Annotated in this window: 53 protein-coding genes and 1 tRNA gene; 9 read left to right on the top strand and 45 right to left on the bottom strand. The window is 51.0% G+C overall.

Annotation, left to right across the window (positions count from 1 at the left end; all coding sequences use genetic code 11):
* Positions 1-233: 233 nt before the first annotated feature.
* A complete protein-coding gene (locus IDM48_RS11690; RefSeq protein WP_190617381.1) occupies positions 234-1,892 on the bottom strand; it encodes a GH25 family lysozyme in 1,659 nt (552 codons plus the stop codon).
* 328 nt (positions 1,893-2,220) lie between these two features.
* Here IDM48_RS11690 and IDM48_RS10725 point away from each other — a divergent pair, with 328 nt between their 5' ends.
* From IDM48_RS10725 to IDM48_RS10735, 3 genes are all read left to right on the top strand, one after another.
* On the top strand, positions 2,221-4,758 hold the full coding sequence (locus IDM48_RS10725) for an S-layer homology domain-containing protein (RefSeq protein WP_151145644.1): 2,538 nt from the start codon (positions 2,221-2,223) through the stop codon (positions 4,756-4,758).
* A gap of 150 nt (positions 4,759-4,908) precedes the next feature.
* Positions 4,909-6,372: a TIGR01777 family oxidoreductase gene (locus IDM48_RS10730; RefSeq protein ID WP_190617383.1), complete on the top strand. Its 1,464-nt coding sequence runs from the start codon at positions 4,909-4,911 to the stop codon at positions 6,370-6,372.
* An 18-nt stretch (positions 6,373-6,390) separates the two neighbouring features.
* Positions 6,391-6,924: a PLD nuclease N-terminal domain-containing protein gene (locus tag IDM48_RS10735; protein ID WP_068171972.1), complete on the top strand. Its 534-nt coding sequence runs from the start codon at positions 6,391-6,393 to the stop codon at positions 6,922-6,924.
* 167 nt (positions 6,925-7,091) lie between these two features.
* Here the strand turns inward: IDM48_RS10735 and IDM48_RS10740 are convergent, their stop codons facing one another.
* Positions 7,092-9,497: an MDR family MFS transporter gene (locus IDM48_RS10740; protein ID WP_190617385.1), complete on the bottom strand. Its 2,406-nt coding sequence runs from the start codon at positions 9,495-9,497 to the stop codon at positions 7,092-7,094.
* A 335-nt stretch (positions 9,498-9,832) separates the two neighbouring features.
* Between IDM48_RS10740 and IDM48_RS10745 the strand changes: the two genes are divergently transcribed.
* Positions 9,833-10,345 carry a ferritin gene (locus tag IDM48_RS10745; protein ID WP_190617387.1) on the top strand — a complete coding sequence of 171 codons (513 nt, stop codon included), beginning with the start codon at positions 9,833-9,835 and terminating at the stop codon, positions 10,343-10,345.
* 199 nt (positions 10,346-10,544) lie between these two features.
* Positions 10,545-11,108: a hypothetical protein gene (locus IDM48_RS10750; RefSeq protein WP_190618791.1), complete on the top strand. Its 564-nt coding sequence runs from the start codon at positions 10,545-10,547 to the stop codon at positions 11,106-11,108.
* Positions 11,109-11,703: 595 nt separating this feature from the next.
* On the opposite strand, the gene IDM48_RS10755 is transcribed toward IDM48_RS10750, so the two are convergent.
* The 12 genes from IDM48_RS10755 to IDM48_RS10810 all read right to left on the bottom strand — a co-directional run bounded on the left by IDM48_RS10755 (position 11,704) and on the right by IDM48_RS10810 (position 22,720).
* Complete coding sequence (locus tag IDM48_RS10755; RefSeq protein ID WP_190617389.1) at positions 11,704-12,225, bottom strand: hypothetical protein; 522 nt, start codon at positions 12,223-12,225, stop codon at positions 11,704-11,706.
* A 404-nt stretch (positions 12,226-12,629) separates the two neighbouring features.
* Complete coding sequence (locus tag IDM48_RS10760) at positions 12,630-13,109, bottom strand: hypothetical protein (RefSeq protein ID WP_202939881.1); 480 nt, start codon at positions 13,107-13,109, stop codon at positions 12,630-12,632.
* A gap of 114 nt (positions 13,110-13,223) precedes the next feature.
* Positions 13,224-13,700 carry a hypothetical protein gene (locus IDM48_RS10765; RefSeq protein WP_151148109.1) on the bottom strand — a complete coding sequence of 159 codons (477 nt, stop codon included), beginning with the start codon at positions 13,698-13,700 and terminating at the stop codon, positions 13,224-13,226.
* Between the two features lie 97 nt (positions 13,701-13,797).
* Positions 13,798-16,062, bottom strand: coding sequence for an alpha/beta hydrolase (locus IDM48_RS10770; RefSeq protein WP_190617392.1), 2,265 nt, complete (start codon positions 16,060-16,062; stop codon positions 13,798-13,800).
* A gap of 85 nt (positions 16,063-16,147) precedes the next feature.
* Positions 16,148-16,462 (bottom strand): hypothetical protein, encoded by a 315-nt coding sequence (locus IDM48_RS10775; protein WP_190617394.1) that lies wholly within the window; start codon positions 16,460-16,462, stop codon positions 16,148-16,150.
* Positions 16,463-16,554: 92 nt separating this feature from the next.
* Positions 16,555-17,235, bottom strand: a complete 681-nt coding sequence (locus IDM48_RS10780; protein WP_190617396.1) for a hypothetical protein — start codon at positions 17,233-17,235, stop codon at positions 16,555-16,557.
* A gap of 5 nt (positions 17,236-17,240) precedes the next feature.
* Positions 17,241-17,738: a hypothetical protein gene (locus IDM48_RS10785; RefSeq protein WP_190617397.1), complete on the bottom strand. Its 498-nt coding sequence runs from the start codon at positions 17,736-17,738 to the stop codon at positions 17,241-17,243.
* Positions 17,739-17,783: 45 nt separating this feature from the next.
* The gene (locus IDM48_RS10790; protein WP_190617399.1) at positions 17,784-18,881 is read right to left on the bottom strand and encodes a hypothetical protein; all 1,098 of its coding nucleotides are present in this window, start codon (positions 18,879-18,881) and stop codon (positions 17,784-17,786) included.
* On the bottom strand, positions 18,882-20,417 hold the full coding sequence (locus tag IDM48_RS10795) for a hypothetical protein (protein ID WP_190617401.1): 1,536 nt from the start codon (positions 20,415-20,417) through the stop codon (positions 18,882-18,884). It lies immediately after the preceding gene.
* A complete protein-coding gene (locus IDM48_RS10800) occupies positions 20,418-20,672 on the bottom strand; it encodes a hypothetical protein (RefSeq protein ID WP_190617403.1) in 255 nt (84 codons plus the stop codon). It lies immediately after the preceding gene.
* A gap of 81 nt (positions 20,673-20,753) precedes the next feature.
* Positions 20,754-21,572, bottom strand: a complete 819-nt coding sequence (locus tag IDM48_RS10805) for a hypothetical protein (RefSeq protein ID WP_190617404.1) — start codon at positions 21,570-21,572, stop codon at positions 20,754-20,756.
* A complete protein-coding gene (locus IDM48_RS10810) occupies positions 21,572-22,720 on the bottom strand; it encodes a hypothetical protein (protein ID WP_190617406.1) in 1,149 nt (382 codons plus the stop codon). Before IDM48_RS10810 ends, IDM48_RS10805 begins: the two co-directional genes overlap by 1 nt.
* 658 nt (positions 22,721-23,378) lie before the next feature.
* Here IDM48_RS10810 and IDM48_RS10815 point away from each other — a divergent pair.
* A complete protein-coding gene (locus IDM48_RS10815; protein ID WP_190617410.1) occupies positions 23,379-24,404 on the top strand; it encodes a DUF3800 domain-containing protein in 1,026 nt (341 codons plus the stop codon).
* A gap of 78 nt (positions 24,405-24,482) precedes the next feature.
* Here IDM48_RS10815 and IDM48_RS10820 read toward each other — a convergent pair whose 3' ends face one another.
* From IDM48_RS10820 to IDM48_RS11770, 28 genes are all read right to left on the bottom strand, one after another.
* Positions 24,483-24,830 carry a hypothetical protein gene (locus IDM48_RS10820; RefSeq protein ID WP_190617411.1) on the bottom strand — a complete coding sequence of 116 codons (348 nt, stop codon included), beginning with the start codon at positions 24,828-24,830 and terminating at the stop codon, positions 24,483-24,485.
* Positions 24,831-24,832: 2 nt separating this feature from the next.
* Positions 24,833-25,402 carry a hypothetical protein gene (locus IDM48_RS10825; protein ID WP_202939882.1) on the bottom strand — a complete coding sequence of 190 codons (570 nt, stop codon included), beginning with the start codon at positions 25,400-25,402 and terminating at the stop codon, positions 24,833-24,835.
* A 36-nt stretch (positions 25,403-25,438) separates the two neighbouring features.
* The gene (locus IDM48_RS10830) at positions 25,439-26,023 is read right to left on the bottom strand and encodes a hypothetical protein (protein WP_190617415.1); all 585 of its coding nucleotides are present in this window, start codon (positions 26,021-26,023) and stop codon (positions 25,439-25,441) included.
* An 11-nt stretch (positions 26,024-26,034) separates the two neighbouring features.
* Positions 26,035-26,610: a hypothetical protein gene (locus IDM48_RS10835; protein WP_190617417.1), complete on the bottom strand. Its 576-nt coding sequence runs from the start codon at positions 26,608-26,610 to the stop codon at positions 26,035-26,037.
* Complete coding sequence (locus IDM48_RS10840; RefSeq protein WP_238398085.1) at positions 26,603-27,646, bottom strand: alpha/beta hydrolase; 1,044 nt, start codon at positions 27,644-27,646, stop codon at positions 26,603-26,605. Before IDM48_RS10840 ends, IDM48_RS10835 begins: the two co-directional genes overlap by 8 nt.
* A gap of 37 nt (positions 27,647-27,683) precedes the next feature.
* Positions 27,684-28,514 carry a transposase family protein gene (locus IDM48_RS10845; protein ID WP_190617420.1) on the bottom strand — a complete coding sequence of 277 codons (831 nt, stop codon included), beginning with the start codon at positions 28,512-28,514 and terminating at the stop codon, positions 27,684-27,686.
* 192 nt (positions 28,515-28,706) lie between these two features.
* Entirely contained in the window at positions 28,707-29,303 is a 597-nt protein-coding gene (locus IDM48_RS10850; protein WP_190617422.1) for a hypothetical protein, read from the bottom strand.
* 2 nt (positions 29,304-29,305) lie between these two features.
* Positions 29,306-31,489, bottom strand: a complete 2,184-nt coding sequence (locus IDM48_RS10855; RefSeq protein WP_190617423.1) for an alpha/beta hydrolase — start codon at positions 31,487-31,489, stop codon at positions 29,306-29,308.
* Positions 31,490-31,494: 5 nt separating this feature from the next.
* Positions 31,495-31,812, bottom strand: coding sequence for a hypothetical protein (locus IDM48_RS10860; protein ID WP_190617425.1), 318 nt, complete (start codon positions 31,810-31,812; stop codon positions 31,495-31,497).
* A gap of 134 nt (positions 31,813-31,946) precedes the next feature.
* Positions 31,947-32,453 carry a hypothetical protein gene (locus IDM48_RS10865; RefSeq protein ID WP_190617427.1) on the bottom strand — a complete coding sequence of 169 codons (507 nt, stop codon included), beginning with the start codon at positions 32,451-32,453 and terminating at the stop codon, positions 31,947-31,949.
* 14 nt (positions 32,454-32,467) lie between these two features.
* Positions 32,468-33,820: an alpha/beta hydrolase gene (locus IDM48_RS10870; RefSeq protein ID WP_190617429.1), complete on the bottom strand. Its 1,353-nt coding sequence runs from the start codon at positions 33,818-33,820 to the stop codon at positions 32,468-32,470.
* 61 nt (positions 33,821-33,881) lie between these two features.
* Entirely contained in the window at positions 33,882-34,655 is a 774-nt protein-coding gene (locus IDM48_RS10875) for a hypothetical protein (protein WP_190617431.1), read from the bottom strand.
* 5 nt (positions 34,656-34,660) lie between these two features.
* Positions 34,661-34,930 (bottom strand): hypothetical protein, encoded by a 270-nt coding sequence (locus IDM48_RS10880; RefSeq protein WP_190617433.1) that lies wholly within the window; start codon positions 34,928-34,930, stop codon positions 34,661-34,663.
* Between the two features lie 77 nt (positions 34,931-35,007).
* Positions 35,008-35,688, bottom strand: coding sequence for a hypothetical protein (locus IDM48_RS10885; protein WP_190617396.1), 681 nt, complete (start codon positions 35,686-35,688; stop codon positions 35,008-35,010).
* Between the two features lie 5 nt (positions 35,689-35,693).
* Entirely contained in the window at positions 35,694-36,191 is a 498-nt protein-coding gene (locus IDM48_RS10890) for a hypothetical protein (RefSeq protein WP_190617397.1), read from the bottom strand.
* A gap of 45 nt (positions 36,192-36,236) precedes the next feature.
* Complete coding sequence (locus IDM48_RS10895) at positions 36,237-37,337, bottom strand: hypothetical protein (RefSeq protein WP_190617435.1); 1,101 nt, start codon at positions 37,335-37,337, stop codon at positions 36,237-36,239.
* A gap of 7 nt (positions 37,338-37,344) precedes the next feature.
* The gene (locus IDM48_RS10900; protein ID WP_190617436.1) at positions 37,345-38,880 is read right to left on the bottom strand and encodes a hypothetical protein; all 1,536 of its coding nucleotides are present in this window, start codon (positions 38,878-38,880) and stop codon (positions 37,345-37,347) included.
* Positions 38,881-39,135, bottom strand: a complete 255-nt coding sequence (locus tag IDM48_RS10905; protein WP_190617438.1) for a hypothetical protein — start codon at positions 39,133-39,135, stop codon at positions 38,881-38,883. It abuts the gene before it with no gap.
* Between the two features lie 85 nt (positions 39,136-39,220).
* Positions 39,221-39,481 carry a hypothetical protein gene (locus IDM48_RS10910; protein WP_190617440.1) on the bottom strand — a complete coding sequence of 87 codons (261 nt, stop codon included), beginning with the start codon at positions 39,479-39,481 and terminating at the stop codon, positions 39,221-39,223.
* 3 nt (positions 39,482-39,484) lie between these two features.
* Positions 39,485-40,129 (bottom strand): hypothetical protein, encoded by a 645-nt coding sequence (locus IDM48_RS10915; RefSeq protein ID WP_202939883.1) that lies wholly within the window; start codon positions 40,127-40,129, stop codon positions 39,485-39,487.
* A 5-nt stretch (positions 40,130-40,134) separates the two neighbouring features.
* Positions 40,135-41,823 (bottom strand): alpha/beta hydrolase, encoded by a 1,689-nt coding sequence (locus IDM48_RS10920; protein WP_190617442.1) that lies wholly within the window; start codon positions 41,821-41,823, stop codon positions 40,135-40,137.
* A 108-nt stretch (positions 41,824-41,931) separates the two neighbouring features.
* Positions 41,932-42,237 (bottom strand): hypothetical protein, encoded by a 306-nt coding sequence (locus tag IDM48_RS10925; protein WP_190617443.1) that lies wholly within the window; start codon positions 42,235-42,237, stop codon positions 41,932-41,934.
* A gap of 11 nt (positions 42,238-42,248) precedes the next feature.
* Entirely contained in the window at positions 42,249-43,082 is an 834-nt protein-coding gene (locus IDM48_RS10930) for a hypothetical protein (protein WP_190617445.1), read from the bottom strand.
* Entirely contained in the window at positions 43,082-47,425 is a 4,344-nt protein-coding gene (locus IDM48_RS10935) for an FtsK/SpoIIIE domain-containing protein (protein WP_190617446.1), read from the bottom strand. Before IDM48_RS10935 ends, IDM48_RS10930 begins: the two co-directional genes overlap by 1 nt.
* 3 nt (positions 47,426-47,428) lie before the next feature.
* The gene (locus IDM48_RS10940; protein ID WP_190617448.1) at positions 47,429-49,570 is read right to left on the bottom strand and encodes a hypothetical protein; all 2,142 of its coding nucleotides are present in this window, start codon (positions 49,568-49,570) and stop codon (positions 47,429-47,431) included.
* Between the two features lie 34 nt (positions 49,571-49,604).
* The gene (locus IDM48_RS10945; protein ID WP_190617450.1) at positions 49,605-51,422 is read right to left on the bottom strand and encodes an RDD family protein; all 1,818 of its coding nucleotides are present in this window, start codon (positions 51,420-51,422) and stop codon (positions 49,605-49,607) included.
* A 147-nt stretch (positions 51,423-51,569) separates the two neighbouring features.
* Positions 51,570-51,848 carry a WXG100 family type VII secretion target gene (locus tag IDM48_RS10950; RefSeq protein ID WP_143592410.1) on the bottom strand — a complete coding sequence of 93 codons (279 nt, stop codon included), beginning with the start codon at positions 51,846-51,848 and terminating at the stop codon, positions 51,570-51,572.
* 496 nt (positions 51,849-52,344) lie between these two features.
* On the bottom strand, positions 52,345-52,656 hold the full coding sequence (locus tag IDM48_RS11770) for a helix-turn-helix domain-containing protein (protein ID WP_190617452.1): 312 nt from the start codon (positions 52,654-52,656) through the stop codon (positions 52,345-52,347).
* Between the two features lie 122 nt (positions 52,657-52,778).
* Here IDM48_RS11770 and IDM48_RS10960 point away from each other — a divergent pair, with 122 nt between their 5' ends.
* Positions 52,779-53,288 (top strand): hypothetical protein, encoded by a 510-nt coding sequence (locus IDM48_RS10960; RefSeq protein ID WP_202939884.1) that lies wholly within the window; start codon positions 52,779-52,781, stop codon positions 53,286-53,288.
* Between the two features lie 54 nt (positions 53,289-53,342).
* Here IDM48_RS10960 and IDM48_RS10965 read toward each other — a convergent pair whose 3' ends face one another.
* Positions 53,343-53,681 carry a hypothetical protein gene (locus IDM48_RS10965; protein ID WP_202939885.1) on the bottom strand — a complete coding sequence of 113 codons (339 nt, stop codon included), beginning with the start codon at positions 53,679-53,681 and terminating at the stop codon, positions 53,343-53,345.
* 208 nt (positions 53,682-53,889) lie between these two features.
* Positions 53,890-54,117, bottom strand: a complete 228-nt coding sequence (locus IDM48_RS10970; protein WP_202939886.1) for a helix-turn-helix domain-containing protein — start codon at positions 54,115-54,117, stop codon at positions 53,890-53,892.
* Positions 54,118-54,351: 234 nt separating this feature from the next.
* Here IDM48_RS10970 and IDM48_RS10975 point away from each other — a divergent pair, with 234 nt between their 5' ends.
* Together IDM48_RS10975 and IDM48_RS10980 are read left to right on the top strand one after the other, a co-directional pair.
* On the top strand, positions 54,352-55,227 hold the full coding sequence (locus tag IDM48_RS10975) for a hypothetical protein (protein WP_190617458.1): 876 nt from the start codon (positions 54,352-54,354) through the stop codon (positions 55,225-55,227).
* Positions 55,228-55,320: 93 nt separating this feature from the next.
* The gene (locus IDM48_RS10980; protein WP_190617460.1) at positions 55,321-57,237 is read left to right on the top strand and encodes a hypothetical protein; all 1,917 of its coding nucleotides are present in this window, start codon (positions 55,321-55,323) and stop codon (positions 57,235-57,237) included.
* Between the two features lie 223 nt (positions 57,238-57,460).
* On the opposite strand, the gene IDM48_RS10985 is transcribed toward IDM48_RS10980, so the two are convergent.
* Positions 57,461-57,544 (bottom strand) — tRNA-Leu (locus IDM48_RS10985).
* Positions 57,545-57,671 lie beyond the last annotated feature (127 nt).

Below are 57,671 nucleotides of genomic sequence, written 5' to 3' on the forward strand. Positions count from 1 at the left end.
TTACATGATACTTACTCTAGTATTTGTGATATAGAGAACACTCTTTCTACCCACCGTTTTTAGAGAAATTTAGGAATCCCTTATGAAAATCACACCCGCCCCCGCTTTCTCGCCGTGCCCGCTTAGGATATAGCTTTCTTAATTGCTCAAAAAAATACACAGTTCCGGTAAAAATACATGCTAAAGAATGTATTTTTACCGGAACTGTGTATTTTTTAGTTCTCGTTTAGCCTTTATGCAATACGCGAGTAACGGTAAATAAATGCCGCCATTGCTGCTCGACTAATCGCGTCTTCTGCTCGGAAAGTGCCGTCGGACCAACCAGTAGTAATCTGACTTGATGCCAACCAGCTAATTTCCTTATAGAACGGGTGAGAGGTCGGGACATCCTTAAAGGCAGAGCTTGCCGTTGGAGCGTAAGAAGGTGAACCTGCTAAGCGATAGAGGAAAGCGCCCATAGCGGCACGGCTGATGTTCTCATCGGGACGGAAAGTACCATCAGCCCAGCCGGTGGTGATACCGGTTGCCGCTAGCCAGCTAATTTCCTTATAGAACGGGTGCGAGGTGGGAACGTCCTTGAATCGAGACTTTGCCGGAGGAGTATATGCAGGTGAACCCGACAGACGGTAGAGGAAGGCAGCCATTGCCGCACGGCTATTGCTCTCGTCAGGTCGGTAAGTGCGATCAGCCCAGCCAGTAGAGATGCCGGCATTAGCTAACCACGTGATTTCCTTATAGAACGGGTGAGAGGTAGGGACGTCGCGGAAAGTCATGGTGGCGGTAGCAGGCGCGCCCTTGGGTTTATAGGTGGGCACTGTGACAAAGTTCCGAAGGTCGCTCAAAGTTCCGTTGAAAACATTGGAGTCGCCACTAAAGGGGCCGTCATCTGTGTATTGCCAGATGTCATAGTTAGTCCAGCCGCTGGGCATCGCACCGGGGGTAGAACTGTAGCTTGCTAGGTGTAGGGGTAGGTAGTTGAAGAGGGTGGAATTGCCCGTGCAGGTATTCCACCAGTTCGCGGTGGAGTACACAGCTGGGTAACGCCCCGTAATACGGCGGTATTCATCAACGAAAGATTGAATCCATGCACGCATTTGAGCTGGCGAGAGGTCGTAGCACATATCGCCCAGCTGAGAATAAGGGTTGTACTCAATATCGAGCAGCCCGGGCAAGGTACGCCCGTCAGCACTCCAACCGCCGCCGTTAGCGATAAAGTAGCGCGCCTGCTCTGCGCCGGTGGATTCGAGAGTAGGAATAGCAAAGTGGTAGCCACCGCGCATCATTCCGGCTTCTGTGGAACCTACATACTGGTTAGAGAAGGACGGCGAGGCATAGCTATCACCTTCGGTCGCTTTAATATAGGCGAATCGTGCACCTTTAGAGTACTCGCCATCCCAGTCGACGATAGGTTGCCAGCCGGAGACGTCCATACCCAACACGCCAGAGCCGGTGGGGCTGATGGCTACTGCGGCGGCGCCGGAGGTCACTTTTTCCTTTGAGTGCTCGGTGGCGTCGGACAGTGCAGAGTCAAACTCATGAGCGCTCACTGCAACATCCTTTCCGTCCTGGGCAGCTTTAACCTCTTGCTGCGCCTCTTTGAGAGAAGCCTCAGAAAGATTAGCAGTTTGAGACATTTTTTTGAGACCTTGACCCATCGTAGCGCCCGGGTTGCCATCGCCGGTGACGGGCGGAGCCGCCTCGAGCTGGGCAGGTTTCAGGACGTCGGATTCAGGGAGTGCTTCTTGCACCTGGCTAGTTTCTGAACCATTAGTCAGTGTGGATAAGTCTTGGGTTGTCGCTGGAGCAGCCTGCGCGGGAATGTTGGTAGCAAGCAGGGCGAACGCTACAGAGAGAGCTGTTGAACGGATAGCTATGCGGGGGATATTGAACATAAATCTTTTCACAGTATGGGGAAGGGGAATGGGGAGTTTTGAGGAAGAAACCATGGGGTTAATCGCGCAAATTACTTGCCGACGAAATGATTGTCGGTTCTTCCGCCTACAAATATAACCATGTTTGAGGGCAAAAATTAAGAGGTTTTTCGGTTTTAAAGCGAGAAAGAATAATGACTTTTCACTCATTTACTCATATCAAAAGGTCTTTCCTTTTTGGGTTCCGCGGATTCTCAGGAATTTTTGTGAGCCGTTCATTTCAGATTCACTCTCACCGGCTACTCTGTGAAGTGGAATAAAACACACATTTCATCCTAAGGATTCAACCGTGACTTCTCGCTTGAACCGCGCCGGTGCTGCTGGCGCACTTTCCCTGGCCCTCGTCGTCATCCCCCTCACCTGCTTGCCCGCACAGGCAGCAGACGGAACGCGTGAGCTACAACTGCTGAATATCAATGACTTTCACGGTCGCATCAGCATGGATATTGGGCTCGGGTTAGCTAACACCGTTCAGCAGCAGCGCGCCGAAAACTCCAATTCAGTGTTGCTTTCGGCAGGCGACAACGTCTCCGCTTCGCTCTACGTCTCTAGCGTGCAGGACGACGAACCCACCATCTCCTACCTCAACGCTCTGGGCTTGAAGGCGAGCGCCGCGGGAAACCATGAGTTTGACAGAGGTCTGGCTGATTTGCAGAACCGTATTTCTCAGTCTGCAGATTTTCCCATTTTGGGCGCTAACGTTACCGATAAAGCAACCGGCAAACCAGCTCTAGAACCTTTTACGATTGTGACCAGCCCTGACGGCACAAAAATCGGCGTCATTGGAACCGTAACCACCGAAACTCCGCAACTCACCGACCCTTCAGCGCTTGCCAGCGTGAACTTCGGGGACACCGTAGCAGCAACTAACAAGTATGCAGACCAGCTCTCTGATGGTAACGAGGCTAACGGCGAAGCGGACGTCATTGTGGCGGAATACCACCAGGGTGTAGATGTTTCCAATCTGAATGATCCGATTGTTGCCAACACTTCGCCGAAGGTAGATGCGATCTTCACCGGTCACACTCACCAGGAATACGTGATGGACGCGCCGGTTCCCGGTAAGGCAGGTAAAACTCGTCCCGTTATTCAGACCGGCAATTATGGCGATAACCTGGGTGATGTCACCCTCTCCCTTGATTCTCAGAACAACGTTGTGGGTTATACCAGTACTCTACATAAGCGCGCGGTATCCCCTACTCCGGAGGAAATTGCTGCCGATCCGGTACTGACCCAGACGAACAAAATCCTTACCGATGCTAACGCTTACGCTGCTGAGAAGGGCAACGAAAAGGTTGCCACTCTAAAAGATAAAATCACTACCGGTTGGGATCCCGCTAAAGCCGCTAACCGCGGTGGTTTTGACCAGCGCGACCGCGAATCTACGATGGGTCACTTGGTAGCGGATATGTACCTGGCGGCGGCGAATTCGACCGGCCGCACCCCCGCCGATATCGGCATTGTGAACCCCGGCGGTTTGCGCGATGAATTCCCCAACGGCCTGCGTACTTCACTCTCTACTGCTGTAGGAGATTTGAAGGTTGCCGACGCCGTCGCGGTGACTCCCTTTGCCAATAACTTGTGGACGACCGAGCTCACCGGCGCTCAGCTCAAGCAGGTTCTCGAGGAACAGTGGCAGCAGGATGCCGCCGGCAACATGGCGGCGCGCCCCTACTTGCAGCTTGGTTTGTCTAAGAACGTTACATACACCTATTCAGGTACTGCAGATGCTGCTGGCTACGCTCAGCGTGGCAATCATATTCAGCAGATTTTTGTGGATGGTAAGGAAGTTCAGGATTCTGATACTTTCACCGTTGCCGTTCCTTCTTTCTTGCTTGGTGGTGGCGATAATTTCACCACACTGTCCAAGGGCATCAATGCTAAAGACACCGCGCTGGTTGATTCCGACGCTTTTGTGAATTACTTGCGCGAGCAGGGCACTGTTTCGGCTCGTTATGAGAAGCAGGGCGTACGCGTGGAGAACGTTGCGAAATCCTACGACCTGGCAGGAAAACTTACTTTCGACGTCTCTAATCTTGCGACTCAGAGCTACGGTGTGCCTGCGCTTTCCTCGCTTGATGTAGCTGTGGACGGCGTAAAAATCGGCACTGTACCGGTACAGGACGGCGCCGCTAAGATAGATCTCTCGTTAGCTGGACACAAATTTTCTGCAGGTCAGCACGAAGTTACCCTCACCGACCCCACCGGCGTAGTGGGTACCCAGGTGCGTACTACCGTTGAGCTGGCAGGTACTTCTGCTTCTGAATTTAGCGACGTCACCCCCGATTACCAGTTCTATAATGAGATCACGTGGCTAGCTAACACGGGGATTACTACCGGCTGGGAAGATGGTACGTTCCGCCCCCACGAACAAACCGAGCGTGCCGCTATGGCAGCGTTCTTCTACCGCGCAGCGGGTTCACCGGAATATACTGCTCCGGCAACCTCTAAGTTCACCGATGTAAAACCGGGCGATCCTTTCTATAAAGAGATTTCCTGGCTCGCCGATCAGGGCATCACCACCGGTTGGGACGACGGCACGTTCCGCCCGCACGAGAAGATTCAGCGTGGAGCTATGGCAGCGTTCTTCTACCGTTTTGCAGGCAAGCCCTACTATGTTGCTCCCAGCCATTCGCAGTTCAGCGACCTCACCCCGCAGAGCCCTTTCTATAAGGAGATTAGCTGGATGTACACACGAGGCATTGCAACCGGTTGGGACGACGGCACGTTCCGCCCGGCAGATCCCATTAACCGCGACGCTACCGCTGCATTCTTCTACCGCTATTCCCAGCATGTAGGTACCAACTTTGGCGCAAAAGTAAAGTAAGTAGCCTAAAACTCGCTGGTTGCGCCGTCCGTGAGCCGCCGGATTCGCCCTTATGTAGGGGGAGAGTCCGGCGGTTTATTTTATGTTTTGCTTACTCGTAAGGGTACTGAGTGATACTGTGAAGTAAAATATCCCGATAGGAAAGACCTCATGACCCAGTATTCTCACTTATCAACCGTCAATTTTCCGTTAGAGACAGTGCTTCAGTGGCATCGCCGCCCCGGCGCCCTCACCCGCTTGACGCCTCACTGGGCAGGGTCTGTAGAAAAAGAAGCACAGTCACTAGAACCAGGAAACACCTCGGTGGTGCAAGCAGCAGTACCAGGTACCCGTGGACTTCTCACTCAAAAATGGGTGAGCGAACAGACCGCTCTTTCAGAAGATTCCTTTGCCGATCGCATGGTTTCCGGGCCGTTGAAATCATGGGAACACACCCACGATTTTCTCACCACCTCGAACCAAACCATTATTCGGGACACCGTAGATTTTGAAGCACTCCCCCATGCGCAGAACACCCCGGTCTCTCCCGCGCTCAAGACTCTGCCCCGATCGGTAGCTCACCGTGCGACGTCGTTGCTCGGCACCGCGCTCAAGAAGACTGAGCCTTTGGCGCAACGGCGAATCACAAACTTTGTGGAAGCTATGTTCAACGAGCGCAATCGCAGGCTTGAAGCCGATCTTCTCTTCCACGACCGCTATGACTCTGAACCGCAAACCGTGGTGATTTCCGGTGCATCTGGCATGGTGGGCACGCAGGTACGCGCACTTCTCACCGGCGGCGGACACACTGTGCGGACGCTTGTGCGCCAGGAACCTTCTTCGCCCAACGAGTTTGCTTGGGATCCAGACCAGGGCACCATCGATCTCGCGGCGTTCGACGGCGCAGACGCCGTCATTCACCTCGGCGGAGCATCCATTAACACGCGCTTCACCGAAAAGAACAAAAAGAAAATTCTCGAATCCCGTCAAAAATCCACCACTTTACTAGCGGAAACATTGGCAAAGCTGGCTCCGACCGGTGGACCGCGTGCCTTTATCTGTGCTTCAGCTATTGGCTACTACGGCTCATCGCGTGCAGGAGAATTGCTGCGTGAAGAGTCTGCGGCTGGCGACGATTTCCTTGCCGAAGTATGTCAGGTATGGGAAGCCGCCTGCGAGCCAGCGCGTGCCTCCGGAATCCGCGTGGTGAACGTGCGCACCGGCGTCGTCCAAAGTGCCCTGGGTGGAGCCCTGCGGCTACAGCTCCCCCTCTTCCTCACCGGGACAGGCGGTGCCGTAGGTAAGGGCGAAAATATGCAAAGCTGGGTGTCGCTCGATGACATTGCGGGCATCTATGTACACGCCGTGCTCACGGACAGTCTCGAAGGTCCGGTCAACGCCGTCGCCCCCACCCCCGTTACCGCTAAAAAGTTGGCAAAGACCGTGGGGCAAGCGGTACATCGCCCGGTTGTTCTGCCCATTCCTCGCCTGGGGCCTCAACTTCTGCTCAAAAAACAGGGTGCCGACGAACTAGCTCTCGCAGACCAAAACGTGAGCTGTTCCAAGCTCGAACAAAGCGGTTACACGTTCTTCGAAACAGACTTGCTCACCGCTTTACGGCACGAGTTGGGCTAAACCGCTAGGGTAGATGGCATGACTCATGTTGCCGCTACCAACCTGCCGCCGGAGATGCTGAGCTGGGCTATCCTTATCGCCGTTTTTGCATCTTTGGCACTGGCACTTTTCTGCGTTTTTACGATTCACCGCAATCCTTACTTCAATGAGCTGCAGAAAATTGGGTGGCTACTGCTGGCGCTCGGACTACCTATTTTTGGCCCCATAGCGTGGTTTTCGCGAGCGCACCATGAGAAAAAGGTGCGTTCCAATCCGGAGAAGTACGGAGTGCAGGAGAGTCCTTCGGTATCTGATTATGCGGCTAAGCTCGTGCCCGTTCACGGCGATAAATCCTCGGACTCTTTTAGCACATACACCGCTAGTTCGGGTGCCTCCCAGAGTGGTTCTGTATCTGCCGGGGTTGCATCTCTTACAGGGTCGCAGACGCGCGGAAAGACCACCCGTTTTGCCCCCAGTAGCGACTTCGCGCAGCAGACAGAGACGGCGGATTCGGCATCCAACCCTCACCTTTCTGAGGGCGAGGACGGCGGACCGCGCGTCCTGCGGTTTTAGTTGCTCAAACCGTTTGTACCAGCTAACTCACCACGTACCAGCTAAATGACCAGTACGGTGCTATCTAACTGGTACAAACCCGCCGCTCCCCCGCCTCTACACACAAAAAGAAGCAGCCACCGGACACTCTCATGAGTCCGGTGGCTGCTTCAGTCAGTGATTACCGCTTAGCGGTTGCGACGACGTCGCAGCACCGAGAACAGCACCCCACCACTTGCAAGAGCGGCAGCTGAAATGCCTGCTGCGGGCAACCATTTCTTAAGAGGTGACTGGTCTACCGGCAGATCGCGACGGCGGTTGGTTGAATCTGCAAGCAGGGCTTCAGCGGTGGGCTGGGTAGTCCGGGTGAATCCTGCAGGAGTTTCGGTTTCTTCAATAGCGGCGGTGTGGCGCGGCTGAGCGTGCTTCACGGGCTCTCCTGATTCATTGGCTTCTGTTGCGCGAATTTCGCCGTGTTTTCCCACGCGCTGGTTCGCTGTGTCTACAGTAGCTTCATCAGTGGAGAGTGCACCAGAGTGAGCCTCTGATTCGTTGTTTGTTACGGAATCTTTGGCTTTATCTGCGTCGGTTGCTGCTGCAATCACCTGCACGGGAAGGGCCCCGGTGGAGGCGTCTTTTACCTGGCTATGGAGAACTGCGCCTTCGCGGTCTAGGTCGCGCTGTTTATCAGCGTTCTCGGCTGCGGCTTCATCTGCGGCGTCGGCGCTTTCTTGAAGACCGGAGACGTTACGCAGCGGCGGAACCTTGAAGAACAGGGTTAGAACGAATGCCGCAAGGATTACACCCAAGCCCACGCGGTAGACAGCGAGAGTTGACTCGTTGAAGCCTTCCATGAAGGGGCGAGTCAGGCGAGCATCTGCACCGTTGAGGTAGGAAGTGTCTGAGGTTGAAGCTGAGGCATCAGAATTGGTGTCTTCTGAGTCAACTTTGTTAGCGACTTCTTCTGCCATCTTGGGTGCGAGTTGGTCTACCCAGTAGCCGCGCTCGGCGTCGTCAGACCAGTCCACTGCGAGCTTGCCGTCGATTACGCTGGCGTGCGCCTGTTCTGCCGCAGAGTTCAAAGCCTGGGCGCGAACCTCAGCAGGGGTGCCTGCCGGAATCTTCGAGTTGATCTGTTCGGTAGCGCCGTCGAGCTGCGTCTGAATATTGGATTTCACGGGGTTCACGATGTTGTTCCACATCTGATCCATGACGCCCTGGTTTGCAGGTGCGGTTGCCACGGTGGGGTTGAGTGCGGCGTCGAGACCGTTACGCAGGTCCCCTTCATTGCTCATGGCGTGGGTGATGTTGGTGGGCATGACCGAGAACAGAATGGAGAGCAGAATCGCGGTACCCATGGTGCCGCCAATCTGGCGGAAGAAGGTAGCGGCCGAGGTTGCTACGCCCATGTAGGACGGCGCGACGGCGTTCTGTGCTGCCAGGGTAAGGGACTGCATGAGCTGACCGAGGCCCAGTCCGATGATGAACATGCCGATCATCAAGAACCAGAGGGGGCGGTCAATGGTCATGAAGGTCAGGTAGAAGTAGCCACATGCCACCAGGAAAGTACCGGTAATCGGGAAGATGCGGTAGGAGCCGGTCTTTGAAACCAAGATACCGGAGACGATCGAGGAGAGCATGATGCCCGCCATCATGGGCAGAGTTGCAAAGCCTGATTCGGTGGGAGTCAGGCCAAGAACAATCTGCAAGAACAGCGGAATGGTCATCATGGCACCGAACATGCCAAAACCTACGAGGGTGCCCAAAATGGTTGCCATCGAGAACGGCTTGGAGCGGAAGAGACGCAGCGGAATAATCGCGTCGTTGCCCATGCGGGATTCAGTGAGGATGAAGGCAAGCAAGCCCACAGCAGAGACGACGTAGCAGGTAATCGAGGTTGCCGAAGCCCAGCCCCATTCGCGGCCCTGTTCAGCTACGAGGAGCAAGGGTACCAGTGCCACAACGACGAAGGTCGCACCCCACCAGTCTACGCGAGGCTTTGCTTTTGCTTCGCCAAAGGAGGGTAGGCGGAGGAATTTCCACACCATAGCGAGGGCTACGAGGCCAATGGGAACATTCACGAGGAATACCCAGCGCCAGCCAGTGATCCAGAAGATGCTGTCTGCGCCTGCAAAGAGTCCGCCAACCAGTGGGCCAATGACCGATGAGATACCGAAGATAGCTAAGAAGTAGCCCTGATATTTAGCGCGTTCGCGAGGTGCGAGCATGTCACCCATGATTGCCATGGGCAAGGACATCAGCGCGCCTGCACCGATTCCCTGGAAAGCACGGAATGCTGCGAGCATTGCCATAGAAGTAGAGAAAGTGGAGAGCAAAGAACCCAGGATGAATACGATGATGCCGAAGATGTAGAGCGGGCGTCGTCCGTACATGTCGGAGAGCTTGCCGTAGATGGGGGTGGTGATGGTGGAGGTGATCATGTAGGCGGTGGTAACCCATGCCTGCTGTTCAAGTCCGTGGAGGTCGTCGCCAATAGTTCGGATTGCGGTGGAGACGATTGTTTGATCAAGCGATGATAGGAACATGCCGGCCATAAGGCCGATGATGACGAGCATGATCTGACGGTGCGTCATGACCGGACTCTTAGACGCTTCCGCAGAACGAACTTCTGTTGTTGCTGTTGACAAGTAAAAACCTTCTGGTGAATGGATCCTTGTTGGATTCGAACCGATGAGAGTAAGGCGGTTGCTTAGATTTTCTCGGTAGCTATCAGATGCGATAGCACGTGGGAATAGGTAAGCGAACGAAACTATATTACTTACAGTTCTGCAAAAATTGCACTTCTGCAAACTTATTTTTGCTAAATGTGATGAACGAGCTATGACAAGCCCCTTCACCGACTCCCGCCCGGCGTCATGGTCCGTAAATAATGGTGACAACGCCTGCCCCGGGAGGTAAATTTTTAAATATGCAGATGAATAAAGAACTAGAGAAAAAATTCCAAGATCAAATCACCCTCGAATTCGCCGCGTCCATGGTTTACCGCCAGCTCGCTATCGAAGCTGACGAGCAGGATCTACCGGGCATGAGCGAATGGTTGCGCCGTCAGGCTGATGAGGAAATTGTTCACGCGAACAAGTTCATTCAGCACCTTTCCGACCGCGGTAACCACTCCAATATTGGCGCTATCCCCGCCCACACTATTAAGCAGGGCCTTTCCGCCGCCGAGATTTTTGAGGCAGCGCTGGCGCACGAGCAGAAAGTTTCGGCGTCCATTCGCGATCTTTACCGCGAGGCAGACCAGGCTAGCGACTTCGACTCCCGCCCTCTTTTGAACTGGTTTATTAATGAACAGATTGAAGAGGAAGCTACTGTTTCGGAGATTCTTGCGCAGATTAAGATGGTGGGCGACGACGGCTCGGGGCTGTTGCGCCTGGACGATTCGCTGGGCAAGCGCCCCAATGAAGGTACCGAGGCATAAAAGCTTGCGCGGACGAGATATGCCCCGGAGCTCAAATTTTCTTGAGAGCTTCGGGGCTTTCTTCCATTGAATGAGTAAGTTATCGAGCGGAACCGCTCACAATACCCTATGCAGGTTTTCTTTTATTTAGTACGCTCTGTTCAGTATTTCCCCCGAGGCTACTCTCAAACAGGAGCTTTAGTTTTCCCTAGGATTTTTTGTGAATATTTCTCGACGTCAAACTCTTACTGGCGCAGCGTGGTCTGTTCCCGTTGTTATCGCCTCTGCCGCTGTTCCCGCTTATGCAGCTTCCGGTATTTTCGCCGTCAACTTTGATGGAGGCGGGGGAGCTAATGGATGGCAGAACTCGGTTTACCTGAACTTTGGAACGAGCAACGGCTCCACTCAGACCCTCACCAAGCCAGTGACTCTCACCATCAACGTCATAGGCCTCAATACCAATACGACGACCCAGCGTAGCTTCATCATTGGTAGCTCAAACGGAACCCTCGGTACCAGGACTTACACCGCAGCTACCCGCACCACTACTTTTACATGGACGATTCCTGCAGGCACGTCCATTCCGCCCCTCGCAACCGGCGGTAACGCATTGCCTGATATTTTGTTCAGTTTTGGAGACGGTCTAGCTGGCGTTAACCGTATTACCAACAAAATTGTGGTAACTGCTGTGAATGGCGCGTCCCTTTCTCAGACTTTGCCAGTAGATTCCAGCGTCCTTAAGGACAAGAACAAAGGGGCAATTTCACCCGACGGTATCTACTAAACGAATCCACCGCCCTGTACACCTCGGTACGAAGTCCTAGCTTAGCTGCTACCACCGGTTACTTCACGGCAAAAATTACTCCTGACGTTGTAGAGAAATAACGCTTTCTCCAGTTCATAAAGATAAAGGTGGGAGAGGAGCTACGGCTCAACTCTCCCACCTTTGTTGCAGGGGAAATGCAATGATCGCTTCTGTTTCACGCCGCGTGCACCGGGGGAATAGGGGGTACTTTCAAAAGCGCGGGTTTTCAACTGTCAAAAAGAAGCTTCTTGTTAATAGTAAAGAGCGCCCTGTCTCTCTTATGGCGCAGCCCTAGGGGGTATTCGCCATAAAACGCTGCCCCGCTCACAACACCCCATGTCAAGTACTAGAAAGGTGAGCGAGATACCGTTTTAAAACGGTATCTCGCTCACCCATCTGGTACCTCGACCCCCAAATTTTTGAAACAAAAAAGCCCCGATCCTTTCGAATCGGGGCTTTACGCGGTGGGTCGTTTGCATGGTTAAAACTAGCCCGGTATAGCAAGGATCCTGCCTCCCTATTTGAGGGATTCGGTAAAGCTTTCCCGAAGCAAAAAGCAGATTTTCCCGAACCCCTAACCAGCTGAACCCGGCGAGACTTCTCCCGTCGAAGTATCAACACTGACAACCAACCGATCCCGCACCATAGCGCCTTCTGCCTTAAAAGCATCCTCCAACATCTGCGCCGTCAAATTCTCCCCCGAGACTCCTTTATGAAAGCTGAACTCAATCAACTTCCCATCAGGCATCTCAAGGTCATAATAATAAGATGCTGGCACATCAGAACGTAAAGAATTAATTGCGCTAACCAGCTGAGCAGGATCATTTACCGTCTCCTGAGTCAAAATTAACTCAAGACTAATTGAGTCTTCATAACCATTTGACCAGTACTGCATCTTAGAGAAAAATGACTCATCCAAGTGAGAACTAACCTGACTATTGAGTTCACTCTCACGCTCTGCCCGCATAATTCTATTCTCAGCTTCAGAATTGGAGTACCCACCCCAGGCAACAAAAGAGAAGACAGGGATAATGCTGATCACCACAAGAATACCGAGGATGACAGCAATCACAGTTTTAATGGTTTTACTCATCACGAACTACACTCTGCCTCTTAATAAAAAATGGATAGAGATTCTGAGGGGACAAAAACCATACTCATGTGTTGATGAGTAATTCCCCGAAGTTCGTTCTCGCGCTTTTCTAACCGATTCGCTTCAAAGAGTACGTACACTACCGCAAGAGCTTCCAACACGAGAATGACTGAAAAAATAAGGATAAGGATATTAAGAATCCGATGACCAAGGGTCTTTGATTCTCGCCTAGGGGAAATTTTCATAGAATTTATCTTCTTGCTACGCACTGGGGGATCTAGCTTTATGACGGCCTAAAAATGGGGCGTGTGATTCTCTACTGAAGGTGTTCAGTCATTGACAACACCCGTTGCTATACAAAGCCCCCGCAGAGACCGCATACACAAATCAACCTAACTCATTATCTTCTATGCTTTCTCCCCCGGGAAAACCTGAGCCGAAGACTCATCACCCTTAAAACCAGAAAAACATTCAGTATCAGCTTCTACCGACTCACCACCGACACCAGCGGTATAAACCACCACAGTGCCGTGCTCTAAATCGGTGGCAATCTGAAACATACCCTTACTCTCACCTACGTTGCGCACCTTCAAACCACGAGATTCCCAAGCCTGTCGAACTTTATTAATTTGATGTTGATAGTTCTCAGTGCCAAGATTCTGATCATAGGCTGTAGCTTTCAGCTCAAGATTTCCCTTTCCTTCCCCGCAGGGAAAAACAGTCACATCCGCCCACGATGCTTCTCGATAGGGAAAAGGCTTCGTATTATTCATCCATAGAAACTTCGCCTCATTCCCATTAGCACTAGCAGCAACAGCTACCGCAGAGTACATCTCCTTGAAAATCTCGTTAACATCAGGCTCAACAGCCCCATTCTTCTGAGTCACAGAACCGCATCCTGTCACCACAAGCACCGCAATGACGACAGCCACGCAAACAATCAGAAAACGGTGGAACCCCGAAGAGAAAGCCTTTCCCCGAAGCCCCAGGAAAACGAATGACTATGAAGCTGATGCAGACGACGGGGCAGGAATCTCAGCAGAACACGGCGAAGAAATATCAATATAATCCACTCCGCCCTCACTCACCGAATACAAAACCGTCACCCCTGCAGGAGTCGAAGCGCCAATCGTAATCCCCGGAGCATCCTTGGTCCCCGGAGCAACGTTCTTCACTTCCCACCCTAAAGACTCCCATCTTGCGCGAATCTTCTCAGACTGAGGCTCCCACTCATCAGCAGAGTACTTCTTATTTCCTTCTACCGGGGCAGAATACTTATATTCAAAACCATCTTTAGCATTGCCACCACAAACCGCGGAAAATATATCTATATTATTATCAAGTTCGGAAGCCTCATAAGGCCGTCCACCTTGATACTTGAAATAGTGTGGACCCACTCCCGTAGCTTTGACTGTCTCTTGAACCGCAGTGCGAAAATCATCCTGCACAGCTTCAACCTTTACACCCGAATCCGACATAGAACTCCCCTTATCCTCACTACTATCCATAGAACAACCAGAAACACCCAACAACGCTAAAACACAAACAAAACTTGCCACCAGCTGACGCATCAAACTACCTACTCTCAAAATTCTCAGGCCTACTACCCACAACACTATCCTCAGCCAACCCCTGCTCAGCCATCATCTCCCGCACCTTCGACTCAGAAAGATCACCAGATACAGAGTCCTCACCCGCAAACGGCCCCCACGACCACTGGTCAACTGGCTCCACAAAACGCTGAGCATTCTCGCCCCTGCCCATAGAAGCTTGAGAAATCATTTCCAAACTCGTCGTACCAGGAGTGTAATACCCCTGCTGAGGACCAGGTATTCTCGGAAAATCAGATAAACCATCCACCTTATCCATAAACCCAGAACCGTTACTTTCAGTCAGCCCATGATGATCCACATCCTCCCAATACTTACCATCAAGGCTGTAACCACCATGAGTTTGCAAGGCCGTAGCATCGGTAATTTTATCCGGAGTATCACGCTTCAAGTCATAATTAATACTTCCCGTCCCTTTAAAACCAAGGGGAGCAGTCCAATCTTTACCTGTCGCTGCATAGTAAATATTTTGTTTACCATCACTACCGCGTTCAACCGCCAGCCCCGTGGAATTCGCCTGGTCGATATTGGACTGTTTCACACCAGCAGAACCAACCGCCACATAATCATCGACCTTACTCTGCATCCGGGTCAGAGAATCAGTCGCTGTCGTCGTCCCGTAAGAGTGAGCAATGATGGAATAGTACGCATCGTTTAGATGCTGCGCATCCGGCGCTTTCGTCGCCAAGAAGCCGTCACTAAACCCAGCCAAGGACACCCCTCCGCGTTCGGCTAGATCAGGGCGGCGCACCGAAGAGGAATAAGGAGCATTCAGGTCTCCTCCGTTATAGGGCTTATATTCCGGCTCGGACAGAAGATTCTTAGCTTGCTCTCCCACCGTCGGAGGAGCATCATAGCCAGCACGAACAATCACAGCTTGGGGAGTGCCACCGAGGTAAGTTTTACGTCGATTGTATATATTTTGCCCCTGTCCCATTTGCGCTGGCATAGAACCATAAGCGCTATTATCCATGCCATGAATTACCGAGGTAGTATTCTGCGACGCATCTAAATCTCCGATTGAGATGGAAGCCATCACATTATTATCAGCATTGCTGTCCCGGTATTTCGGAAGAGTTCGAACCAGATCAAGCTGTATCAGCTGACGAACATCTGTAATACCGACATCATTATTAAGCGAAGACTTTACATTCTCTAGAGCAGTTCTTGTATCCGCATCCATGCTCTCTCCAGCAACAACCCATTTATTACCCGAGAGCAAATCATCCAACAAACCCCGCAACGCCTGATCACGCTCACCATACGAAACACCATCAAGGTTTCCCACAAAACCAGGAGCAGCAGCTATCAAAGCCTTCTTCTGCTCATCGCTGAGCTTTTCACCAGCAAACCCGCTCTTACCATCACCAGATGGGTTACCCCACCAGTCCTTCACCATAAAAGTATTCTCAACACTCGTGCCCTCAGGGAATAAGGGAACCAGTGCCAAATCCGGACGAGAAGCAAAAAAGACACTCAACTGCTCCGGAGAAAGATCAGAAAGCTCAGATAATAGCTCAGGAAGTTTCTCCGGATCGCTCAGCACCTTTTCATAAGCGGCACTCACCTTCTTCCCCTTATCGCCTAAGCCTCCCAACTCATCACTCACAGCGCTGACAGAAGGAGCAAAACTACCCCCAGCCCCGAACAGCGTATTCACCGACCAAGTACCAGCCCGCTGAAGACTATATGCCTCGACCGCTGCCGAGGACTCCCGTGCATACTCCTCACGAATACCATCCACCGTCCGCTGAGCCGCGTCAATCACTAGTTGAGCAGCAGCCATCTCTTCTACCAAGTGCCGCTTTTTCGCATCAGCAGAAGCATCTTTCTTCTTCGCAGCAGAGGCAACTGCTCCTAAAGTACTGATCTGTGCAGAACTATCGGCGCGGCTGGCATGAGCATCCTGAGCTGAACGTAACGCAGCATCAGCACGCTCTTGCATATCAGCTAGCTTGCCTTTCCACGAGTTCAATGTCTCTCTGGCAGCGGTGAAAGCATCAGAAAAATGAGATAGAGCTGTTTGCCCTTCGGAAGCCACTTTTTCCATCCGCTGAACACGGTGAGAAACTCCATTAGTAGCTGTAATTTTAGACAGTTGGTTCGCTAAGTTTTGAACATCTTGTGCTCGGCTCTCCCAGTGAGAGATAACAGGAGTCCACGCATCCGGGGCCCCAGGGCAGGGGTCGCCGCCAGTTAAAGGTGTCCAGTCAGAAGGGCGATTACTCATGATGTATCACTTTCAAATCTTGTCAATACTATGGGGGGAAGAGAGGTAATGCTGACGTTATAGCTAGTAGATAACGGATGGAGGATTAAGATTTTTGAGCTTGGGCCGCGACAGCGCCTAGTGTTCCTACTGGGCCTGGGTTGCTGGTGCCGTCTGCTTCTTTAAAAGTGTCATAGGTAATTTGTGCGCCTTCTTGCGCGTTGGAAAGTGAGGTTGAAGCATCCACTAGAAGTTTTTCTTCCTCAGCCTTCACGGTCTCCGCGTGATGTGCTGCTACCGGGTCCTCGCTAGCGCTTGAGGGAGCTAATGATCCAGCAAGCTGTTCCATGCTACGGTGACTTGTTTTGAAGGTATCTATCAGTTGTTGTAGTAAGTCGTAACTGAAATCTAGGTCTGGCATTTCAATCGTTTCCTCTCATGCCTTACATATTCTGTGCACTATCGTTACCAACAAATTGCTCTAATGCCACATCTGTCTAACCGGACACCCCGCTACCCTTGGTCCAACTCACCCACACACCGACCCCACACATAATGCAACAACAGATTCAAGGACAAACTATCCTCAGCCTCTACTTCCCACACCGAGCCCGAACCACTCCCCTCAGAAGAACCTTTCAACCTCCACAACCAACCCTCACGGAAAAAAATATGAACCCCACCCGGCAAAGCACTACAATTCACCCGCCACCCACGAGCAGACTCATCAAAAACCCCCGCACTCAAAACCTCAGCTGAAAAACTCGCATCCCTCACCTCAGGCACGCCCACCGCTGGAAGAGACACCCACGACAAGACATGTTGCAACGCATTCTCATGCGTCGTCCGCGAAAAAATAAACTCACCCGTAGCACACCCAGCATCATCAATGACCGCCGCGCGCACAATACTCTCTTCTTCACCCAGGGAAACTCGCAGTACATTCTCCTGCTCAGCATGCAACTGGCACACCGACAACTCACTCGCAGGGCTCCTCACCAGACCTAAGATACGTGTGCCTCCACTAGTGAGTTTCCCGCGCTCATCAAGAATCCCTACCTGCTGTAAATCTGCTCTGACAGACTCAGGCAACGACACCCACGCCTCACCAGCGGCCCCTGCCTGCCCCAACAACTCCCACACCAAATCCGGCAACAGAAGAGTTTGTTCAAAATCATTGTTCGCTAAAATCATCAGAATCAATCCTCATAGAAAGGGAAGTGGTACAGCCTAGTAGCAGGAGAAAACGTTTGAATAATATGAGTACTCAACGAAAACCCGGTATCCGCTAAAGCCAAAGGAACCGTTACCGTCACCGCAGTAGCAACCTCACCCACCAGGGTAAAAAGCTGAAAACACGCCAACACAGCCTTGTTCTGCACCCTCGAATGCACCACCAAGGAAACTTCTTCGGTTTCCGTGAAATACTCACGCTCACCTAAGAGCACGAAGTTTTGCTTTGCGAACCTCTGCCGCAGGGACTCCACTTGGGTGGCAGTATAAGCCTGTAAATCCTGCAGCTCTTCCGGCGGAGCCTCCACCGTGACCACCACGTTTACTCCCGCCAGATACTCCTCTGTTGCCTGAGCAACCACAGCAACAGACTCATTAGCCCCTACATCCACTACCCAGTGCTCAGGAACTGTAAGTTTTACCCCGCTCGTGGGTTCCACATACGTCCTCATCTGCATAACCATCCCTTTCTCCACATCACTACAGAACTCTCGCCACGTCACCGAGGGTTACTGGCCAGAAAAATACTCCCCCTGGCCATGCTCAGGCACCACAGAACCCTCCACCGGCCCCTGTTCCCCGGCGAAATTCTTCCGCACCAAAGACCCAGCCGTCACCGGCAACCACCGCTTCGATTCCAAAGCCTTCACTAACCTGGCAGGCTTAGCCTTCAGGCGCGTCCACCAACCCTGATCCGAGACAAACACAAACGACTGACCCGAAACAGAATCAGGCTCACCCACAGTAATCTGCAACTGCCCCGAATCCAGGCGCTGCAGTTTCACATCAGCAGAAGAAACATTGGCAAAAGAAACCACCCAACTATGCCGACGCACATAATCCTCACCCGCAACCTGCACAAAACTGAGCCGATGCAAATCCACAAACAACTCCACCGTGCGCGTACGAGTCTGCTCCAGATTCGGCTCGGCCGGGAAATACATAGACTTCCGGTAAGAGAGGTCTTCGGCACAGAGGTATTTTTCAGGGATCTCCCCGGTGAACGTAAAAGGCCCAGTAATCGTTCCGCGCAGAGTGTACCGGTGGGTGTGATTGGAGGGGATCTGATCCTGATACATCTGGAAACTGGTCTGCGTGTTGGTGAAGGCGGTGAGTTCGGTGACGAAGGGCTGGTTGGTTTTTCGGATGTTGGTGATGGGCTCTATTGGTGGGGCTGAGCGGGTGTGGAGTCTGTAGAGTCGGGCGGCGTGAATGTGGTGGTGTTTTTTGTGGCGGGTCCAGGCGTAGAGGGTGTGGTGGGTTTCGCGCCACCAACGTGGGCGCGGACCGATGAAAGGAGCAGGCGAGAAGAAAGTACCGGTCCACGTGAGTAAAAACCAGCATCCCGCGCCAAATCCTAGAAGAGCAACAACCCATGAATATGGTTGGAGATAAGCATTTTGGTTCATCATCCAAGAAAAAATAATACAGAGAAATAAAAGACCCATCCCGCCGAGGGCAAATAAATAAAGATCCATCCAAAAAGGGTCTTTGGTAAGGGCGTAAGTGCGGTTCTTTCCTCCCCCAAGTATTGCCCACCCACCAAGTCCGATAATCGTCATGAGCAATAACCATAAGATTCCTGAAGGTAGTTCGAAAGACACCATTTAATTGAATACTCCTTTTACGGTATTAAAAATTCCACCTGCTGCATCAGCCAATATGTCATCTGCTCCGAGAGCTTTGGCTCCTTCTTCACCAGCCCAGCCACCAACAATGCCACCAGCAATACCACCGACCACACCGCCAACAGCCGTACCCAAACCAGGAACCACTGAACCCAACACAGCCCCCGTAGCAGCACCAGCAGCAGCACCACCAACTATCCCAGAACCCGTAGTAGCAAAACTAGCTCCGGCAGCGCGTGCCCGCTTTTCCCCCTCTGACGAGGAGGCATGCTTATCCTCATCGTAATATTCGGAATAGTTTGATACACCACTAATGACATTTCCGACATACGGAACCTTCTTCGCCACTTTTCCAACCATCGGCAAATGCTTCGCAAAAGCCCCCACCGCACCATCGGCACTCTCCGAGAGAACCTTGGCATTAGAGGCAATCACATTCTTCGACTCACCCAACCGGTCAAAACTCTTACTCACCGCATCAATAGGCAAAGAATACTTGGGGAACATCCCCCGAACAGAAGACGCCATCCCCGCAGCCAACTCATCAGTATTACCTACTAGCGACTTCGTCCAATCATCCAAGTGCTCAACATTGCCATCCAGAACGTTCTTAAAGACACCTTCAAGATCCATCTTTTGAAGCTTGGACCCAATAAATCCAGAGGTCAGCTTCAGCTTCTCCTTCAAAGGGTTCGGGAAATACACATCTCCCTCAAAACCCGTCAACTTCGCAAACATCTTCGAGGAACCCGCACCAGAACCAGGCCCCAGCCCCAGCCGGAAGGACGAAAGAGCTTTCTCCACCCCACCAATATGAGCAAACAATAAATCGTTATAGAAGAAAGAAGACTTGATACTCCCATCATCTTCAAAAGGAAGCATCGAACGCGTAAACTCCAGAACCGACCCCAACTCAGGGTGAGCCTGTTCAACCTGCCCAATACAAGCAGCGAACCTCCTACCCAAGGAACTATGAGAAGTCGTCTGCGCGGTGACCGAAGAAAACTCAGGCGCCACATACGAGCCTTGGAAAGATTTCTCCAACTGATCATGACTGACCTTGAGCTGCTCAAAATCAAACCGAGCTGCCTTCAGATCAGATTCGGCATCAGCAATATCTTCCCGTAGTGACTTCTCTTTCCCACCGCCCTTTTTATCGTCCTTACTCAGACCCTCAAGTGTCCTACGGTGAGAATCAATACTTTGCTGAGCATCTCCTGCTTTTCGCGCAAGCTTCGCCGCTGAATCCTGAAGCTGTTGAAGCTGATCAGCCCACCCCTTACACAGCTGCTCTAAAGATCCAGCAGTTTCTTTTGCCTTGCCAAAAGCCGACTCCATCTCCCCCAGGGCAGAATCAAAATTTCTAGCAGCCACACCGAGGGCATCTGTGTCTGGTTTCTTGATAGGGTCAAAAGCTTTCGAAACATCACCCCAATACGTGGAGAGAGTTTGGAAAGCTTGCGGGTCCCCTTTAAATTGTTCACCGCCGAGGGCTCCCCAGTTTTCTCCGCTCATTTATTTGCCTCCTGCCTGATCGGCCTCTTTCATGTTGGTTTGTACCGTGGTGATGGCTTCTTTAAGGGTGCTGACTTCTTGGTGGGTGGTTTCTACACGGGTTGACCAGGTGCTGTTTTCTCCGGTGATAGTAGCGGTGGCCTCGCCGTAGTCACCGCTAGGTGTCCCGCCGAGGGATTCCAGGGCTCGTAAGGCGTCTTGGGCGCTGGTGTTCCAGGAGTTGAAGTCTTCAGAGGAAAGTTTGAGGGAGGTCATGAAAATTCATTCCTTTATTTCTAAAAAGTCTCGGTAAAGCTAAGGGGTAGAACATTGGAGGGGTAAAGATAAGTAATCCTTCTAGGGATTTGGATCGCTGTGTTGCATGGTGACATCCACGGAGTATGAGCCGCCTGAAACATCACGCAGCACCACCTGTGCCTCACCCAACACCTCACCCGCAACAGAAGAAACCGAACACGAGAGCCCCTGCCCCTCCCTCAACACCACAAACCCACCACCACAATCAACCTTCGGCCTCTCACCCAGCTGCCCCTCCAAAGCATCAGCAACCACACCAGCCACCGAACCCCGACTATCCGACAACGGCTCATCCGCCACCGACGGAGAAAGCTTCACATCCAACGACGGCACGCCCTGATCAGAAACACTCTTCACCACCGCCACAGCAGAACGCGGCTCATCCTCCCCCACAAACCTCACCTGACACGCCGTGCTAGCACCCACCTGCCGCGGCAAAGAATCACCACAAACCACCGAAGGAGCAACCTTCAACTCACTCTTCAATGTCTGCTCCACCTGCGCTTTCACATCTGAAGCACTCACCGGCGGTGTCTCCGACTCCCAACCAGGAACCAACACCACATCCACCGCATACCCATCATCAGAAAGAGAAGAAATACTCACCTGCGCAGAACGAGCAGACTCCTCCTGCCCCACAACCACCTCACAGGTAGCTGAAGCACCCACCTCAACCTTCACCTCCGCTGCGCCGCAATCCATCTGAGAATCCTCACCAGTCTGAGCTTTCACCGCTGAAACACCAGCAGACTCCAACTCAGAAGCACTCACTATCTCAGTATCTGCACCGCAACCAGATATACCCAGCGCCGTAGCACCGGTTAAACCCAGCACCGTATACAACTTAGAAAAACGCATCAGAAAACCTCTCCACCAGACGCCACCTGCACCGACGTCACCTGGCCATCACCAACATTCACCAAAGCACGCCCCACCGGACGCACCTGGCCCAAAATCTCCTGATTCAAGGCCAACCCAAAAGGCTTACCACTAAAAATAGAGGCCGGATCCAACAGGGCACCATGACGACGCTTGACCAACTCATTCATCCACGACAAAGCACCCACCCGATCCAACTCATCCAAACCATCAGCAGCAATCACCCGTAAACCGTTGTTGTTCAAGGCAGCACCAATTTTCTTGAACTCATCAGTGACGGGGTAATCCGTGATCGCCGAAGCATCATCAACCACCAGCAAAATGTTTTCCATCGCCAGCACCTCACGCACCACCTCAGCAGTAATATCAGCACCAGCATACGAGGCAACCACAGACGGATGAGCAGCAAGCTCACGCAACGGCGAACGCAACGGAGTCATCAACACCACCGGCACCCCCGCATCCAAGCACGACCGCGTCAAAGCCACCAAAGCAGTAGACTTACCCGACCGGGTAGAACCACCCACAATAAAAGTCGGGATATCCATCAAATCCACCGACACCGGCCCCACATCCTGACCCCCGATACCCAACACAGGTCTCCAGGGCACCAGCGCACTTGCACCCCCTGCGGCAGAAAGAACCTGGGGATAAGAAACCTTCACCGGCAAATCCTTGAAAACAGCCGGGACATGCACCAAATCCACCCCGCCTTGCGATTGGGTAGCCTTCTGCCCGATAACACCCAGTGCACGCACCTGAGCCTGTGAGGATAAATCAGCATCCAACACAGCAAACTGAGTCTCACGCGAGGTAGCAGACTCAAAAGCACGCCCCGACCCGATCTTCTCCGGCAACTCACGCGGGGACAGACCAGCCATCGCATAATCCGTCCGATCAGCCAAACGCAACAAGTACTTATGCTCCACCAGGCTATTAGTGCGCGAAGACAACAAAGAACGATCACCGGCAATAATAAGGTGAATACCGGCTGAGGCGCCCTCGCGCAGCAACCCCAGCACCGCCTGCCCCACACTGCTTTGGCAGTTATCTCCGATACCGTTGAGGAACCCCTCCCACTGGTCAAAAAGGATGACAATATGAGGGATCTTTTGGTCAGCAGGCACATTACGGCGTTATTCAGGATGGGGGGATACTAACCGTGCAACCTCAGAAGCGTCCGCTACGTCGTCGTGAGCGTACTGCTGGTTTTACCCGTGGTGATGATCCTCCAGATAAGGCAAAGGGAGGGAAGGTTTCGTAGACCTCAGGTCCTTAGTTGGGCATGCCTAAAATGAGTTTTTTGATGCTTTTCGCAGTGGCGGGAAGCATTTTTTATTGCCTCGATCTAGAGAGAACCGGTTTTTAATGAGTTTTGGGTGGTTTTTAGATACAGAAAAGCCCGATTCAGCTGTTTTGCTGAATCGGGCTTTCTTGGTGGTGTTTCTATACAAACGTTTTTTCTGTACGATACAAACGACCCGCGGTGGGTCGTTTGCATGGTTAAAACTAGCCCGGTATAGCAAGGATCCTGCCTCCCTATTTGAGGGATTCGGTAAAGCTTTCCCGAAGCAAAAAGCAAATTTTCCCGAAACTGGGAACAACGCAACAAAGGAACAAAACCCAGTGCATATCGAGGATAATTTCAATCCTCATGACGATAAGATCCTTAGCCGCCCCTAGTTTCCCAGTAATCACGAGCCGCGACTGGACAACATTGCCCTCTGTCTAAAGGGACGAGAAAAATATGATTGACTTCTTATATAAATAGCTTTAAAGTTCATATTGGTAGCAAGTTCTGAGCAACTGAAGCGCCTTTCCGAGAGCCCGTCTATGCACGGGCTCTTGTGCTATCTTCAGATTATGCTTCTTGCTTATATCGACGAATTTGGACATATCGGTCCCTACATCTCCTCCCGCCATGAGAAGTTTAAAGACCATCCGGTCTTTGGTTACTCCGGATTTATAATTCCTGCTCATAACGTGAGGCCGCTGGGAGCTTTTTTTGAATCCGTCAAAAGCAATTTGCTTGCATATGAGATTGAACAGTCAGGCAAACATCCCAAGCGATGGGAGAAAAAAGGCGCCTCACTTTTAACTACCAGAAACATGGAAAAATACGGGGATGAGATTCGTCCTGCCATGAAGCGTCTTTTTAGAAAACTTTATCGGCTGCATGGAAGAGTCGTCTTTGTAGGTCAGATTAAACCTGTTGGGTCTAAAGCTGAAACAGGCGAAAGTACAACGGATAGAAGCAATCACGTGCTCCGCCAAATTATCAAGGAGATAGCTGGCTACGCAGACAGTCTGGATGAAGATGTTTTAATTTTTCTCGATTCGGTGGATACGAAAACGCGCGAAGAATCACTATCGGTATGTGCAAGTTTTATTTATGCTTCTTCATCAACAAACTCAGTCAAACGAGTGTTGGAGGCACCTATGCAACTAGAAAGCCACCTCTATGGAACAACGCAGTTTGCTGATTGGATTTGCGCTCTCCTAGGCCGGTCATCTCATTTCCATCTTGTACCTGACTCAGAATTCAGCTGGGCCCCAAAATTATTGGATGAGATGCTGGCATGCGCCCATAAAGATAAAGCCACTACTCAATATTCCCGTATTCAGCCATATCAAAGCAATAAGCGAAAAATGAAATCAATTGGCATTCTTTCCTTACGTTCGCAGAAAAAGTATGTAGATTCTCAACCTAAGAAACAAGTCGATAAGAGAATGACTCAAAAGTTAGGTTTGGAACACCCAAAGTTGGCGGATTTTTATGAAACTTTAAAGAAAAGCTCTCCTGAAAACTGATATTTGCTGAGCCTAGTCTTCGATACTCCAGCGGATAAGCCCAAATCGATATCTCTGACAACATCATTCTCAGACGCTCTAACGACAACACCCGTTGCTATACAAAGCCCACGCAGGCATCGCCAACACGAACCAACCCACTACCAACGCCACCGCACCATACAGCACGGTCAAAACAACCGCGGCAGCCTTACTACCCGAAGCAGCATAAAGCGGATACAACAAAGCCAAACCCAACCCCAGCAGAGCACTAAAAATCAGTAACCCGCACAAGGGCAGAAGATTCTGATCAGTACCCAACCACACCAACAGCCCTAGCGCTATGCTCGAGGCAAGAAAAAGTACCAGCGACCACAGGATAATCGAAGCAGAGTCCCTATCTTCGCTTAGCTTCGAAGGCTCCTGGCTAGAATACTCATCCACCATCGTTATGCCTTCTCGCCCGGGAAAACCTGAGCCGAAGACTCATCACCCTTAAAACCAGAAAAACATTCAGTATCAGCTTCTACCGACTCACCACCGACACCAGCGGTATAAACCACCACAGTGCCGTGCTCTAAATCGGTGGCAATCTGAAACATACCCTTACTCTCACCTACGTTGCGCACCTTCAAACCACGAGATTCCCAAGCCTGTCGAACTTTATTAATTTGATGTTGATAGTTCTCAGTGCCAAGATTCTGATCATAGGCTGTAGCTTTCAGCTCAAGATTTCCCTTTCCTTCCCCGCAGGGAAAAACAGTCACATCCGCCCACGATGCTTCTCGATAGGGAAAAGGCTTCGTATTATTCATCCATAGAAACTTCGCCTCATTCCCATTAGCACTAGCAGCAACAGCTACCGCAGAGTACATCTCCTTGAAAATCTCATTAGCACCAGGTTCAATAGCCTTATTCTTCTGAGTTACAGAACCGCATCCTGTAAGCATGAGCACCGCAATGACGACAGCCACGCAAACATTCAGAAAACGGCGGAACCCCGAAGAGAAAAACATCAAGAAAATCTTTCCCCGAAAACCCAGAAAAACGAATGACTATGAGGCTGAAGCAGAGGACGACGGGGCCGGGATATCAGCAGAACACGGCGAATACACCCGAATATAGTCCACTCCGCCCTCACTCACCGAATACAAAACCGTCACCCCTGCAGGAGTCGAAGCACCAATCGTAATCCCCGGAGCATCCTTGGTCCCCGGAGCAACGTTCTTCACTTCCCACCCCAAAGACTCCCACTTAGCCCGAATCTTCTCAGACTGAGACTCCCACTCATCAGCAGAGTACTTCTTATTTCCTTCTACCGGGGCGGAATACTTATATTCAAAGCCATCTTTAGCGTTACCACCACAGACACCAGAAAATGCTGCAATATCATCGTCAAGCTCTGATGCGTAATACACCTGCCCGCTCTGATATTTGAACTCTTCCTCAGTTAACCCTGTGGCGTTAACTGTTTCTTGAACCGCCGTGCGAAAATCATCCTGCACAGCATCAACCTCCGCACCAGAATCCGACACCGAACTAACCGCACCATCCTCGAACTGCACAGAACACCCAGAACACACCATCGTGCCCAGGACTAGCCACCCAATTACTGATTTGCGCACAACAAGACCCGTCATATAAGTGCAATTTAAGATGCAGAAGGAGAAGGCTCAGGACTCGGTAAATTGCACTCCGTATCGGCTAATATCATCAGTCCCGTCTTCCCAGCATAAAACTGAACCAAAACACCTTTACTAGTCTGATAAGCAATCTTCTTCGACTGCCCATCTGCACCGACCTCATACGGATTCAACCCCCGTGATTCCCAGTGCGTCCACATGTCATTACTAATCTTGAGATATTCTTTGGTGGAATAAGTGCGTTCGTATTTCAAGACTACTGATTTCCTATAGAGCATCTGATTGTCCGCAGAGTCTCCACAATAAGAACCAGCGATAGGAACATAGTTCTTAAAATCTTCAACCTCAAACTGCTGTCCCCCAGTGTAAAACCACTTGTTTGCAGGAACACCTGAGGCCTCCACCGTAGCCAATACCGCCTGCTCAAAATCCTTATTTACATCCGCCAACGCATCAACCCTAGACGAAGAAGAACCAGATTCCGTTTCCTTTTCACTATGCACCGCACAACCTCCCAAAAACAGAGAACTCACCAACACCACACCAATAATTACCCGCTGACTCTTCCACACTTTATTATTCATGGATACCTTCTCCAACATTCACCAAATCAGAAAACTCCATACCTTGTTCATGCGCATACCTACGCACCTGCTCAGCAGAAAGCCTCCCGTCCCGATTAGCATCCAGATAAGGGTAAGAACCACTCTCAGGATCCCACTCATTACCTACCACCATCGGGCTAATCAATTTCTTACCAACCACAGCATAATCACCTAACGAGATACGGGAACCGTAATACAAACTACTCGTACCAGGACTCAAAATTCCATCCGCATCCCCATCATTGAGCTTCACAAACCGATAATCGGCAACTCCCTCTTTGCCATTCCTTTCAAACAGTCCATGCTCATCCGCATCTTCAAGATAATTACCAGAAGCATCGAAACCACCATTAGAACTAAAGGACTGGGCGCCTGCCGCTTGCAAAACCTCTGGAGTAGGTCGTGCACCAAGAAATGCTCCAGATTTTGCAACAACACTTTGATTAGGGCTAACAGCGGTATAGAAAATATTCGGTTTCTCGTTAGTCTTTTCTACTTGCCACTGCCCCCTGTAGGCTTTCTCGATTGCAGTCAAACTTAGGCCGGCTGAGTCATAAAGAACGACGTTATCTACTTTTGTCTGGGACTGGTATAAAGCTTCTGCGGATAACGTCGTGCCATAAGAATGAGCTTGAAGAGACACAAAAGCATCGTTATAAGCATCTGTGGAGCCCGCACCATAGGAAGGTATATCTTTATTAGATGATTTAGTAACATTCAAACCATCATAAAAGCTTGAAAGATTATGGGCGCCATCCCTTGCTTTATCCATCATTGCTACAGACCCTTCACCCAAAGTCAGTGTTTTCTCTGTTGCTTCAAGTGTGGGCGATTCGTAACCTATCCATGCAATAACTGTGTGCTTTCCTCCACCTGGAATATCTTGTTCTTTATACACGGCAGAAGCTGTTTCGACTAACGAACCGATGCTACCGTCCACGTTATTATCCATTCCCGGAACAATCATCGTCGTCTTGGACGCAATATCTACGTCCCCTACCGAAACAGCAGCCATCACATCGTTATAGGTTGATCTATCATCTACAAGAGTATTAGAAATATCTACAGTTAAAATAAATTTGGGTTCTTCTTTTGCTTTGAGGCTTATTCATAAGGGGTCCGAAGCCGCAAAGAAAATCAGCGCCCGCACCAGAAGAAAACACCCGCAAATAAACACCGAGCGGCCGACGGAAGCCCGTATGTAAAACCCGCCAGGTCTTCACCTGCGCAATCGTCCATTCAACCACCGAACGTAACCGATTGATCCTCCGATTATTCTCCTTCACCCTAGCCCTCATCCTTGCACCCGCTTTTCGTTTAGTCAGTGTGAGCAACCCCAGCCCGATGTACCCCTTATCTGCCAAAGTGGACTCACCCAAGAACCTCCCTAGCTGGTGAAAGCGAAAAGCATAAACATCATGCCTAGCCCCCGGCACCGGGTCGGTAATGGCTAGCAATCTCCCGTCTAAGGTACAGATGACTTGGTGATTGAAACCGGTTCTTCTGTGCTTACCTGAAAACAGTATTTGCCCTTGTGAAGACCAGTTCCAGATGGGAATTAACGTGCCGTCTATTACGAGTGAGCCAGGGACATTCTTGAGTGATTCAAGCTCGGGAACCTTCAACTCAGTCAGCTTCAATAAGGCACTTTCGATGCGGTTGATGATTCTAGAAACGGTGGCTTGCGAGAGATCAAAGATATCAGCTAAGAGGTCTTCGGTGATGTTGTGGCGTAGATAGATGAGGGTAATTTTCAGGGCTTGTGTCAGGCTGGTTTTGCGAGGTCTGGTGCCTGGTTGATTCCAGATAAGGTTCTTGTTCAGGGCTGTGGCGAGTGTGGCGAATTGTGCGCTAGTGAGCCCGGTTGTACGCTTGTTGTGCAACGGTTCTTCCGGTTTGGCTTGAGGTTATTTGTGATGATTTAACGCTCATTTTTGCCTTCGGTGGGACCGTTGTCTAGTTGGTGGCGGGTTCCTGGTTTTTACCCCTTATGAATAAGCCTCAAAGACACAACGAAAACTTACGCATAAGATCTCAACAGAAAACACAGTCCTACTTCTGCCCCTCATATCGGCCTAGTAATCTGGTTCATTACTAGACTTCGGAGGCGCATAATCCCGATCAATCACCGGCACAATCTTCACCGAGCACGGCGAATCAGACGTAATAAACTCCCCATACTTACCCGCAGAATACGTAACCTTCCCACCAGTCTTCGTCTGCGCAGCAATACTACGACTATTCTCAGAAGGACGAATATTCTGAGGCTTCAACCCCAGCGACTCCCAATACTCCCACACAGCATCCACCTTAGCCCCATACTCATCAGCAGAATACTTCACACTATTCTCCACCGTAAGACGGTAATTACCTTCATCCTCACCTTCATCAGTTTTACCGCAATACCCAGGGGTTATCGCATCAAATTCTTCAAAAGAGAAATCAGAGTCATCAGCGAACCGGAAAGATTTCGGATCAGTACCAGCAGCCTCAAGAGTGCCCTTAGTAACCTTCCGATAATCCCGCTCCATCTCACTACCAGTAACCGCAGAACTACTCGAAGACTCAGCAGCCGAACCCTGACCAAAATCCCCGCAGCCCGTAACCGTTGCCATCATCAATACCCCCGAAACAATAGATCCCATCACAACAAAACTCTTCCGAGTACTCATACTCATCCTTCCCTTTCACCCAGGTTTATCAAGTCAGCCTCAGAAGTATTTTGTGAAGCTTTAACTTTCTCCATCACATCAGCAGGAACTTTCCCATCCACTAAATCATCAGCGGTCACACGCTTCATCACAGGTTCACCCCTGAAATTCTGCTCAAAATACCACGGCTCATAGAACTTCTTAGCTAAGTCATCCGAATACCCCATCGCCGCGCGATTACCGTAGAGCGAAGTAACCGTATCCGCATAAGCAAAACCTTCATCCCCCGCCTCACCAACCAGACTATGAGTATCAACATCCTCAAAGAACTGACCATCTGCGCTAATACCTTCTGTTGATTGAAAACGCTGGGCATCTTTCATAAATTCTGGAGTGAAGCGAAATTCCTGAGCAATCACTCGCCGCGCGTAGTCAGGCAGTATTGCCGAGGCAATCCAGCCCGGAGCGTATCCTCCTGGCGCAGTCCAGTCTTCCATCGAATCCGTGTAAAAGATTTTCTGCCGTCCCTGCTCATCGCGATCCACCTGCCAGCCATCTCCTACATTAGAGTCAGCCACCGAGCTTTCACTCACACCAGCAGAAGCATAAAGAACAACATTATCCACAGTAGTTTCAGAAAGCTTCATAGCCTCACCGGTTGTGGTAGTTCCATAGGAGTGAGCAATTATTGATATAAAGGGGTCGCTGTATTGTTCAGGATCAACACATGTCTGGTTCGTTGGAGCTACATCAGATTTAGTGGCGTTAAGACCATCGACATAATCTGCCAATTTCTGACCGCCTTCACGGGCTAGATTGACATCTGTAACCAATTTATCCGGATATTGGGCTTGAACCCATACCTCTGGAGGTGTCTCATAGCCAATCCAGAGGTTGACCGCAATGTTTTGGTCTTCATCCCCATGGTCCTTTAAAGCGAATCTTTGTTCGTTATAGGTATTCAATCCCGCTGTAACTAAATCTTCCATGCTGGAGACATTATTGGCCATACCGGGAACAACAATAGAGACCTTATCCGCATCATCTAAAGATCCCAGCGAAAGCGAAGCCAGAACATTGTTATAGCTATATTTATCTTCATTTTCTTTTTTTAGGTTTGATAAATCTAGGCTAGTTATATAACGATGCGGTTCTTTTGGTCTAGCAATTGAAGACTTGAATAAATCATCTAAGATTTTTTGTGTTTCAGCATTTAAACTCGAATCAGCCATAGTTCTCTTCAGCAACCAACGATTTGCCTTATCTCGTGCACCATACGAAATACCGTTGAGATTCCCAATCATCCCAGGAGCAGCGTCAATCAAAGCGCTACGGTACTCCTTATCAAGAGCCGCCCACCAGTCCTTGACAACTACAGCATTTTCAACTGCCTCCTCAGACACCAAAAGAGGATACTTTGCAGCATCTGGATTACCAGCAAAATACTCCCTTAATTCATCCGCTTCTAAATCGGTCAGAGCTTCTAGATATCTCTCTAAATCTTCAGGGCTCTGAGAAGCTTTAGATTCCAGCATTTTCAGATATTGGGCTTCTTCAATACCTAAAGAATCGACAACGTTAACTGATTTACTAAACGGATTCCCTCGTGGAGTGTTTTTATAAATACCCTCCACCGATGCCAACTCATACCCACCAACAGCAGAAGCCGACTCCCGGGCATACTCACCCCGAATATCATCCACTACCTTCTGCGCAGCCTCAATATCAGCCTGCGCATCAGCAATCTCATCCTCAAGACCACCACCGCCAAAGAGCCCATGAAGCTTCACCGCAATAATCGGATCAGGTGACTTATCCTTAGCCGCCTCAGCCCTAAGCCCGTCCGCCTTGATTTGAGCATCATCCTGGGCAGTCTTCGCAGCCTTCGCCTTACGCAAAGCCTCATCAGCACGAGACTGCATATCCTCCAACTTACGCTGCCAGGAACGGGCAGCATCAGAGGCTTTCTCAAACTCATACGAAATCAGAGAGGCCATACCCGCACCATCCGAGAACGTGCCCTCTAACCGGCCAAAGGTCTTACCCTCAGCATCAATAGAAGTATGCTGATACAGCTTCTCCCGATACCCATCAATATCTCTGCTCCGTTGAGCCCAAAACTCCACGATGGCATCCCAGGCAGAAGGATCACCAGGACACGGATCCCCACCAGTGAGCGGGCTCCAGTCAGAAGGTCGAGTACTCATATCCTTTATTTCCCTTCTCCTGCACCATCGGCAGCCTTGAACGCATCATAAGCATCCTGGGCGCCATCTTTGGCATGGGTAAATGAGGTCACCGCATCAGAAAGCAGTTTCTTCTCTTGATCTTTGACCGTTGAGGCATGATGCTCTGCCACAGGATCCTCACTGCTGCAGGTAGGGCAGGTAGAACCTGCCAGAGTCTCAAAACCGGAACGAGTGTTTTCAAAAGTGTCGATGAGCTCTTGAAGGAGCCCATAATCAAACCGTAAATCAGCCATAGTCTTCTTACCCTGCCCTAGCCTTTTCAAAATCTGAGATGACAGCATCTACTTACAGAAAAGAGGCTACAAGCCAACTTTTCACTCCACTAGAGGAAAAAGTAAGAACCTCAAAAAGATTTCTAGAAATTCAAAAATCGCGGGCTGCAAGACCGTCTAAACGTGTCCGTGTCCCCAAGTACTTACTGCTTGTCGGGATCCAAATCCGCCGTACACGTCGATGAAACGTTAATAGCCTCCTTAGACGACGATACAACATAGCCCATCGTCAACCCCGAATCAGTATCCACCGCAATCTGAATCATGCCGTTCACGGCAGCAACATCACGCACTTCGAGCCCCTGGTCGGCCCATACCTGACGCATATGCTCACTTTTAGCTTTCACTTCCTCAGCCGTATGGGAAGTCATATACTCAAGATCGCTTCTGAGTACCCACTTATTTTTTCCATTGCCAATGTAATCGCATGCTTCAAGGGGAGCATACGAACCATCAGATACAGCTTGATAATCAATTGACTTATTCTTCGTATATGTAAATAAATCTGGGTCAATCCCTGACCCATCGATAGTCAGTTTCAGCAAAGAATTAAACTCACTCTGCAACTCTGCACGCTTTTCTTCAGCAGATGCACAACCTGAAAGCACCATCAACAACACCACACCTAACACCATTACAAACTTTTTCATCACAAACCAACCTCTCACCGAGAATCCTTCGAATACCGATAAACATCCTCCGGCCTCAACTCCTGCTCCGCCATAACCTTGGCACGCAACGAAGCATCAGCAGCCAGTTGTTCATCGCTATAAGGCAAAGCATAACCATTCATATAAGCACCAGGAATATAAGGACGCTCATCACGTATCAACTCCGGCAGCGTTCCACCCTTGGATCTAGTGGTCGCCAAAGCCACCATCGTCAAAGAACTCGTATTCTCCGCAAAATACCCCGCCTCACCAAAATTACCGGCCAAAGCTCCATGAGCATGAGTAGGCACATACACTTTGCCCTCCCCATCCACACCACCCTCAGCAGAAAACTCTTTCGCAAAAGACAACTGATCCGGGGTCTTCCGGCCTGACGGCACAGAACCAGTAGGGGCAGTCATATCACGTTGAGCGTGAGTGAAATACAGATTCTCTTGCCCATCAGAACCTTTATCAATAGGGAATTTACCGGCATTCCCGGCAGCTATAGCCTCGGGAGTCAAGCCTGCTGATCCCACCAGAGCCACACTATTGACTGACGTCTTCAACTGAGGCAGAGCCTCACCCACCATAGTCGTCCCATAAGAATGCCCAATAACATCTACATCCGGTACGTTAAAGAAATCTCGCCGTTGATCCTCAGAAGCATTCCTCACAGCGTCAACTGAAATCGATTCACCAGAAGTAGAAGAGAGCGTGCGGGTCACGTTAAACCCATCTACAGCACGCGCGAAATCTCTTGCTCCTTGCTGGGCCAAGTCTGGTTGAAGAACACTTTGGGAAGGTTGGGTGGTGATGGAATAAGGGGAACCTTGATCCGCACGATGGGCCCGCGACGCATCTAGATTTATAGTTTTTGTTAGATCTGGAGCGTCGTACCCGAGCCAAGCCACCACGGCAAAATCATTTTTAGATCTGTCCGCTACATGTGCTTGTTGGTTCCGAATATTCTTTGCGACCTGAACCTGAGTCGTTGCACCAGCCGCCAAATCATTACCCATACCCGGACCGACAAAACTAGTATTCTTCGCTGTATCCAAATCCCCCACTGACACAGCAGCACGAACATCATTTGTGTCAATCCCATCCTCCTTTTTCAGAGGCGAAATATCTAAAGTAATAATGAATTTATCTTCACCTTGAGATGCACTGCTTAGCTGCTCAAGAGCTTGTTGAGTCCCTGGGGTTAAGGACTCATCCCCTTTCAAATCTTCCAGCAAAGCCCGGTTAGCCTCATCCCGCACACCGTAGGGCACACCATTCAAATTACCCACCACACCAGAAGCATTCTGCACCAAAGCCTGCTGCTGATCAGCACCCAACTCGCCCCACCACTTAGTAGCCATGGTCGTATCCAGCACTGTATCGCCTGTACCTGCCAACGGATACCGCGCCAACTCCGGATGCTCACCAAAAAAACTCCACCAAAGAACCCGCATCAGTACCAGCCAAAAGCTCCAAATACGCCTCATACTCACCCGGCCCATCACCAGCATGAGCAGCAGCATCCACCAGCTCCCGTGCCCTCGACTCCGACAAATTCCCCAGCAGCGTATCCTTCACATCCGCCACCGACACACCAAAACCACCAGCAGAGGACTTCCCATCCACCGACCACAACCCCGACACACTCAACACATACGCCCCCACCACAGCAGAAGACTTCCGCTCATACTCACCCCGCAGATCATCCACCACCTGTTGCGCCGCATCAATTGTTGCCTGAGCAGCAGCCATCTCCTGCATCAACAAAGCCTTCTTCGCCCGTCCCTGCTCATCCTGCTTCTTCTGCCCAGCAGCAAATGCGCCCAACGCACCCATCTGAGCCGAAGAATCCTCCACCGTCGCATGAGCATCCTGCGCCTTAGCCAAAGCTTCATCAGCACGAGTCTGCATCTCGCCCAGATCCTTCTGCCAACCCCGCAAAAGCTCCTGAACCTCATCAAAAGTGCGCGCCATAGACTCCAACGCAGCCTTGCCCTCAGCGGCAACTTGCTCCACCCGACGAACACGATTCGACTCAGCATCATTACTGACAATCGAAGCCAACTTCGCCGCTTGACCTTGAGCATCTGAGGCACGATCACCCCAATGCTGGATCACCGCGCTATACGCCTCAGGATCACCAGGGCACGGATCCCCACCGGTCAACGGGCTCCAATCAGAAGGTCGAGTACTCATGTCCTTTATTTCCCTTCCCCAGCGCCATCGGTAGCTTTAAAATCATCAAACACAGCCTGCGAACCTTCTTGAGCATTCCCCAACGCAGTCACCATCGCGCTCATCAACTGGTCTTCTTGGCCTTTGACTGCATCGGCGTGATGATGCGCCACCGGATCATCACTACCGATAGATCCCACGGTGGAAGAACCATAGCCTTCAAAAACACCTTTGACATCTTTGAACGTGTCAATCAGGTTTTGTAGTAACTCATAACTAAATCTCAGATCAGCCATTGTGAGCTCTTTTCCTTACTTGTTTTCTTCTACACCAGACTGTTCTAACGCGGCATCCACCCACCGGGGCACCCCCGCTAACCCTGGTCCAACTCACCCACACACCGACCCCACACATAATGCAACAACAGATTCAAGGACAAACTATCCTCAGCCTCTACTTCCCACACCGAGCCCGAACCACTCCCCTCAGAAGAACCTTTCAACCTCCACAACCAACCCTCACGGAAAAAAATATGAACCCCACCCGGCAAAGCACTACAATTCACCCGCCACCCACGAGCAGACTCATCAAAAACCCCCGCACTCAAAACCTCAGCTGAAAAACTCGCATCCCTCACCTCAGGCACGCCCACCGCTGGAAGAGACACCCACGACAAGACATGTTGCAACGCATTCTCATGCGTCGTCCGCGAAAAAATAAACTCACCCGTAGCACACCCAGCATCATCAATGACCGCCGCGCGCACAATACTCTCTTCTTCACCCAGGGAAACTCGCAGTACATTCTCCTGCTCAGCATGCAACTGGCACACCGACAACTCACTCGCAGGGCTCCTCACCAGACCTAAGATACGTGTGCCTCCACTAGTGAGTTTCCCGCGCTCATCAAGAATCCCTACCTGCTGTAAATCTGCTCTGACAGACTCAGGCAACGACACCCACGCCTCACCAGCGGCCCCTGCCTGCCCCAACAACTCCCACACCAAATCCGGCAACAGAAGAGTTTGTTCAAAATCATTGTTCGCTAAAATCATCAGAATCAATCCTCATAGAAAGGGAAGTGGTACAGCCTAGTAGCAGGAGAAAACGTTTGAATAATATGAGTACTCAACGAAAACCCGGTATCCGCTAAAGCCAAAGGAACCGTTACCGTCACCGCAGTAGCAACCTCACCCACCAGGGTAAAAAGCTGAAAACACGCCAACACAGCCTTGTTCTGCACCCTCGAATGCACCACCAAGGAAACTTCTTCGGTTTCCGTGAAATACTCACGCTCACCTAAGAGCACGAAGTTTTGCTTTGCGAACCTCTGCCGCAGGGACTCCACTTGGGTGGCAGTATAAGCCTGTAAATCCTGCAGCTCTTCCGGCGGAGCCTCCACCGTGACCACCACGTTTACTCCCGCCAGATACTCCTCTGTTGCCTGAGCAACCACAGCAACAGACTCATTAGCCCCTACATCCACTACCCAGTGCTCAGGAACTGTAAGTTTTACCCCGCTCGTGGGTTCCACATACGTCCTCATCTGCATAACCATCCCTTTCTCCACATCACTACAGAACTCTCGCCACGTCACCGAGGGTTACTGGCCAGAAAAATACTCCCCCTGGCCATGCTCAGGCACCACAGAACCCTCCACCGGCCCCTGTTCCCCGGCGAAATTCTTCCGCACCAAAGACCCAGCCGTCACCGGCAACCACCGCTTCGATTCCAAAGCCTTCACTAACCTGGCAGGCTTAGCCTTCAGGCGCGTCCACCAACCCTGATCCGAGACAAACACAAACGACTGACCCGAAACAGAATCAGGCTCACCCACAGTAATCTGCAACTGCCCCGAATCCAGGCGCTGCAGTTTCACATCAGCAGAAGAAACATTGGCAAAAGAAACCACCCAACTATGCCGACGCACATAATCCTCACCCGCAACCTGCACAAAACTGAGCCGATGCAAATCCACAAACAACTCCACCGTGCGCGTACGAGTCTGCTCCAGATTCGGCTCGGCCGGGAAATACATAGACTTCCGGTAAGAGAGGTCTTCGGCACAGAGGTATTTTTCAGGGATCTCCCCGGTGAACGTAAAAGGCCCAGTAATCGTTCCGCGCAGAGTGTACCGGTGGGTGTGATTGGAGGGGATCTGATCCTGATACATCTGGAAACTGGTCTGCGTGTTGGTGAAGGCGGTGAGTTCGGTGACGAAGGGCTGGTTGGTTTTTCGGATGTTGGTGATGGGCTCTATTGGTGGGGCTGAGCGGGTGTGGAGTCTGTAGAGTCGGGCGGCGTGAATGTGGTGGTGTTTTTTGTGGCGGGTCCAGGCGTAGAGGGTGTGGTGGGTTTCGCGCCACCAACGTGGGCGGGGGCCAATCCAGGGGGCTGGGGAGAAGAAGATGATGACCCAGTTGATGATAAGCCATGCGGCAGCCGCAATCGCCGGTAGGCTCACGAGTAAGGCAAGCAGATTTTGATCTCCTAGGTACTTCATCAACAGAGAACCAATAAATGTACCCAAGAAGAATAGACCAGTACATCCTAGATGAAAGAGATAAAAGTCCATCCAGTAGGGGTCTTTCGTCAGTGCGTAGGTGCGGTTTTTACCGGCACCTAGGAGCGCCCAGCCTCCGAGGCTGATAATGATAAGGACCATCCAGCCAAGATATGCTGGAGTAATTTCAAAGGTTCCCACGATGTATTTATCCTTTTATTCCGTTGTAAACGTTCCCAAAGACGTCAGCCATCCCGTCATCAAAATTCAATTTTTTGGCTCCTTCTTCGCCTGCCCAGCCGCCAATAATGCCACCAGCAATACCACCGACCACACCGCCAACAGCCGTACCCAAACCAGGAACCACTGAACCCAACACAGCCCCCGTAGCAGCACCAGCAGCAGCACCACCGGCTACTCCCGCACCAGTAGTAGCAAAACTAGCTCCAGCAGCACGAGCACGCTTTTCCCCCTCTGACGAGGAAGCGTGCTTATCCTCATCGTAATATTCGGAATAGTTTGATACACCGCTAATGGCATTACCAATCACCGGGATCCTCTTACTGAGTTTCCCGACCATCGGCAGGTGCTTCGCAAAAGCCCCCACCGCACCATCGGCACTCTCCGAAAGAACCTTGGCATTAGTAGCAATCACGTTCTTCGACTCACCCAACCGGTCAAAACTCTTGCTCACCGCATCAATAGGCAAAGAATACTTCGGGAACATCCCCCGCACAGAAGATGCCATCCCCGCAGCTAACTCATCAGTACTACCCACTAACGACTTCGTCGCCTCATCAAGATTGCGCATATTGCCATCCAGAGCGTTCTTGAAGGCCCCCTCCAAATCCATCGTGTGAAGTTTGGATCCAATAAAACCAGAGGTCAGCTTCAGCTTCTCCTTCAAAGGGTTCGGGAAATACACATCTCCCTCAAAACCCGTCAACTTCGCAAACATCTTCGAGGAACCCGCACCAGAACCAGGCCCCAAACCCAACCGGAACGACGAAAGAGCTTTCTCCACCCCACCAATATGAGCAAACAATAAATCGTTATAGAAGAAAGAAGACTTGATACTCCCATCATCTTCAAAAGGAAGCATCGAACGCGTAAACTCCAGAACCGACCCCAACTCAGGGTGCCCCTGCTCAATCTGCCCAATACAAGCAGCGAACCTCCTCCCCAAGGAACTATGAGAAGTCGTCTGCGCGGTGACCGAAGAAAACTCAGGCGCCACATACGAGCCTTGGAAAGATTTCTCCAACTGATCATGACTGACCTTGAGCTGCTCAAAATCAAACCGAGCTGCCCTCAAATCAGATTCGCCATCGGCAAGACCCTCCCGCAGAGATTTTTCTTGACCAGCAGACTTATCACCTTTTTTATCGTCCTTACTCAGACCCTCAAGTGTCCTACGGTGAGAATCAATACTCTGTTGAGCATCTCCAGCTTTTCGCGCAAGCTTCCCCGCTGAATCCTGAAACTGCTGAAGCTGATCAGCCCACCCCTTACACAGCTTCTCCAAAGCTTCTGCAGCCTCTTTAGCTTTGCTAAAAGCCGACTCCATCTCCCCCAGGGCAGAATCGAAATTTCTCGCTGAGACTCCCAGGGCATCTGTTTCTGGTTTCTTGATAGGGTCAAAAGCTTTCGAGACATCACCCCAATACGTGGACAGAGTTTGGAAAGCTTGCGGATCCCCTTTAAATTGTTCACCGCCGAGAGCTCCCCAGTTTTCTCCGCTCATTTATTTACCTCCTGCCTGATCAGCATCTTTCATGTTAGTTTGCACCGTGGTGATGGCTTCTTTGAGGGTGCTGACTTCTTGGTGGGTGGTTTCTACACGGGTTGACCAGGTACTGTTTTCCCCGGTGATAGTACCGGTGGCCTCACCGTAGTCACCGCTGGGTGCCCCGCCGAGGGATTCCAGGGCTCGTAAGGCGTCCTGGGCGCTGGTTTTCCAGGAGTTGAAGTCTTCAGAGGAAAGTTTGAGGGAGGTCATCAGAGGTAGTCTCGTTTTCTCCTCAGGGTGAGCTGAGGTGCGCAGTGAATAGAAAAAGGGAAATAGTGAGGCGAGGGGAGTAGCGCTATGATCCGGCTGCGTCGGCTGTTTTAAACCCGTCAAAAACAGCTTGCGCTGAGAGACCCATCTGAGAAAAATTGGTCACTGCAGAACCGAGTAGCCTATCTAGTTCCCCTAGCGCTGCTTGGTGAGCATCATTTAACGCATCAGAGGTGTTCTCAGCATGAGTTACTGGGGAAGAATGAGCTTGTTCAAAAGAAGTACGACCAGTGTTGAACGTGTCGATAGCGTTTTGGATCTGGTCGTAGTGAATTTCAAGGGACATAGTCTAGTTGCCCTTCGAAGATGCCGCGGAGGGCGTTGTGTTCGGTGGGCTCGAGAAACGCTCCTCAAAATCACCAAGATATTTGGGGGAAAGATTATCGAACTCAGCAGCACACAAAGACTTCATCTGCAGATTTAATAAAACCCGCCCGTCACTAGTCATCACAGCGTAAGTAATCGTTGTACCTAGCGGAGTCGTCACAAAAATCCGTCGCTCGCCCGCGCCTTCAGCTCCCTGCCGAATATCGGTCCACCCTTGAGACCTCCAAAAATCAGCTACTTTCTCCACCTCCGCATCTAGATCAACCCCAGGTTCTTCCACAACTTTTGTCGAAACATGAAGAGTCGCATAGGCAGAGTAGCCTTCTTCCCCTGCAGTACACATCTGCCCCGGTAGGTCATACCGCATATCCGTACTAGCAGAATCCACAGCGGATGTTTCAGCATCATCATAGTAAAACGCTTCATTACCAGCAGCTTTAATCGTGCCATTACGAGCAGTCATCCATTCATCCACCACATCCTGCACCGGCGCCTTAATATAACGCTCAGAGTCTTCCATCTTCTTCTCCTCAACGACCCCAGAACAACCCGAGGCCAACAACACCACCGGGATCAGAGCCACCAAAACTTTTCGATAATTCGACATCTTCATTACTTTTTCCCCCATATAAAATCTAAGGATGGCTGAGGGGGCGAGGGATTAAATACAATTTCATCGGGATTTATCTTCTGAGTCTGACCCGTAGTAATTAAAATCCCGCTACGATAAGAATTCGAGCTCTGAGTGTTATACCCCACCCCATCTTGCGGAAAATCGATATGCCCCTCAGCAGCAGCAAAACGGCCATCCTTCGAAGCCTCAGAGGAAATCTCAAAACTATTCTTCAACGCCCGAGGATCAAACCGTCCGCTACCTGTTTCACCCCAACGAGCAGTATTATCCGCATTCGCCAAAGTTGAATACATTTGCGGACGGCCCTGAGTGTCCTTAGCCAGATACTCCAAGTCAGCTGCATCCGGATTCTCAAAATACTCATAACCCCACCCAGCACCAGCGACGTTATAGTAAGCCTCCACCGGAGAACCTACCTTCTGAATAGTCTGCCCCGCCGTGGTCGAACCATAAGAATGGTTCCACATATAAATCTTCCGATTCTTATCCTCAAACGAAAGATTATTACCCAGAACGTTCAGCGCATCAATAGAGTTAGCGTTCCTCTCTGCTGCTCTATTAGCATCCCCCATGCCAAGTACATCTGCCCCCTGGGGTGTCACGTAGTTAAGGTTAATAATTACCGCATGGTTCATAACATTTTTATCTAGACGGTAAATATCATTTTGATCGTTATAAATCTGCTGAGCCATGCCGTCCATATCCGCACCATCAGGATTCAAATTATCGTACGGATGGCTCTTCATCCCAGGATTGGTAATAGTAACTGCCTCAGCTCCATCTAAATCCCCCAAAGCAATACTGGTCAACACATCATCCGTGGCAACCATGTCATTAGGAAGAACATTGCCCATCCCCGCATCATAAGTTGAGATATCCATATTCGTCAGATCAAGATTAATCAAAGAACGAGGAACACCTTTTTCTTCTTTCGCCAACACAGACCGGATACGCTCCAACGCCGCCTTCGCATACTCCGACGTCAACTCAGGATGACCCACATAAAAATCCAACAACACCCGATTAGCCCGATCCCGATCGGCATACCGCACACCCTCCAAATTCCCCACAAAACCAGGCAACTGAGCAATGAGCACCTCACGCTGCTCCGAGGACAGACCAAACTCCTGAGCCCCATCCGCATTCCACCAATCCCGCACTACCTGAGCATTACCCACACCATCATTTGAGACAGGCACCGGAAGATGCGCCACATCAGGATACTGACCCGCAAAATCAGCAAGCTCAGCAGGAGAGAGCAAAGCCAACTTCTGCAAGTACACCTTCAAAGCTTCAGGATCATCAGCAGCCTTCTGCGAAAGCAGCAACAACTCCTCACTCGACACCGGAGGATTCCCCTGCATAGCTTCGGCCGAACCATCAAACAAAGAACCACCCGAAGCGCTCCTCAAGGCAAAAGAAACATGACTATGATTCGCACGCACCCAAGAAGCAAGATCCCCGCCAGAGACCAAAACATACTCGCCTCTAAGAGCATCAGCCGCTACCCGGTACTCACTAGCAAGATCACGCACCATCTGCCGCTGCTGCTCTAAAACCTGCTGAGCATCCCCCAACTGACCCCTAAACCCATCAATGCTTTTCTGAGCATCCGCACGCTCTGCCCCCTTCTTCATCAGCTCTAAATCAGCAGAAAGACCAGCCACTTTCGCAGAAAACTCCGTGACCTGCTCTTGCGCCTGGGTAGCAAGACGATGAGCCTCTTTCGCCCTGGATTGAACATCGATAAGTTTCCTTGCCCACTCCTGTGCGACCTAACCCATCCGCATCAGCTCAGCTTGAACCTTAGACGTATATTCCGAGCCCATACCCAAGGACTCGTTCAAGTAACGAACCTTGTAACCCTCACCTACGAGCTGACCGGTAGCATGAAAAGAGGCTAGGGCAGCATCGAGAGCTTGAGCTTTGTCCTGCCACATAGAGTGGATGGTTCCCCAGGCGAAAGGGTTTCCAGGGGCAGGGTCTCCTGTGTCGAAAAGTGACCAATCGCTAGGATAATCGCCTACCGATAGGGCTGATGGCGTTGATTGGCTGTAGGAGCCTAGAGTTGATTTCACCATGATCTTTTTCCCTATTTATCTTGTTCCACGCTGCTACCAGCGGGTTGTTCTAATGCGACGTCCACCGCATACGAACCACCCACAACATCACGCAACACAACCTGTGCCTCCCCCAACACCTCACCCGAAACAGAAGAAACCGAACACGACAACGCCTGCCCCTCCCTCAACACCACAAACCCACCGCCACAATCAACCTTCGGCCTCTCACCCAGCTGATCCTCCAGGGCAGAAGCAACCACACCAGCCACCGACCCCCGACTATCCGACAACGGCTCATCCGCCACCGACGGAGAAAGCTTCACATCTAACGACGGCACGCCCTGATCAGAAACACTCTTCACCACCGCCACAGCAGAACGAGGCTCATCCTCCCCCACAAACTTCACCTGGCACGCCGTGCTAGCACCCACCTGCCGAGGCAAAGAATCACCACAAACCACCGACGGATCAGCATGAGTGACAGACTTCAACTCATTACTGACCATGGTCTGTACCTCCTCACCCGAAACAGCAGGAACCTGCGATTCAAGAGCAGGATCCAACACCACATCCACCGCATACCCATCCTCCGACACTGAAGCAACCCGCACCTGCGCAGAACGAGCAGATTCCTCCTCGCCCACAACCACCTCACAAGTAGCTGAAGCACCCACCTCAACCTTCACCTCCGCTGCGCCGCAATCCATCTGAGAATCCTCACCAGTCTGAGCTTTCACCGCTGAAACACCAGCAGACTCCAACTCAGAAGCACTCACTATCTCAGTACCTGCACCGCAACCAGATATACCCAGCGCCGTAGCACCGGTTAAACCCAGCACCATATACAACTTAGAAAAACGCATCAGAAAACCTCTCCACCAGACGCCACCTGAACCAACGTCACCCGGCCATCACCAACATTCACCAAAGCACGCCCCACCGGACGCACCTGGCCCAAAATCTCCTGATTCAAGGCCAACCCAAAAGGCTTACCACTAAAAATAGAGGCCGGATCCAACAGGGCACCATGACGACGCTTGACCAACTCATTCATCCACGACAAAGCACCCACCCGATCCAACTCATCCAAACCATCAGCAGCAATCACCCGTAAACCGTTGTTGTTCAAGGCAGCACCAATTTTCTTGAACTCATCAGTGACGGGGTAATCCGTGATCGCCGAAGCATCATCAACCACCAGCAAAATGTTTTCCATCGCCAGCACCTCACGCACCACCTCAGCAGTAATATCAGCACCAGCATACGAGGCAACCACAGACGGATGAGCAGCAAGCTCACGCAACGGCGAACGCAACGGAGTCATCAACACCACCGGCACCCCCGCATCCAAGCACGACCGCGTCAAAGCCACCAAAGCAGTAGACTTACCCGACCGGGTAGAACCACCCACGATAAAAGTCGGGATATCCATCAAATCCACCGAAACCGGCCCCACATCCTGGCCCCCGATACCCAGCACAGGGCGCCAGGGCACCAGCGCACGTGCACCACCAGCGGCAGAAAGAACCTGAGGATAGGAAACCTTCACCGGTAGATCCTTGAAAACAGCCGGGACATGCACCAACTCAACCGTCCCCTGCGCCTGGATTGCAGACTCACCGATAACGCCCAAAGCCCGCACCTGAGCCTGCGACGACACATCAGCATCCAACACAGCAAACTGAGTCTCACGAGAGGTAGCAGACTCAAAAGCACGCCCCGACCCGATCTTCTCCGGCAACTCACGCGGGGACAGACCAGCCATCGCATAATCCGTCCGATCCGCCAGACGCAGCAAGTATTTATGCTCCACCAGGCTATTAGTGCGCGAAGACAACAAAGAACGATCACCGGCAATAATGAGGTGAATACCTGCCGAAGCACCCTCACGCAGCAACCCCAGCACCGCCTGCCCCACACTGCTTTGGCAGTTATCGCCAATACCGTTGAGGAACCCCTCCCACTGGTCAAAAAGAATGACAATATGAGGGATCTTTTGGTCAGCAGGCACATTACGACGCTGCTCAGAGACTGAAGCAAAACCCGCCGCCGATAGTTGGGCGCGACGCGAAGCCACCTCAGACTCCATTTGAGAAATAAAACGAGTCAGCAACGCACCCTGAGTACGCGAAATCACCGTATTACAATGCGGTAACTGAAGCAGACCCTGCAACCCACCATTACCAAAATCCACCCCGTACAGGTGCACATCATTAGCAGAAACAAAACTCGCGATAGAACCGGCAATAGTACGCAACGCCTGCGTCCGACCAGTACGAGGAGAACCCACGATAAAGAGGTGGGAAAGCTCCTCAAAGTCCAAGCAAGCAGGCCGCTGGTCTTGATCTGCTGGGAAATCCTGAAGCCCAAAGGGAATCCGCGGAAGATCCTCAGCAGATGAGACAGGTAGCTTCGCTGTGACCTGATCCAAGGTGACGATGTCTGCCACCGGATCCAGCCACGGACTGGGCTGGGGCTCAATACCCAGCTGGGTAGCAGCAGCCTCCATAGCGCCTACAAGAACCTGCAAATCCGTCACAGCAGAATCAGCGCCCTTAACCTGGGCACGCTTGGGGAGCGGGTACCCTACTGCCTCCCAGGCAACAACATCCACCACCGGATCCGCCACGACCTCCGTCACAGAAGAAGGACGAGCACCACCAATACGAGAAGACTGAAACGGCAACAAAGGACTCGAACCAGACTTCACATACGCCCGCCCTGGTGTAGAAGTAGAAATCTCCGCCGCATCAGAGGTACCGATCACGTCTTTACTTTCTACAGAATCCGCCATACGCAGCGCAATACGAAGGTTAGTGTTCGCCAAAATATCAGCAGTAATAGCACCCTGAGGCCGCTGAGTCGCCATCACCAAATGAATACCCAGCGAACGACCACGCTGAGCGATATTGACAATACCCGCCACGAACTCCGGCAACTCAGCCTTGAGCGCGGCGAACTCATCAATGACCAACATCAGACGCGGCATCTTATCACCGGTCTCACCGCGCTCACGGGCGGAGGTGAAATCTTCGATATCTTTCGCCCCAACTGTAGCCAGTAGGTGCTCACGACGACGTAGCTCAGCAGCCAAAGAATCCATTGCACGCTGGACGAGATGAGCGTCAAGGTCGGTCACGATACCAACCGTGTGCGGCAGATTCAGAAAATCCTTAAAAGCCGCTCCGCCCTTATAGTCAATGAGTACAAAGTTCAGCTCATCAGGACGGTTACCCAGGGCCAGCGAAGCAATGAGAGTCTGCAACAGCTCAGATTTACCTGAACCAGTTGTGCCTGCAATCAGCGCGTGTGGACCGTCCTTGCGGATATCAATCTCAAAAGCCCCATCAAAAGATTCACCAATGACCGCTGAAGTAGAACGCGGGCTTTGCGCCCACCGCTGGGCCACTAAGTCCGCCTCGGGGTCTTCCATCATCACTGTTGAGAGGAAACGGGCGCTAGTGGGGATAGCAGAATCTGATTCATCACTGGCATCACGGATAGGGGCGACAGCGCGGGCAACCCATTCAAACCAATTCCAGGCTGGTAGGTCGGCAGTGACTTTCTCCAAAGAATCTTCCCGGTCTCGTTTGAGAGTCCATAGACCATGATGTGTAGAAATAATCGCCCGAGACTCTTCTGGCAAGAACCGCTCTTCACTGTCAATACATACCGCGTAGATACCCACGCCAGGGCCTTCGGCCAGAACGCGAGAAGCGCCAGGCCACTGACGCAACTTACGCGCCCCGTCAAAGACCACCACGATGGCGCGGAAAATCTCAGTGTCCTTAGACTGCGCCATCTCCTGCCGTTGTTCAATCATCTGAACTAGCTCGTTTAGGCGTTGCCCGACCGTACGCGTGTCATTCCCAATAGCGGCAACCGCGCCTTTGGTACTGGCAACATGGGGAAGCCATCGCGCCCACTCCCACTCTTTCTGCGAAGTAGCATCAGTTAAAATGACAAGGCCCATATCACGCGGGCTTTGCGTGATAGCCAGTTGAGCTACCATCCATCCCGCGCTGCGATGTACTACATCTGACTCCCCACATAGACCTACGACTCCGAACTGCTGCAAGGAAACCGTAACCGGCACGTCCTTGGCATGTACCTGCTGCGTACGACGGTGGTCCACTTCTTCAGGACGGTACAGGCTCACATCTGATTCGACTTCAGCTACGCCAATACGGATGGTGAGGTGGTCAGGGTCAGTACGACGTCGCTCCCATAACCGCGGACTCGGCATCGTAGCAATCAAACCCGCGGTAGCAGGGTCGGGGCTAGAAAGGCGCCGCTCGTTTGCGAAATCCACCACTGCCTGGTGCAGATCTTCCTCAACTTGTGCCCGAACCTTACGGTATTTGGCCTTCTTTTCCCGGTAGGTGACTTTGCCACTTTTGCGATTACTGAAGTAGTTCGCCATCATCATCACCGGCGACATCAGCCCGAAAATCAAGAAATAGGGGCGTTTCATAACAATCGCCAGCACTACCGCAAGAAGCAGGGGCACCAGCATACCAATCAGTGGCAGAGCCCCTTTAGAACTCATCTCTGGTTCAGTCGGGTATTTGAAATCTGTCTCTCGTGGTTTAGGCATCAGACGCGGTGGGCGGTTGAAGTCAAGCAACCCACCTTTTTCTGAAGCAGAGACAGATGCCTGCGTAAGGCTCTGGGTGATAATTTCAAAGACGTACTCGCCAATACGCAGGCAATGCCCCTGCTCCCATACCACCGAGTCGGTCACCGCCTGACCTTCCATAAACACCGCAGGTGTTTCGGTGGTATTCTCCACACGGCAAGAACCGTCTTCTTGCACGGTCAGAAGAGCAGCAACCCCAGGAATCTGAGGATCTTCCAAGACAACGGTGCAATAAGCATCGGAGCCCACAGTAAATTTTCCAGGGGCAAGGGACCATATTGTTCCTGCTCCAGCACCAGAAACTAGACTCAGCAGAGTTTCAGAATGGTCTGCATTGTGTTCTGTTGGCACCGTTTCATCGCTGCGTGAAGTAGCAGAAATAATGGAGCCCTCCACTATTCCCAGCTCGCCCCAGGTGCGCTGGCTTTCACCAGGCAACGACGAAGTAGCACCTGTTGCACGGGATATCGCAGAAACTACTGACTGCACTGGAGTAGCTTCGTCGGCATCAATAACAAGATGGGAGACTTTTTGCGGTGTTTCTTCCACCGATAAACGAGTCTGCATTACCTAGCTCTCGCCGTCTTGATTCTTTGCAGTTCGGGAAATAAACATACCTGTCAGGGTTCCAATGATGAGGGCTACTACCAGGAGCAAAAGGATGGGCCACCACGGCAGAGACTTATTAAGATTCACTACCGCAGAAGCATTATTGGCAGCATCTGTTGCCCCCGGCAAGGAAGAACCGTTAGTGGGATCAAAACGCCCCTCAGCGTTCTTAGAACCCTGAGCATTCAAGACGCTGGATTTGAGCTGCTGGTTGGGTTCTTTCTGCACTCGAGGATCTTCAGCCTTGATAGAGCTCGCTTGGATCCAGGTAGGGTTCTGATCCAAGGCGGATTCAGTAGCCTCAGGTTTCTTCTCCTGCTTGATGAGAGGAACAGTTTTGACCACCGGTGTATTAGAGCGTTCTAAAACTGCCGGTTCGCTACTGTTCTCTGGTGCTGGCTCTGCTGTTTCCACAGGTTTCGCTGCTGAAGCGGAGGCGGTAGGAGATGGCTGAGCAGGTTCACTCGTTTCTGCAGGGGTATCAGCAGTAGGTTGCGCGCTTGCCGTAGGCACTGGCTGATCAGATACAGGGGAGGAAGTGGGCTCAGGTACTGGTGCAGAGGTAGTCTCTACCGGTGAAGGCTGAGGGGTGACCGGATCAGTAGGCGTACTGGTGGTAGGTGGCGTGAGCACAGGTGCAGTCACCGTAAAAACCTTTTGCGCCAGCAGGCGACCCCTAAATTCGGCCGGAACGTTAGAATCGTTCGGTACTACTGCTTGCAAAGTGTAGCTACCAGCTTCTAAGGAAGCGGTATCGGTCAAAGCAACAGCGTCAAAAGAGCTCCACAAGTTATCTCCAGATGGGCCAGATAGTTCAATGGGCTCATCCGTGATTACTTTTCCATCCTGCACCAGTTGAAGAGTAACCGGATAATTAGCGTAAGAGGGAGCGAACTTTGTACCAGAAATACTGACTGTTTGGTTATCACCGGCAACAATGGAATCTACCGAAGTGCTCAATTCAGCAGCTGATTCACCCAAGATCCCCAAAGTATCTGCAACAGAAATTTTATTCTTCGCATCTTCAGCCGTAATTTTGACCGAAGCACTGCTCATATAGGGGCTGGTGATGACGTAGGCTTTGAAAGCTCCAGTCGCATCTGTTTGCACCGTGAGTGTATCTTGTGCTCCAGATAAATCATCGGTGCTGGGCGTGCCGTTATCTACCCAGGGTGTGAAAGTAACACCAGGAATTTTCTGCCCGGTTTCATTCAGCGCGCTGATAGTCACGGTGGAATTTGGCTCGTACCCACCACCAGCGATAGGCATGACATAACCGGCGGCAGTGACCGGGTACTGTGCAAGAATTTGCGGGTTGTAGTCCTTATCCACGTCGGCAATGTAAACAGTATGAGAGGTATCAATCACCGGCTGACCGTTGTTTTGCACCGGCTTATTCTGCTCATCAAGGAAAGCGATGTGAAGGGCGTATTTACCGTTTTTCTGGTTCTGGGGGATCTCGCATTTGAACGTAACTGAAGGTGTTTGACCATCTACCGTACAAGGTAGAGCATCTTCCTTGGCTCCGTTAGGAGAAATAAGACTCACGGCGATGTGTTGCTTTTCAGGGATACCGGAAATTTCCCCCTGATATGTTTGCCCGGGGCGGGCCGCAGTAGCAGCTACCAGTTGCACAGGCGATACTGCAGTAGGGCTTGGAGTGGGAGAGTTTCTCGGTACTACGGGAGCACTTGTCTTGTTCTGCTGAGGGGTGGAGGATGAGACAGTCGGTGTAGCGCTGGGCGAGGCCGGAGTGGTAGAGGACGATGGTGAGGCAGCGGCTGCCGAGCTAGCAGGTGCCTTTGATGCTTTCTCTAAGGTAGAGGTCGGTGTTGGTGAGCTTGGAACAGCAGCGGGGCTCGGCGTTGGAGCTTCGCTTGCTGTAGTTGAACTTGTAGCGGTAGTAGCTGCTGCATTTGCCGGTGTTGGGCTGGGCTGAGCAGTTTCGGATGCTGAAGCGTTTGGGCTAGCAGAAGTACTTGCGGAGGGGGAAGCACTAGTGGAGGGAGCCGCCATAGCTGACGGTGCGCCCACAGCCAGTAAGAGAGCAAGGGAGGCGGTGCCGGTGTTAATAACGAAGCGGGGGCGTGAGTGTGATGTCATGGTGTCCTCTAAGAATATTTTCGGTGCGGGGTGATTATTTAGCGTATTTTTCGATGCTGTTGGAGTGCGTTTTGACGATGGCCATATCCTGGTTTGCTAGTAGAGGGCTGACCCCGGAGATAGAACTTACTTGTGAAGAAGTGACATACACATTCCCTAAGGTGCTCTCTCCCAAAGCGCCCTCCCCGATTACTGAGATAGGTTTTGTCTCTTGAGCTAGGAGGTCAACGGTTGCTTTGCCTGATTCGACGTCGAAAAGATATCCAGCGTACATCGCTGTAGTCCCGTCAGGGCCCCAGGTGAGTTCGGGGTACGCGCTGATTCGCTCTCGTGTGGTTTCGATGTAAGAAAGTAGGTTACCGGTGTCTGCGGCATAGAAAGCAATGACTACTGGGGTGGAATCAGCAGTACTGTCAGGATAAGGAGACCACAGCGCAACCGTTCGTTGGTCCCCTGTAGAGACAATCCCTGCAAAAGGTAGGGAATCCTTGGGCGAGCTCAATGGATAAGCTGAGATTTCTTGCCCATCTTTACCAGTGAGTTTGATGTCTCCAGCAGAGGTGTAGCTGAGTAGATTCTCTCCGCTGACTGACCCGGGGATAAACCCTGCTGGCACGGTCATTTCTTGAAAACCTTTTTCTGTGAAACGCCATGCCTTGTATTGGTCTTTCGCTTTATCCTTGGAAGCGAAAAGCAGTTCAGATCCTGCCGCATAAGGTTGCGCTCCGGCGGGAATCTTGTCGCTAAAAGGCTCTTTTTTACCGGTGGAGTTTTTCCACCCATAGGCGGTATCGCCAATAGACCAATAGATTCCCGGTTGCCCACCATAAGTAGTTTGAGCTGAAACTTCTACAGATTCTTTGAGAGGAACTTTCGTCATCTCTTTACCGGTCTCTGTAGAGAGGATGCTCAGCGTGCGGTTATCGAAGCTAAAGACGTTTTGCGAAGTGGAAAATACTTTTGCTTGAGGACTCACTGAGTATTTCCATTCAGCCTCGGTCGAGTATCCAGGAAATCCCTGTCCGTTGTAACCACTGATCGGTAGCTTCTGGGACAGCGATGAGGCGAGGACTTCGTGTTCATCGTGCGGAGTGGGCATCTGTGGGTTCAGAGCATGAGCGGCAAAGACCACCGCGGCAATAGTGCCTACGGCGGTGAGAAGGGTCAGCAGTCCCTGCCCCGCAGCTTTCCAGTGCCCTGCTCGGCGGCGCTTTTTAGCTACTTCTTGGTGGTTCGATTCTGTCATGCGCGCAGCGGTCAACGGTTTTACCGTGGGTGGTTCTTGGTAAGCGGCAGACCAGGCTGGGGCAACAGGGGGATATATGGCAGAAGGACCCGGAGAAGGAGCCGCCCACTCTTCGGGATAGGCAGGATAGAACTTTTTCTCTACGTTCAGTGGGTCTTTACCTGAACGGATATCAAGCACGCGGGTGTTGCCTGAACGGTGAGGCCAGGATTCTGATTCCGGTTGTTTCCGGTTCTTGAGTAGCATTCGCAAGGGGGCGATGCCTAATCCGAGTAAACCTATGAAGAAAGAGAACCCTCGGGCGTAAGCATCGGAGAAATCGCCTGGTTTCAATGATTCGGCTCGTAGTGTGCGGATGCCAAGTAAGCGTTTGCCGACTGTTTGGCCGGTGGAAGCGTTTTGCGCTGCAAGAATCAGAGTATAGGCAAGAGTAATCAACCCCACGGCGGAAAGAGTCAACCAACCTACTAATGGCAGGGGTTTGAAAAGATGCGCCTGAATAAACCATAGAGATACCCCTGCTGGTATGAGAATAATCAGCAGGTCAATCAAATATGCCGCGCATCTTTTGAATGAGGAGGCAGGCGCAAGCTGCGTATGGTTCATGAGGGGTGTGGATGCCTTCGGAAGGTGCGTGAGTGAAGAGGTGAGCGAGTGGTGAGGATGAATCAGTTGGTGAAGATGCGGGTATTTTGCATCTTCACCAACTGTTTTAAACCTTGCGAGATTTAAAGGACTGAGCGCAGAGGAAGTTTATGCGCCGTCAGCTGCCTTGAAACGCTCGATAGTGTTCTTAAGGTCCTGCTGGAAAGCCTGCAGCGAAGGGATGAGCTGCTGTGCTTTGGTGTTGAAGTCCTGGTAGTTGGTGCCGAAAGCGCCACTGGATACCTCGGTGGAGAATCCGCCGTCAGGGGAGGTGAGGTTGTTGATGCGGTTCAGCAGGTTGGAGAGGGAGGTTTCGAAGTCGGATGCTGCGGTTTGCAGGTTGGTTGCTTCGGTTTCCATGGCTGCGTAGTCAATTTTGATAGGCATGTGTGTTGCTCTTTCTATAAGGTGCAAGTTTTCTCGTTGAGATCGCCGTTAGCGACGATCTCAACAAGGTGGTTACCGTTCGTACGCGTCTTAGGGGACGGGCACAGAGTTACCCTAACAATTTGAGCAAGTGTATTGACTGATTAACAGGAATATTTCTGTTCTATTTCTAACCTTTCAAGGAACTTTTCCACAAAAATAAATGCTTCTTGAAAGAGGGAAAATTGTTTAGACTAGTCAGCGCAAAATAGAACCGTCTTGAAGAGCGAGTATGAAAATTTTGAGCTTGGGAACTCTAAAAAATAAGACAAATTGTTACGCGTAAATATTAATATGTCCAAGCTCTTTGAATACGAGATCCTCGGAAGGTTCGTCTGACTGCATCGCTAATTACTACACGTTGCACAAGTTGCAGAGGGCGCTTGCTAAGGCAAGAGCTATGGATTATTTCCGGACAAATCGGGAAACTATCCCATGCTCCCTTAACAAGGTAGTTTCAGTGCTCCGCTTCGCCCAGTTTTGATCTGCCGCCGCTCCATTTAATAGGTTGAAAATCTATTTCTTGAGGCGATCTCTCTAGAATTTCCGATGGAGGATAACCTAGGGCGGTTGAAATATCAGCAAGACGCTCGACGGTAAGGCTGATGCGTCCCCATTCGGCTCGCACAATAGTATTTCTGCTGAGACCCGTTTTTTCTGCTAGTGCCTCTTGAGATAAGTGTTTCTCAAGGCGTAATTCTCTAATGTTTGCGCCTATGGTCCGTCGAATGGCTTCCCAGTGCGTCGGTTCGTTTTTCTTCGCCTTCATTGGGTTAAGTAGGCGCGATGTTACACTATTTGCACATACCTAAATAGGTACATGCTAAAGCTATTCACCCATCCCTGAGGAAATCTATGAATATCACCCACGGCCTTCTCGCAGGTTCCATCTTGGGAGTTCTCACCTCCGCCAAAGACTACAAACAAACCGAACAATTAGAGCAATGGGCGCAGCACCTCGGCGCAAAAGATCGAGATCTCATTCTCAATCACGAACCACTACCACCCATCCCCGAGCCAGCAAATCCAGGCGTGTTTATTTTCAAAAAATCTTTTCTCTGGCTTTACGCCGGATTAGCAACCTGGCTTATCCCCACCATTTTGCTAAGTTTCATAGGAGCAACAGTCGGAGCAGAAGGCTTTGGTGCGATACTGATAGCTTTTATTGGAGCTTTCATGGCCTTCTCTTTTTTCTTCTTTGGTCCAGTAGGAATAATTGTGGGTTGCATACTTTTCTGGCGCGAGAAACGAAGGAAGGATCAAGCGCTAGTGCAACACAGCATCAAACAGGGCTACCGTCAGATTTGGGAAGCAAGAGAAGATGCTCGCACCCAACTTGCAACGGGTCGTAAACCAATTCAGTACCTTGAGGCGATTGGGTTAAATCCTCAGCATATTTAAATATCAATAAATTTAGAACCATAAGGATCCATGCTTGTTCAAGCATGGATCCTTCTATCTATTGGTGTCATATACATGCAATCCTCGTAAACCGATAGTTTTTTCAATGTACGCCAAATCTGAAAGATGGAAGAACCTCTCCCCTCTAAGGTATTGATCGAATACTTTTGCCTGGACTCGTTTTTGCCCCCTGGCAAGTTCCATCTGACTCATTCCCTTACTGTGCAAAATCATTCTTAACTCAACGATGTACTGGTGTTGCCATTCCGCGGTTTCCCATATTGAAGAATCGGGTACACGTTTGTCTGTTACTGGAATCAGATTTGCGTCTATAAATTTGCCAAATTGAGTTGGGACTTCCAGGACATCGCGGGGTTGAAATTGTCTTGGCACGGCAGATTTTTCCTGACTTCTTATATGCAGTCAACCCGTACTTACAGTGAGACTGCATTGTAGACTGCATTCTTGACTTCTCAAAAAGAGAATACATGTTCAGCATGCATTCTGCATTTTGAACATGTAGTCAAAATTATGAAACGTCTGTTGGAAATGTTCTGATGAACCCATGGACACTTATCTGCTACCGCACACGAGGAATTCTTTAAGACAAATCTCTCGGCCCCAACCAGAGCCTCCGATTGAACCCGCGCTCAGTCTTAGCGATCGTCAACGCATCCGGCCACGTCTCGCCTTTGAGAATGGCTCTAATAGTCATGTGATCGACACCAGTCAGCGCTGCCACCTCTCGCAAGGACATATCGCTGGTAGCTTCTGTCAGATTCAGAACGTAAATGCGAACGATCTCCACAGCGGTATTATCGGTGGGCATGTTCGGCCAGGAGCTGGTGAGCTCTTTAGGTTTGAGTCTTGGTTTTCTTCCCACCCTGCAAAGTTTAGTTGGATAAGTGACATTTGGTTGAATTTATACCACTGCCCTCACTATGCTGTAAGTAATTACTTACAGCAACTTTTGGATAGCACTTTGAAAACTGACGAACAACAAGCCATCACCGCGTACACCCCCGCCCGGATACCCCCACAGCAATGGGTAAATATCAGAGAAATGACTATCGAAGCAGTCACACGCTACCGGGCACACCACTCCAACTATAAAATTCGTGACCTCATGAATACCGCCTCATCCCTCATATACTGGGCCACGGAAATAGCTTGCCTCCCCTCAGACCTTCCTGCCATTTTTCATCGAGATGTCATTGCCACTTTTATAGAACACCAATGTAACCATCTCACCAACAACACCAAGGTCACCCGCCGGTCGCTACTCATTCGCATGTCCGAAGCAATCACGCCTCACCCCCAGAAAGTAACGCGCCTTAAACCCCTCTCGAAAGACCAGCCTTCAGCACCATATAACTCAGCAGAAGTCATGGACCTGAGAGACTGGGCCATACACCAGAACCACCAACATACACGGATCAACCTTGCAGGAATCCTTGCCCTCTGCCTCGGTGCAGGTTTAAGCACACCCGATCTCCTCGACTTACGCGCCCAAGACATTGAACAGGATGAATACGGATACATCGTTCACATAAAACGTGAGGGAGCAAGGCGAGATGTTCCGTTGCTTTACCAATGGGAACCCTTGTTATCTCAAGTCCTAGAGCACCGCGACTCCTCCGCCTGGGTAGTTGGCCCCGGAAGAGATGGGCACAACAAAAATTGGGTCTCGAACTACATCAAACGGCACCATCAACCCTGGAGGAAGTCGTATCCTTCAGTAGCCCGCATGAGACACACCTGGATTTTTCATCACATGGTTTCAGGAACACCTTTGGGTCCTATGGCCTATGCTGCAGGGCTTGAAACTTTCCGCACTATTGAGAAACTATTTCCTTTCGTTCCTGAACCATCCCGGGATTCCGTCCGGCACGCGTTGAGGCAAGCACCTTACAGCCCATTTACTGTGCCTACCCCCTAAATCTGTTCGTCTTAAACTTTCCCGCGCCTAAAATTACCCGTCATTAGTCTCTATTGTTATGCCCGAGAACCAGTCAGGAGGTGACGATGCCCCATGTCTAAAATATTTTCAGAGCCACACCCAGTATTTCTACAAACAGCGGCTTCACCCGCCGATCTACTCATGCCCACTGGGACCAAATACTCTCCCAAAGAGGCGCTTAAACTAGCTCTTAGAATTTCAGAACAATCCGGTATTAAAGACTTACTCTTCGACTGGAAGAAGAAAGATAGAGCAGGTAAAACAAGACCGGGGCGAGCTCCTTGGATTAGCGAATACCAAGTATTTATCCTCCTTCTGACCGTTGCTCTGACAGGACAGCCCACACTTATCACAAACGTCAAAGAATTATTGCTTGCGTTTGATCATGCCTGTTTTGAAATGCTTGGGGTTGCTCCTGTTCGGGAGCTAAATGAGGCAGAGATTCGAATTGAAAAACGCCGCCGCTCTACTCACCGGCGCGAAAGGACTCAGGGGAAACTTCTTGACGCACAGCCAATCCTGCCTCCTCATATAGAAACGATGTATGACCGGATTTATCACTCCTACCGTCTCCTCACAAGGCTGGCGGACCCCCATCAAATCTCTCTCTATCGTCGTTACACCCGGGCAGAATGGGAAATTGTTAAACAGAAGTTACCGGCAACCGATAAGGAACATTTTGACCGCACTGAACGTGCACACATTCTTGCTGGACGTATCCTTCATGGAACGTTTTATTGCCTTCCACGCGAGGCAAGGCGTCGCATCGCTAAAAGCACCCCCATCCTTGCAGTAGACGGAACATTTCTACCGGTGAAAGAGGCTCCTCTTACCGGCAAAAAGCTGTATGCGCCAGCAGAAGCTACCGCCGCTTATCATGTGCGCTCAGGCAACCATTTTGGTGGAGATTTCGATGATTACTCTAAAGCCCAACAGAAAACTAGCCAATCTGAGAAAGTGGGATTTGGTTATGAGCTACATCTCGCTGTGCTATCTAGCGATGATGCTCCCAAAGTCGCTTTGGGTATGACTCAAGACAAACCAGGCTTCCGCTCCGGAGAGAACGGTTTCTACGCTGCCCAAATGGCTGTAAAAAACAACAATCTTGAACCCGGAATTATCGGTTCAGACCGCGAATACCCTTATTCCAAGCTCGAAAAATACCTTAGCCCAGTGCGAGCAATGGGATTTGAACCAATTTTCGATTACCGGAAAGATGATTTAGGTCTCCAAGGTTCACATAAAGGATTCATCCTCGTGGAAGGATCTTGGTATTCCCCTTCGATGCCGCAAAAACTTATTGAGGCGACTTTTGATTACCGTGAACGCCGAAAAAGCGATCCACAACGGATTGACGAAAAGACCTACAAAAAACGCATCGCCATGCGTGAGCCCTACCGAGCCGTCACCAAAGAGCACCCTAACGAACAAGGCGTATGGCGCGCTCAGTGCCCGGCAGTGGGCGGCTCTGCCCGGCTAGTATGCTCTTTGCGGGAACCTCATGTAAAAACGGAGGGGCGTCACCTGCTGCCGGTCTTTCCGCAAATAACTAGTAGCACCGGGGAAGTCCCTGCTTGCTGTGAACAGAAAACTGTGACGTTTCCGAGTCTATTGCACCCTAAGCTGGAACAAAAATATGTCTTCGAATCCGAAGAATGGTCACTCATATATCGTTCGCTACGCGGAGCGGTCGAGTCCTTTAATAACTCTGCTAAACGCGGTTCAGGGGCTGCAAAGCTGGGGGATTCAACTATGCGCCCTCGCCGCGGGTGGATTGCTCATTTTTTGTCTGCTCTGGTGGGTATTGCTTCGGTGAATGTTGCAAAAATTTCCGCGTGGTTGAAGAAGCGTGGTTCCGACGTTGCCCAGGATGGGGGGATCCTAACCGTGCAGCCTCAGAAGCGTCCGCTACGTCGTCGTGAGCGTACTGCTGGTTTTACCCGCGGTGATGAACCTCCAGATAAGGTAAAGAAAGGGAAGGTTTCGTAGACCTCAAGTCCTTAGCTGGGCATGCCTAAAATGAGTTTTTTGATGCTTTTCGCAGTGGCGAGAAGCATTTTTTATTGCCCTGACCTGGAGGGAACCAGCTTTTAGTGAGCTTGGGGTGGTTTTTAGATACAGAAAAGCCCGATTCAGCTATTTTGCTGAATCGGGCTTTCATGGTCGTGTTTCTATACAAACGTTTTTTCTGCACGATACAAACGACCCGCGGTGCGCAAGGGGGGACTTGAACCCCCACAATCTTGCGATCACTGGCACCTGAAGCCAGCGCGTCTGCCAATTCCGCCACTTGCGCTCACTGTTTTCTGAACCAAAGTCAGATAACAACAAAGAAAACTATACACGGGAAATCAATAACCCGTCCAATTTACCCCTGATGCACTGACTCACAACAGCGAATAAAACCTCTCCTTAACCTATTC

It is taken from the genome of Rothia amarae (genome assembly GCF_014705945.2).
Lineage (GTDB): Bacteria > Actinomycetota > Actinomycetes > Actinomycetales > Micrococcaceae > Rothia > Rothia amarae.

Bases quoted from the DNA above. Each gene is read 5' to 3' on its own strand.
- IDM48_RS11690 (WP_190617381.1), bottom strand. From the start codon at position 1,892: ATGTTCAATATCCCCCGCATAGCTATCCGTTCAACAGCTCTCTCTGTA.
- IDM48_RS10730 (WP_190617383.1), top strand. From the start codon at position 4,909: ATGACCCAGTATTCTCACTTATCAACCGTCAATTTTCCGTTAGAGACA.
- IDM48_RS10735 (WP_068171972.1), top strand. From the start codon at position 6,391: ATGACTCATGTTGCCGCTACCAACCTGCCGCCGGAGATGCTGAGCTGG.
- IDM48_RS10740 (WP_190617385.1), bottom strand. From the start codon at position 9,497: ATGACGCACCGTCAGATCATGCTCGTCATCATCGGCCTTATGGCCGGC.
- IDM48_RS10745 (WP_190617387.1), top strand. From the start codon at position 9,833: ATGCAGATGAATAAAGAACTAGAGAAAAAATTCCAAGATCAAATCACC.
- IDM48_RS10765 (WP_151148109.1), bottom strand. From the start codon at position 13,700: ATGTCGGATTCGGGTGTAAAGGTTGAAGCTGTGCAGGATGATTTTCGC.
- IDM48_RS10770 (WP_190617392.1), bottom strand. From the start codon at position 16,062: ATGAGTAATCGCCCTTCTGACTGGACACCTTTAACTGGCGGCGACCCC.
- IDM48_RS10775 (WP_190617394.1), bottom strand. From the start codon at position 16,462: ATGCCAGACCTAGATTTCAGTTACGACTTACTACAACAACTGATAGAT.
- IDM48_RS10780 (WP_190617396.1), bottom strand. From the start codon at position 17,235: ATGATTTTAGCGAACAATGATTTTGAACAAACTCTTCTGTTGCCGGAT.
- IDM48_RS10785 (WP_190617397.1), bottom strand. From the start codon at position 17,738: ATGGTTATGCAGATGAGGACGTATGTGGAACCCACGAGCGGGGTAAAA.
- IDM48_RS10790 (WP_190617399.1), bottom strand. From the start codon at position 18,881: ATGGTGTCTTTCGAACTACCTTCAGGAATCTTATGGTTATTGCTCATG.
- IDM48_RS10795 (WP_190617401.1), bottom strand. From the start codon at position 20,417: ATGAGCGGAGAAAACTGGGGAGCCCTCGGCGGTGAACAATTTAAAGGG.
- IDM48_RS10800 (WP_190617403.1), bottom strand. From the start codon at position 20,672: ATGACCTCCCTCAAACTTTCCTCTGAAGACTTCAACTCCTGGAACACC.
- IDM48_RS10805 (WP_190617404.1), bottom strand. From the start codon at position 21,572: ATGCGTTTTTCTAAGTTGTATACGGTGCTGGGTTTAACCGGTGCTACG.
- IDM48_RS10820 (WP_190617411.1), bottom strand. From the start codon at position 24,830: ATGGTGGATGAGTATTCTAGCCAGGAGCCTTCGAAGCTAAGCGAAGAT.
- IDM48_RS10830 (WP_190617415.1), bottom strand. From the start codon at position 26,023: ATGACGGGTCTTGTTGTGCGCAAATCAGTAATTGGGTGGCTAGTCCTG.
- IDM48_RS10835 (WP_190617417.1), bottom strand. From the start codon at position 26,610: ATGAATAATAAAGTGTGGAAGAGTCAGCGGGTAATTATTGGTGTGGTG.
- IDM48_RS10840 (WP_238398085.1), bottom strand. From the start codon at position 27,646: ATGGCTGCTGTTTCGGTAGGGGACGTAGATATTGCGTCCAAGACGACG.
- IDM48_RS10850 (WP_190617422.1), bottom strand. From the start codon at position 29,303: ATGAGTACTCGGAAGAGTTTTGTTGTGATGGGATCTATTGTTTCGGGG.
- IDM48_RS10855 (WP_190617423.1), bottom strand. From the start codon at position 31,489: ATGAGTACTCGACCTTCTGACTGGAGCCCGCTCACTGGTGGGGATCCG.
- IDM48_RS10860 (WP_190617425.1), bottom strand. From the start codon at position 31,812: ATGCTGTCATCTCAGATTTTGAAAAGGCTAGGGCAGGGTAAGAAGACT.
- IDM48_RS10865 (WP_190617427.1), bottom strand. From the start codon at position 32,453: ATGAAAAAGTTTGTAATGGTGTTAGGTGTGGTGTTGTTGATGGTGCTT.
- IDM48_RS10870 (WP_190617429.1), bottom strand. From the start codon at position 33,820: ATGGCTACTAAGTGGTGGGGCGAGTTGGGTGCTGATCAGCAGCAGGCT.
- IDM48_RS10875 (WP_190617431.1), bottom strand. From the start codon at position 34,655: ATGAGTACTCGACCTTCTGATTGGAGCCCGTTGACCGGTGGGGATCCG.
- IDM48_RS10880 (WP_190617433.1), bottom strand. From the start codon at position 34,930: ATGGCTGATCTGAGATTTAGTTATGAGTTACTACAAAACCTGATTGAC.
- IDM48_RS10885 (WP_190617396.1), bottom strand. From the start codon at position 35,688: ATGATTTTAGCGAACAATGATTTTGAACAAACTCTTCTGTTGCCGGAT.
- IDM48_RS10890 (WP_190617397.1), bottom strand. From the start codon at position 36,191: ATGGTTATGCAGATGAGGACGTATGTGGAACCCACGAGCGGGGTAAAA.
- IDM48_RS10900 (WP_190617436.1), bottom strand. From the start codon at position 38,880: ATGAGCGGAGAAAACTGGGGAGCTCTCGGCGGTGAACAATTTAAAGGG.
- IDM48_RS10905 (WP_190617438.1), bottom strand. From the start codon at position 39,135: ATGACCTCCCTCAAACTTTCCTCTGAAGACTTCAACTCCTGGAAAACC.
- IDM48_RS10910 (WP_190617440.1), bottom strand. From the start codon at position 39,481: ATGTCCCTTGAAATTCACTACGACCAGATCCAAAACGCTATCGACACG.
- IDM48_RS10915 (WP_202939883.1), bottom strand. From the start codon at position 40,129: ATGTCGAATTATCGAAAAGTTTTGGTGGCTCTGATCCCGGTGGTGTTG.
- IDM48_RS10925 (WP_190617443.1), bottom strand. From the start codon at position 42,237: ATGGTGAAATCAACTCTAGGCTCCTACAGCCAATCAACGCCATCAGCC.
- IDM48_RS10930 (WP_190617445.1), bottom strand. From the start codon at position 43,082: ATGCGTTTTTCTAAGTTGTATATGGTGCTGGGTTTAACCGGTGCTACG.
- IDM48_RS10935 (WP_190617446.1), bottom strand. From the start codon at position 47,425: ATGCAGACTCGTTTATCGGTGGAAGAAACACCGCAAAAAGTCTCCCAT.
- IDM48_RS10940 (WP_190617448.1), bottom strand. From the start codon at position 49,570: ATGACATCACACTCACGCCCCCGCTTCGTTATTAACACCGGCACCGCC.
- IDM48_RS10945 (WP_190617450.1), bottom strand. From the start codon at position 51,422: ATGAACCATACGCAGCTTGCGCCTGCCTCCTCATTCAAAAGATGCGCG.
- IDM48_RS10950 (WP_143592410.1), bottom strand. From the start codon at position 51,848: ATGCCTATCAAAATTGACTACGCAGCCATGGAAACCGAAGCAACCAAC.
- IDM48_RS11770 (WP_190617452.1), bottom strand. From the start codon at position 52,656: ATGAAGGCGAAGAAAAACGAACCGACGCACTGGGAAGCCATTCGACGG.
- IDM48_RS10970 (WP_202939886.1), bottom strand. From the start codon at position 54,117: ATGCCCACCGATAATACCGCTGTGGAGATCGTTCGCATTTACGTTCTG.
- IDM48_RS10975 (WP_190617458.1), top strand. From the start codon at position 54,352: ATGACTATCGAAGCAGTCACACGCTACCGGGCACACCACTCCAACTAT.
- IDM48_RS10980 (WP_190617460.1), top strand. From the start codon at position 55,321: ATGTCTAAAATATTTTCAGAGCCACACCCAGTATTTCTACAAACAGCG.